The sequence below is a fragment of the Maribacter arenosus genome, assembly GCF_014610845.1.
Classification (GTDB): domain Bacteria; phylum Bacteroidota; class Bacteroidia; order Flavobacteriales; family Flavobacteriaceae; genus Maribacter_A; species Maribacter_A arenosus.
The window spans coordinates 1-57,671 of the sequence record NZ_JABTCG010000005.1 but is presented as its reverse complement, the minus strand read 5'-3'; the positions used below and the strand labels follow the sequence as shown (position 1 = coordinate 57,671).

The 57,671-nt window shown below is 39.4% G+C and carries 47 protein-coding genes (1 of these 47 running past the window's edge); 26 read left to right on the top strand and 21 right to left on the bottom strand.

Annotated elements, in window-relative coordinates:
- Positions 1–644: the 5' portion of a hypothetical protein gene (locus HPE63_RS13925; RefSeq protein WP_188314908.1), read on the bottom strand. Its footprint begins 43 nt before the window's first position; only the first 644 of its 687 coding nucleotides appear in the window; its start codon is at positions 642–644; the stop codon falls past the left edge of the window.
- Between the two features lie 288 nt (positions 645–932).
- Between HPE63_RS13925 and HPE63_RS13920 the strand changes: the two genes are divergently transcribed.
- A complete protein-coding gene (locus HPE63_RS13920) occupies positions 933–2,435 on the top strand; it encodes an aminotransferase class V-fold PLP-dependent enzyme (RefSeq protein WP_188314907.1) in 1,503 nt (500 codons plus the stop codon).
- Here the strand turns inward: HPE63_RS13920 and HPE63_RS13915 are convergent.
- Together HPE63_RS13915 and HPE63_RS13910 are read right to left on the bottom strand one after the other, a co-directional pair.
- Positions 2,425–5,586 (bottom strand): glycoside hydrolase family 2 TIM barrel-domain containing protein, encoded by a 3,162-nt coding sequence (locus HPE63_RS13915; protein ID WP_188314906.1) that lies wholly within the window; start codon positions 5,584–5,586, stop codon positions 2,425–2,427. The two genes, HPE63_RS13920 and HPE63_RS13915, sit on opposite strands and share 11 nt — an antisense overlap.
- An 11-nt stretch (positions 5,587–5,597) precedes the next feature.
- On the bottom strand, positions 5,598–8,627 hold the full coding sequence (locus HPE63_RS13910) for an aminotransferase class III-fold pyridoxal phosphate-dependent enzyme (protein WP_188314905.1): 3,030 nt from the start codon (positions 8,625–8,627) through the stop codon (positions 5,598–5,600).
- 172 nt (positions 8,628–8,799) lie between these two features.
- On the opposite strand from HPE63_RS13910, the gene HPE63_RS13905 reads away from it, so the two are divergent.
- The 4 genes from HPE63_RS13905 (at position 8,800) to HPE63_RS13890 (ending at position 11,423) form a co-directional block, all read left to right on the top strand.
- Positions 8,800–9,441 (top strand): Crp/Fnr family transcriptional regulator, encoded by a 642-nt coding sequence (locus tag HPE63_RS13905; protein WP_188314904.1) that lies wholly within the window; start codon positions 8,800–8,802, stop codon positions 9,439–9,441.
- Positions 9,442–9,712: 271 nt separating this feature from the next.
- The gene (locus HPE63_RS13900; protein ID WP_188314903.1) at positions 9,713–10,054 is read left to right on the top strand and encodes a rhodanese-like domain-containing protein; all 342 of its coding nucleotides are present in this window, start codon (positions 9,713–9,715) and stop codon (positions 10,052–10,054) included.
- 71 nt (positions 10,055–10,125) lie between these two features.
- Positions 10,126–10,398, top strand: coding sequence for a heavy-metal-associated domain-containing protein (locus tag HPE63_RS13895; RefSeq protein WP_188314902.1), 273 nt, complete (start codon positions 10,126–10,128; stop codon positions 10,396–10,398).
- Positions 10,395–11,423 (top strand): c-type heme family protein, encoded by a 1,029-nt coding sequence (locus HPE63_RS13890; protein ID WP_188314901.1) that lies wholly within the window; start codon positions 10,395–10,397, stop codon positions 11,421–11,423. The genes HPE63_RS13895 and HPE63_RS13890 overlap by 4 nt, the downstream gene beginning before the upstream one ends.
- 88 nt (positions 11,424–11,511) lie before the next feature.
- On the opposite strand, the gene HPE63_RS13885 is transcribed toward HPE63_RS13890, so the two are convergent.
- The 3 genes from HPE63_RS13885 to HPE63_RS13875 form a co-directional block, all read right to left on the bottom strand.
- Positions 11,512–12,387 (bottom strand): sterol desaturase family protein, encoded by an 876-nt coding sequence (locus HPE63_RS13885; RefSeq protein ID WP_188314900.1) that lies wholly within the window; start codon positions 12,385–12,387, stop codon positions 11,512–11,514.
- 202 nt (positions 12,388–12,589) lie between these two features.
- Positions 12,590–13,072, bottom strand: coding sequence for a monoheme cytochrome C (locus tag HPE63_RS13880; RefSeq protein ID WP_188314899.1), 483 nt, complete (start codon positions 13,070–13,072; stop codon positions 12,590–12,592).
- Positions 13,073–14,293, bottom strand: a complete 1,221-nt coding sequence (locus HPE63_RS13875; RefSeq protein WP_188314898.1) for a sulfite oxidase — start codon at positions 14,291–14,293, stop codon at positions 13,073–13,075.
- Positions 14,294–14,659: 366 nt separating this feature from the next.
- Here HPE63_RS13875 and HPE63_RS13870 point away from each other — a divergent pair, with 366 nt between their 5' ends.
- Complete coding sequence (locus HPE63_RS13870) at positions 14,660–15,364, top strand: FeoB-associated Cys-rich membrane protein (RefSeq protein WP_188314897.1); 705 nt, start codon at positions 14,660–14,662, stop codon at positions 15,362–15,364.
- On the opposite strand, the gene hypE is transcribed toward HPE63_RS13870, so the two are convergent.
- From hypE to HPE63_RS13835, 7 genes are all read right to left on the bottom strand, one after another.
- Positions 15,361–16,386, bottom strand: a complete 1,026-nt coding sequence (gene hypE, locus HPE63_RS13865) for a hydrogenase expression/formation protein HypE (protein ID WP_188314896.1) — start codon at positions 16,384–16,386, stop codon at positions 15,361–15,363. The two genes, HPE63_RS13870 and hypE, sit on opposite strands and share 4 nt — an antisense overlap.
- A gap of 3 nt (positions 16,387–16,389) precedes the next feature.
- A complete protein-coding gene (gene hypD / locus HPE63_RS13860; protein WP_188314895.1) occupies positions 16,390–17,484 on the bottom strand; it encodes a hydrogenase formation protein HypD in 1,095 nt (364 codons plus the stop codon).
- Between the two features lie 3 nt (positions 17,485–17,487).
- On the bottom strand, positions 17,488–19,749 hold the full coding sequence (hypF, locus tag HPE63_RS13855) for a carbamoyltransferase HypF (protein WP_188314894.1): 2,262 nt from the start codon (positions 19,747–19,749) through the stop codon (positions 17,488–17,490).
- 31 nt (positions 19,750–19,780) lie between these two features.
- Positions 19,781–20,314, bottom strand: a complete 534-nt coding sequence (locus HPE63_RS13850; protein ID WP_188314893.1) for a hydrogenase maturation protease — start codon at positions 20,312–20,314, stop codon at positions 19,781–19,783.
- Positions 20,315–20,389: 75 nt separating this feature from the next.
- On the bottom strand, positions 20,390–21,136 hold the full coding sequence (cybH, locus tag HPE63_RS13845; protein ID WP_188314892.1) for a Ni/Fe-hydrogenase, b-type cytochrome subunit: 747 nt from the start codon (positions 21,134–21,136) through the stop codon (positions 20,390–20,392).
- A gap of 14 nt (positions 21,137–21,150) precedes the next feature.
- The gene (locus HPE63_RS13840; protein WP_188314891.1) at positions 21,151–22,887 is read right to left on the bottom strand and encodes a nickel-dependent hydrogenase large subunit; all 1,737 of its coding nucleotides are present in this window, start codon (positions 22,885–22,887) and stop codon (positions 21,151–21,153) included.
- Between the two features lie 11 nt (positions 22,888–22,898).
- Entirely contained in the window at positions 22,899–24,023 is a 1,125-nt protein-coding gene (locus tag HPE63_RS13835; protein ID WP_188314890.1) for a hydrogenase small subunit, read from the bottom strand.
- 173 nt (positions 24,024–24,196) lie between these two features.
- Here HPE63_RS13835 and HPE63_RS13830 point away from each other — a divergent pair, with 173 nt between their 5' ends.
- The 7 genes from HPE63_RS13830 (at position 24,197) to HPE63_RS13800 (ending at position 31,005) form a co-directional block, all read left to right on the top strand.
- Positions 24,197–24,538 (top strand): hydrogenase maturation nickel metallochaperone HypA/HybF, encoded by a 342-nt coding sequence (locus tag HPE63_RS13830; protein WP_188314889.1) that lies wholly within the window; start codon positions 24,197–24,199, stop codon positions 24,536–24,538.
- Positions 24,539–24,698: 160 nt separating this feature from the next.
- Positions 24,699–26,525 carry an NAD(P)H-dependent oxidoreductase subunit E gene (locus HPE63_RS13825; protein ID WP_188314888.1) on the top strand — a complete coding sequence of 609 codons (1,827 nt, stop codon included), beginning with the start codon at positions 24,699–24,701 and terminating at the stop codon, positions 26,523–26,525.
- A complete protein-coding gene (locus tag HPE63_RS13820; protein ID WP_188314887.1) occupies positions 26,518–27,786 on the top strand; it encodes an NADH-quinone oxidoreductase subunit B family protein in 1,269 nt (422 codons plus the stop codon). Before HPE63_RS13825 ends, HPE63_RS13820 begins: the two co-directional genes overlap by 8 nt.
- Before the next feature lie 2 nt (positions 27,787–27,788).
- The gene (locus tag HPE63_RS13815) at positions 27,789–29,237 is read left to right on the top strand and encodes a Ni/Fe hydrogenase subunit alpha (RefSeq protein WP_188314886.1); all 1,449 of its coding nucleotides are present in this window, start codon (positions 27,789–27,791) and stop codon (positions 29,235–29,237) included.
- Positions 29,221–29,706, top strand: a complete 486-nt coding sequence (locus HPE63_RS13810) for a hydrogenase maturation protease (protein ID WP_188314885.1) — start codon at positions 29,221–29,223, stop codon at positions 29,704–29,706. Before HPE63_RS13815 ends, HPE63_RS13810 begins: the two co-directional genes overlap by 17 nt.
- A gap of 99 nt (positions 29,707–29,805) precedes the next feature.
- Positions 29,806–30,714, top strand: a complete 909-nt coding sequence (gene hypB / locus HPE63_RS13805; protein WP_188314884.1) for a hydrogenase nickel incorporation protein HypB — start codon at positions 29,806–29,808, stop codon at positions 30,712–30,714.
- Between the two features lie 30 nt (positions 30,715–30,744).
- Positions 30,745–31,005, top strand: a complete 261-nt coding sequence (locus tag HPE63_RS13800) for a HypC/HybG/HupF family hydrogenase formation chaperone (protein ID WP_188314883.1) — start codon at positions 30,745–30,747, stop codon at positions 31,003–31,005.
- An 83-nt stretch (positions 31,006–31,088) separates the two neighbouring features.
- Here the strand turns inward: HPE63_RS13800 and HPE63_RS13795 are convergent, their stop codons facing one another.
- Genes HPE63_RS13795 through sqr form a run of 3 tightly spaced genes read right to left on the bottom strand, consistent with a single transcriptional unit; the run spans position 31,089 to position 33,241 of the window.
- Positions 31,089–31,619, bottom strand: coding sequence for a DsrE/DsrF/DrsH-like family protein (locus HPE63_RS13795; protein WP_188314882.1), 531 nt, complete (start codon positions 31,617–31,619; stop codon positions 31,089–31,091).
- A 27-nt stretch (positions 31,620–31,646) separates the two neighbouring features.
- Positions 31,647–31,958, bottom strand: a complete 312-nt coding sequence (locus HPE63_RS13790) for a TusE/DsrC/DsvC family sulfur relay protein (RefSeq protein WP_188314881.1) — start codon at positions 31,956–31,958, stop codon at positions 31,647–31,649.
- Positions 31,959–31,990: 32 nt separating this feature from the next.
- Positions 31,991–33,241, bottom strand: coding sequence for a type III sulfide quinone reductase, selenoprotein subtype (gene sqr, locus HPE63_RS13785; protein WP_188314880.1), 1,251 nt, complete (start codon positions 33,239–33,241; stop codon positions 31,991–31,993).
- A 369-nt stretch (positions 33,242–33,610) separates the two neighbouring features.
- On the opposite strand from sqr, the gene HPE63_RS13780 reads away from it, so the two are divergent.
- Positions 33,611–34,954, top strand: a complete 1,344-nt coding sequence (locus HPE63_RS13780) for an OmpP1/FadL family transporter (protein ID WP_188314879.1) — start codon at positions 33,611–33,613, stop codon at positions 34,952–34,954.
- A 64-nt stretch (positions 34,955–35,018) separates the two neighbouring features.
- Here HPE63_RS13780 and HPE63_RS13775 read toward each other — a convergent pair whose 3' ends face one another.
- Together HPE63_RS13775 and HPE63_RS13770 are read right to left on the bottom strand one after the other, a co-directional pair.
- Positions 35,019–37,316: a TonB-dependent receptor domain-containing protein gene (locus HPE63_RS13775; protein ID WP_188314878.1), complete on the bottom strand. Its 2,298-nt coding sequence runs from the start codon at positions 37,314–37,316 to the stop codon at positions 35,019–35,021.
- Positions 37,317–37,397: 81 nt separating this feature from the next.
- Positions 37,398–37,775 (bottom strand): hypothetical protein, encoded by a 378-nt coding sequence (locus tag HPE63_RS13770; protein WP_223198168.1) that lies wholly within the window; start codon positions 37,773–37,775, stop codon positions 37,398–37,400.
- Positions 37,776–38,191: 416 nt separating this feature from the next.
- On the opposite strand from HPE63_RS13770, the gene HPE63_RS13765 reads away from it, so the two are divergent.
- The 12 genes from HPE63_RS13765 (at position 38,192) to ccsA (ending at position 54,454) form a co-directional block, all read left to right on the top strand.
- A complete protein-coding gene (locus tag HPE63_RS13765; RefSeq protein ID WP_188314877.1) occupies positions 38,192–39,523 on the top strand; it encodes a cytochrome ubiquinol oxidase subunit I in 1,332 nt (443 codons plus the stop codon).
- Between the two features lie 2 nt (positions 39,524–39,525).
- Positions 39,526–40,602 (top strand): cytochrome d ubiquinol oxidase subunit II, encoded by a 1,077-nt coding sequence (gene cydB, locus HPE63_RS13760; protein ID WP_188314876.1) that lies wholly within the window; start codon positions 39,526–39,528, stop codon positions 40,600–40,602.
- Between the two features lie 378 nt (positions 40,603–40,980).
- Entirely contained in the window at positions 40,981–42,438 is a 1,458-nt protein-coding gene (locus HPE63_RS13755; protein ID WP_188314875.1) for an NAD(P)/FAD-dependent oxidoreductase, read from the top strand.
- Between the two features lie 10 nt (positions 42,439–42,448).
- The gene (locus tag HPE63_RS13750) at positions 42,449–42,589 is read left to right on the top strand and encodes a hypothetical protein (protein WP_188314874.1); all 141 of its coding nucleotides are present in this window, start codon (positions 42,449–42,451) and stop codon (positions 42,587–42,589) included.
- A 136-nt stretch (positions 42,590–42,725) separates the two neighbouring features.
- Positions 42,726–43,361 carry a DUF2202 domain-containing protein gene (locus tag HPE63_RS13745; protein WP_188314873.1) on the top strand — a complete coding sequence of 212 codons (636 nt, stop codon included), beginning with the start codon at positions 42,726–42,728 and terminating at the stop codon, positions 43,359–43,361.
- Positions 43,362–44,151: 790 nt separating this feature from the next.
- A complete protein-coding gene (gene upp / locus HPE63_RS13740; RefSeq protein ID WP_188314872.1) occupies positions 44,152–44,805 on the top strand; it encodes a uracil phosphoribosyltransferase in 654 nt (217 codons plus the stop codon).
- 139 nt (positions 44,806–44,944) lie between these two features.
- On the top strand, positions 44,945–46,249 hold the full coding sequence (locus HPE63_RS13735; protein ID WP_188314871.1) for a TolC family protein: 1,305 nt from the start codon (positions 44,945–44,947) through the stop codon (positions 46,247–46,249).
- Between the two features lie 27 nt (positions 46,250–46,276).
- Positions 46,277–47,353: an efflux RND transporter periplasmic adaptor subunit gene (locus tag HPE63_RS13730; RefSeq protein ID WP_188314870.1), complete on the top strand. Its 1,077-nt coding sequence runs from the start codon at positions 46,277–46,279 to the stop codon at positions 47,351–47,353.
- A 126-nt stretch (positions 47,354–47,479) separates the two neighbouring features.
- Positions 47,480–50,674 carry an efflux RND transporter permease subunit gene (locus HPE63_RS13725; protein WP_188314869.1) on the top strand — a complete coding sequence of 1,065 codons (3,195 nt, stop codon included), beginning with the start codon at positions 47,480–47,482 and terminating at the stop codon, positions 50,672–50,674.
- Positions 50,675–50,680: 6 nt separating this feature from the next.
- Positions 50,681–50,986 (top strand): hypothetical protein, encoded by a 306-nt coding sequence (locus tag HPE63_RS13720; RefSeq protein WP_188314868.1) that lies wholly within the window; start codon positions 50,681–50,683, stop codon positions 50,984–50,986.
- A 23-nt stretch (positions 50,987–51,009) separates the two neighbouring features.
- Complete coding sequence (locus HPE63_RS13715; RefSeq protein WP_188314867.1) at positions 51,010–51,216, top strand: YgaP family membrane protein; 207 nt, start codon at positions 51,010–51,012, stop codon at positions 51,214–51,216.
- Between the two features lie 121 nt (positions 51,217–51,337).
- A complete protein-coding gene (gene ccsA, locus HPE63_RS13710; RefSeq protein WP_188314866.1) occupies positions 51,338–54,454 on the top strand; it encodes a cytochrome c biogenesis protein CcsA in 3,117 nt (1,038 codons plus the stop codon).
- A 69-nt stretch (positions 54,455–54,523) separates the two neighbouring features.
- Here the strand turns inward: ccsA and HPE63_RS13705 are convergent, their stop codons facing one another.
- The 3 genes from HPE63_RS13705 to HPE63_RS13695 form a co-directional block, all read right to left on the bottom strand.
- The gene (locus HPE63_RS13705; protein ID WP_188314865.1) at positions 54,524–55,321 is read right to left on the bottom strand and encodes a hypothetical protein; all 798 of its coding nucleotides are present in this window, start codon (positions 55,319–55,321) and stop codon (positions 54,524–54,526) included.
- 12 nt (positions 55,322–55,333) lie between these two features.
- Positions 55,334–56,917, bottom strand: a complete 1,584-nt coding sequence (locus HPE63_RS13700) for a hypothetical protein (protein ID WP_188314864.1) — start codon at positions 56,915–56,917, stop codon at positions 55,334–55,336.
- Between the two features lie 5 nt (positions 56,918–56,922).
- Positions 56,923–57,671, bottom strand: a 749-nt coding sequence (locus tag HPE63_RS13695) for a hypothetical protein (protein ID WP_223198167.1), incomplete at its 5' end; no start/stop codon positions are given.

Below are 57,671 nucleotides of genomic sequence, written 5' to 3'. Positions count from 1 at the left end.
AATAAGGTCAACCCCATTAATACAAGCCAAACCACTTTAACATGGAACATAGGTTTGTAGATTTCAAAATGATCAGGGATTCCCATGATGATTCCCATGGTTACGATACCCATTACAATAGTGAGCCAGCCAAGTGCTTTGCTCACAATACTCCATTTCACAAAAGCTGCCCCTAAAATGACCAGGCCGACCCCTGAAAATACACGGCCAAATCGCACAAAACATGTTACATAATGGTTGGTGTAATGAAGTCCATCCATGATTAGTTGTACTTCCTCTGGGGATTTCCCAGCAGTTTTCCCAACGCCCCATGCTCCGAAAGTATAGTAAAACGCCGCGGCGATGGCCAAGGTGAAAGTGCCGACAATGACCATTCCCGTTCCTGGATAAATTAGAACACGATAAGGTTTCTTAGTCGCGATTGATGTTAGTGCGAACATGGCAATCCCCATGATCACCCAACCAAAAATATGCATACGGTATAACCAGATCCAGGTCCATAAATTTTGGTTGATCGCTTCGAAATCAGCTGCAACGATATACTCGCCTAAATGATGTGGGGAAAAAAACCACCCTCCCCATAATAGGATGGCACCAATGATAAATGCCCATCCAATGACTTTGGTTTCAAAATCTTTTTTCATACTTCTTCTGTTTTTTGAGTTTTTGAATGTATGCTAATCATCACTTTTATTATGTAACATTTGTTACACTTCAAATAATTAACTAGGAAATTCTCCACGATTTAAGTTATAAAAAGACAATAAACCCTAAGTAGATTAAGACTAAAAGGATATTCTGGCAAGAGGGATTCCCATAAGGGGTTGTAGCTCAAAAGATTTACTTATTTTTAGGATGTGGTTCGTACTTTTGAATTTGTATTCCGATGGAGTATTGAATAGATATTCAGACAGCGTATTCATTAAATAGTTATGGGTGTAACAGTATCAAAATCAAATGGTCCGGCAACAGGATTGGAAGACTACTTTCAGCAGTTTAGACAACATATTGTTGGTCAAGACCAAACGTTTACCTCCCCCTATGGACAAAAAAGGATACTCTATGCGGATTGGACGGCCAGTGGGAGGTTATACGGCCCTATTGAGGACAAATTAACGGGAATAATAGGCCCTTTTGTGGCCAATACCCATACCGAAACCTCCTTCACGGGTTCGGTTATGACCATGGGTTACCATAGAGCCCGAAAAAAGATCAAGCAACACGTAAATGCGAATAACGATGATGTACTTATCACGGTAGGTACTGGAATGACGGGTGCTGTGAATAAATTTCAACGTATTTTGGGACTCAAAGTTTCGGAAAATCTTAGGAAACATACCAAGATTCCAGATGAGTTGCGCCCCATTGTTTTTATATCCCATATGGAACATCATTCTAACCAAACCTCATGGTTGGAAACCATTGCCCATGTTGAGGTTATTCCTTTTGATGACCGGGGATTGATTTGTTTTAAAAGTTTTGGGGCCCTATTACAGAAATATCAGGAGCATCCATTAAAGATCGCTTCTATTACAGCTTGTTCCAATGTCACGGGCATAGAGACCGATTATCATAGAATTGCAAAGATGATCCACCAAAATAATGGATTATGTTTTGTCGATTTTGCCTGTTCGGCACCCTACGTAAAAATCGATATGCATCCAGAAAATGAAGATGAATATTTGGATGCCATCTTTTTTTCTCCCCATAAATTTTTAGGCGGACCTGGGGCAAGTGGGGTCCTTGTTTTCAACAAGAAATTGTATAAAAACTTAATCCCCGACAATCCTGGCGGAGGAACCGTTACCTATACCAACCCATGGGGAAATCATGATTATATCGATGATATTGAAACTCGGGAGGATGGCGGTACACCTGGATTTTTACAGGCTATACGAACTGCCTTGGCCATACAGTTGAAAGAAGATATGGGTGTATTGAATATCCATAAACGTGAGGAGGAATTGAATAAGCGGATTTTCGAACAACTTACCAAGATTGATAAACTACATATACTCGCCAGTGAGCATAAAGATAGGTTGGGTGTTTTTTCATTCTATATTGAGGACGCACATTTCAACCTGATTGTAACCCTATTGAATGATCGATTCGGAATTCAAACCCGTGGTGGATGTTCATGTGCCGGCACTTATGGACATTATTTATTACATGTAGATCAATTGACCTCGAAAGTTATAGAACAAAAGATTTTAGAAGGATGTTTAATGGAAAGACCTGGATGGGTACGAATGTCGATACACCCAACAATGACCAACGACGAAGTTGATTTTATTTGCGATGCCATTGCCCAAGTAGCCAAAAATCATAAAGAATGGGGTAAGGATTATACCCATAATTTGACCAAAAATGAATTTGAGCATATTGATGGGAATCAAAATGCACAAAAATTGGTAAAAGATTGGTTCAAGGATTAGGGGGTCCTTTACTGATGGGGAGCGAAGGCATAATTATGAAAGAGTAGTGGTAAAGTTTCGGTGGTATGGTGTATTCATCATGAACGAGCCTTCCCCAGGAGGTATCGCCTCCAACGCCCATTTGTTGAAGATCAATATTCCATTGTACCGTTTTTCCGATTTTTATTTCGGCACCATGTTTTTTGGTAACGGGCACCAATCCGGAAGCCGACAGTTCCGCCTCATCGCTATTGAAGTCGATTTCTGTCATGACGAATGGCCATACACTAGCATTTAAAAGTTGGTTGGATGAAGCGGTAAGCACTACTTCATTAGACGAAATTTCCATCCATCGAACATCGGTTTTATTGCCTGTTTCCTGTGGTCTGGGATATCTATGGAATTGATCGGTAACCTTACCGTCATACAACCCGATTTTAACCCCCGTTTTTCTGTCCCAATAACTCTCCTCTGGACCCTTGCCATACCATGCAACTTCTTTGAAATTATCGTTTAGGGTAAGGTACATTCCCAATCGGGGAATGTTAGGCAAAGAATCCTTGGTAGGTTGAAATTCGTAATCCACCGATAATTCTCCGGTTGGATGAATAGAATATACCACAGATACTTTGGCCTCATTTCTAGGGGTAGCGTAACCAACTTGAAAGGTCACCTTATTTCCAGAATGTACAGGTTTTTCAATTAAGGAAGCCCGATAGTCATATGTGGCCTGTTGCCAAGCACTGGCCCACTTGTCCATGCCATTACCCAAATCGTTGTCTGTTGGGGGTCGCCAAAAATTGGGACGGATGGGCTGATCGGTAATTAGGGCATCTTTATACACCCAGGATATTATTTCCCCGGTCTTGGCATTCATAGTTAGATTTATGGTATTGTTGAAGATTTCTATCCCCGATGAAGATGCATTGATACTCAATACCTCCTTATCTTTTTGGACATCCGCAATTTTCGGAACATCCCTATTCAAAATAAATTGGTCCCAGGCTATTTCGTATCCTTTGGGAAACAGTTCGCTCGCTACTTTTTGAAGTAAGCTTACCTCTAAGATATACTCATATCCCGGTTCGTAGGTAGTGGGGATTTTGTCAAAATATTTGATTACCGACTGTCGTGGCGGTACATTTAGATTTGAGTCGGTTTGATGTAAATAGGCTATGCCATTCTTCAAAACCCTAATTTTGATTTCCTTGTCAGATAGATCCGTGAAAAAATTCTTGTTCTCAAGTACGATTACCCCATTTAGGATATATTTGAACTGCACGGGTTCATATACTTTTTTAACTTCCGATAAGTGCGGGTGTGCATTGCGATATGGATCCACCAGCCCATTGTTTAGGAAGTTGCCATCGGTGGGCAAGTCGGGATGAAAATCCTGTCCGTAGGCCAGATATGGGATTCCCTCCTCATTTATGTATTCCAAACTTTGGTCTACCCAATCCCAAATAAATCCACCTTGTAGCTTGGGGTATTTTTCGATAATATCCCAATAATCCTGTAGGTTTCCCACAGAATTACCCATGGCATGGGCATACTCTATCATTATAGAGGGCTTATTCGAATCTGATTTTCCATGCGCAACCAAGTCTTCCGGTTTTGGGTACATGGGGCAATAAAGGTCTGTATAATATTCCTTGCCAGCGGGTTCATATTGCACAATTCTATTGTCATCCGCTTCTTTTAACCATGCATAGGTAGATTTGAATATTTCGCCTTCCCCAGCTTCATTACCCAATGACCATGAATAGATACAAGGATGGTTACGATCTCTAAAATACATGCGTTGCGTACGTGATAAATGGGCTTTGTACCAGCTCATATCGTTGCCTATCTGGGTTTTTTCATCGATAGCCAACGGGTGACTTTCAATATTCGCCTCATCAATCACATAAAGGCCGTAGGTGTCACAAAGTTCCAACCAATAGGGGTCGTTGGGGTAGTGGGAGCTTCGTACCGCATTGATGTTATTCTGCTTCATTAGTTTAATATCGTTCAGCATGGATTCCTTTGAAACCACATGTCCGGTAAAAGGATCTGTCTCATGCCTGTTCACACCGTTGATGTAAATGGCCTTCCCATTGATCAGCACTTGGCTATCTCTGATCTCAACCCTTTTGAATCCGATGTTTTGCTTTATATATTGATTGTTTTTAGGGTTAAGCTTGTCTTCCAACGAAATTCGAAGTCCATATAGATTCGGTTTTTCTGCCGACCATTGTTTTACTTCCTTGATGCTGTTTTCGAAGACTATAGGAACCTGCGAATCCTTTGGTAATTCCATTGTTTTTTCATCGGTATAAACCGATTTCCCATCATTCATTAGTTCCAACTTGATCGTTCGGGTATAGATATCATTTGTGGGGTTGTTTATAGTAATGCTTTCTCTGAAAACTCCTTGGGTGTAGGAATCATCCAAATTGGTATAGGCATGATAGTCCGAAATATGTACTTTGGGTTGGGTATATAAGTACACATCACATTCAATACCACTCATGCGCAACATATCCTGACTTTCAAGATAACTGGCATCGCTCCAACGGAACATTTGGAGGGCGATTAGGTTCTTACCTGATTTTAGATACTTACTGATATTGAATTCGGCCGGGGTCTTACTGCCTTGGGAATATCCTACATAGTTGCCGTTCACATAGAGATATAGGGCCGATTTTGCCCCTGCGAAATGCAGGATGACCGTTTCGGACAGAAAATCGTCTTCTAGGATTATTTTTTTACGATAGGTGCCCACAGGATTATAATCGGTCGGTACTTGGGGCCATTGGGTGTCAAAAGGATAGCGTTCGTCGAGATAGATGGGATAGTCATATCCTTCTACCTCCCAGTTTGATGGCACAGGAATAAGATCCCAATCGGAATCATCAAATTGAATATTCTGAAAGGTGGTCGGCCTTTTTTTAGGGTCCTTGACGAAATGGAATTTCCATGTACCGTTAAGACTTAAATATCGTCTTGAATTCTCCTTTTTTTCTTTTTCCAGAGACTCAAAACTAAAATAGGTCGCCCTAGGAGGTAATTTGTTTTCCTCGAAGATTTGGTGGTTAAAATGGTTTTCCTGTTTGGCAACTTCAGGTAATTTTACTTTTTTGCAACTGATAATTGCCAAAAGGACTAGAAGAAAACTTAGGGCTTTTTTCATATACTGATACTTCAAATCTTCATAAAATCCTCTTTTAGAATCTTTTCAAGATAGTATAACAATTCCGTGGCATTCCCTTTTGTGAAAACCAGGGGAGGTTTTATTTTCAAGACATTGTGATAAGGGCCATCGGTACTCATTAAAATACCATAATCTTTCATGCGATTTGCCAAATAATCGGTCTGTGCTGCAAGGGGTTTTAAAGTGGCATCTACCAATTCAATACCTAAAAAAAGACCCTCGCCACGTACATCACCAAGTATTGGAAATTTGGTGGCCAATCCCTTCAATTCGGTTTTAAGATAGTTTCCCACTTCCAAGGCATTTCTTTGCAAACCTTCTTCCTTGACCACCCTTAGTACCTCGGTACCAATGGCACAGGAAACTGGGTTGCCGCCAAACGTATTGAAATACTCCATGCCATTGGCAAATTTTTCTGCCACCTCCGGGGTACAGGCCACGGCTGCCAACGGATGCCCGTTACCTAAGGGTTTGCCGACGGTGACAATGTCCGGAATCACATTGTGCAATTGAAAACCCCAAAAGGTTTTGCCCATTCTTCCGCAACCAACCTGTACCTCGTCTGAAATACACAAACCCCCTGCGCGACGAATATTCTGATACGCCTGTTTTAAAAATCCCTTGGGAAGCTCGATCTGTCCACCACAACTTATAATAGGCTCTACAATCAGTGCTCCAACACCCCGACCTTTTTTATGCACTTCATCTATTTGTTTTTGTACTTCCCGGGCATATAACAGTCCTGTATTTTCGCCCCTGTATTTACCGCGAAATGCATCTGGTAAGGGAAAAATATGTGTATGATCAGGAGCACCTTGCCCTCCTTTGCCATCAAATTTATAAGAACTTATATCAATGCACATGTTCGTATTGCCATGATAGCCTACTTCCGAAGCAATAATATCCCTTTCACCCGTAACGGCCTTTACCATGCGAATCGCCAATTCATTGGCTTCGCTGCCTGAATTGACAAAATGTAAAACGCTCAATTCTTTGGGCAAGGTGTCTAATAGTTCTTGAGCCAATGCATTGATGTTTTCATGCAGATAGCGCGAATTGGTATTCAATAAGGCCATTTGCTGTTGCCCAGCTTTGACGACCCTAGGGTGTTCATGGCCTACATGGGCCACATTGTTCACAGTATCCAAATAACGTCGACCGAACTGATCGATCAAATATGGGCCGTCGCCACGAACCATTTTTATAGGCTCTTTGTATTGTAAGCTTAAACTTCTTCCAAGATGCTTTTTGCGAAATGCAACAAGTTCATTATTCGTTTGGTATGAAGTGGTATTCAACCCCTTGGATTTAAACAGCAAATTGGGATTAGGACAAATACTTTTCCAGACCTCTTTTTGAGCGTTATAGGTAACCCCAGGAAAATCATCGGCGTAATCGAGCAAGGATAACAATACCTGAAAATGGAGGTGGGGGGCCCAATTGCCGTTCTCAGGATAATGGCCCAAAACACCAATGTGTTCATTGGCTTTCAATTTGTCCCCAATTTTATGTGCGGTGGCACTGGCTACCGATAAATGTCCATACAGCGTATAGAAAACCAAGTCATTCGACTTATGTTTTAAAACAACCAAACCTCCGTATTCTTTATCACCAACATCGTTGGTGGCAATCACAACTTCACCCTCTAAAAAAGCGTGGACAGGTGTGTTCGCGGGTAGCCAATAGTCAATACCTAAATGTACCGTACGGCTTTCCTTACCATAATTCCCAATTTTGTCGTATGCTGATGAGGTATATAGCGATCTTGGTTCCAAGTAGCCCCCAGCTATGATTTTTGAAGGATGTTTTTTTTGAAGTTGTCCGATCTTAAATTGAAACAAATCCAGGTCATTGAATTCGCTTTGATGCCCGATCCATGGGCTCGAGACACTTAAATCCAAGCAGTATACCGAATTGGTGTCGATAGATGGAAACAAGTTGGGCAGGGTAAAATTGCTATTCTTGGCCCATTCCTTAAATTTATGTTCCTTGGGATGGGCACTAAATCCACAGATATTCCGAAAGCTATACTCGGCAAAATCAGGGCTTAAGTTTCGCCATTTTTCAAGCAATTCCCAAGCTGGTTTTTCACTGATCAGGAGATAGTCATTATCAGGTTCCTTTATCTTGTTCAACTTCGATTTGGTCACCGAGATGACCAAACGCATGGCGACGGCCCAGTAGAGATACTTCAATTCTTCCTCTTGCAAGGGAAAGCTGTTATGATACCCATTAACGATTGATAAGGCTGCCTGTAAAGGATCATTCTGGTGCATAATGCCATAGGCACAGGTGATGGCCAAATCATTGATGATTTGGGTATGGATGGCATCGCCATAATCGATGGCTGCAATAACCCTGGGATGTATTGGGGATTCAGAAACGATAACATTATTGTCGTTCGCATCATTGTGAACAACCGATTTTCTAAGTTGGCTATAGCCCTCCAGTATGCTTTCGAATTCGTTTAGAAAATAGGTAATGATTTCCCTCTTATCCGCCTCAAAGAGATGTACATGCTTCTTGGTCCAAAAACTTTGGGCTATGTCCCAATCAAATTCACGTGATGCCATAGGATGTTCAAATCCTAACAAAGCCGTAGTCAATTTACCACATTCTTCCCCTAGGCTGGTCCGTAACCCATCTAAGTGCGGATTGACAGAACTCCAAATTCTTCCGGGAATCCAGGTCAGTAACCTTACTTTGCGATGGTATCCCTGTTCATCAACAACACTGGAAATTGTTTTGCCATGGGTATCAAGGATAACTTCGGGGGAAACAATATCGGTATGCTGGGCTTCGATATGCTGGAGTAGTTTTTGTTGAAACTCCAGGTAGGCCACGTTTACGTTCGGCCTGGAAACCTTTAAGACAAAACATTGCCCATGTTTGTGAATGATTTTAAAGTTAAAATCCAATTCCCCTGCCAATGCAATTGCTTTTCCTTCAATGTTGAAGAGGTCAAATGCCAAATCCTCGGCTTTTTCAAGGGATAATTTTATTTGGGTGTATTCGGTCATTTTCTACACGTATACCTATCTTCCAAAAACAAGGCTATTCTGGCTCTGAAATTAAAGTTTGGTCTAAAAATAAGTTAATTTGAAAAGTATTCCCCATATTCATTTCCAAATTAAATTATGAAGACTATTTTTGACGTGGCTGAAATTAAAATTGAACCTCTACATAATCGGTATGATCAAAGAACTACAGGAAAATTACGGGCATATTTTTGAGGAGGAACTGATAAATGAAATAAATCAAACAGGCACATATAGGGAAATTCATGAAGCACATAAACTAATGGAAATAGGCGATTATGTGAAATCTATGCCTTTATTGATTTCCGGTGTTATCAAGGTACTTCGCGAAGATGACGATGGCGATGAATTATTATTGTACTTTTTAGAACATGGTGATACCTGTGCAATGACACTGACTTGCTGCATGGGGCATACCAAAAGTGAGATTCGAGCCATTGCCGAAACGAATGCCAAATTGATCATGGTTCCCATTCAGAAAATGGAGGAATGGCTGGCCAAGTATACCAGTTGGCGGAATTTTGTGCTGCAAAGCTACCATAACAGATTGAATGAAATGCTCGAGACCATCGATAGCATAGCTTTTTTAAAGATGGATGACCGTCTTTTGAAGTATTTAAAGGATAAAGCAAGGGTCACCAACGATAACACGATTAGTACGACCCACCAACAAATCGCTTATGAGCTTCATACTTCTAGGGTAGTGATTTCAAGATTGCTAAAAAAACTTGAAAACCTGGGAGAAATTGAACTCAATAGAAATCAAATAAGATTGGTGAACCTAAAGGATAAATAGGCTTTACCCTCTAGTCTACTTTATGGAGAAATCACTTTAAATGGATTAGGCTGATATTTATCAGTTTCTATATTTCATGTTGTTACGAACTTTGTAACCAATGTTACTTCATAGGCCAAGTAACGATTATACTTTTATACCCTTAAGATTTCGTCTTAAGGAGAGTAAGTGGGATTCTTTAACTGGAGTTATTTGACAATATGGACAATTATAAATCTAATTCCTTATTTCAAAATCTAAAAAGTACAGAAACAAATAATAAAAAGAATATATGTCAATTTTAAGTTTGCTATTTGGCGGAAGTCCCCTTGATCCCGATAAATTTAAATTACTTGATACTCATGACTTCAAAACGGCCATTCGTAATAAAAAGGTGCAGTTGGTAGATGTCAGAACCCCAAGGGAATATAGAGCAGGACATATTGGAAAAGCCATTAATATTGATTGGTTTCAAAAGGGAACTTTTGAACAGTCTTTTGCCAGATTGAACAAAAGTAAGCCTGTTTACCTGTATTGCAGATCGGGGAGTAGAAGTAGAAAGGCTGCACGCAAAATATTGGATATGGGTTTTGAAAAGGTTTACGACCTAAAAGGGGGATATATGCGTTGGTAAAATACCATTGGTGTTTATAGAACTATTTTAAAAAGTGGGTTGAAATATTGATCCGAACAAAGAATAATATAATGAAGGCAACAATCATAGTACAGAACTTAAAATGTGGCGGTTGCGCCAGAACAATTACGAATAAATTATCTGAAATGGATAATATTTCAGAGGTACAGGTATTCCCAAATACTTCAAGTGTATCCTTTGCTTATGAGGAGCCCGATGATGCTTTAAAAGTTAAGCATAAGCTTAAGGATTTAGGTTACCCCTCCGTGGATAGTAAAAATACTATTGCATCCAAAGCGAAATCCATTGTTAGTTGTGCTACTGGTAAAATGGCCAAAAAATGAAAGGAATCTACATTTTAGTCCTTTTATGGATAGTTGCTGGTTGTAAGGATGGCACAAAAAATGCGGCATCCATAGCGGATAAAACTACCGAATCCACTGTCGCAACTTTAGAGCATCCCGGAAAGAAAATAATGGAAACCGAGTGTTATGTATGCCATACCCCTTATACTCCAGAAGATAGTAGGATCGCTCCACCCATGATCGCGATAAAACGAAGATATATCGATACAGAAACTACCAAAGAACAGTTTCAAAATGATCTGATCAATTGGATCAATGCACCTTCAGTGGAAAAGTCAAAAATGCCAGGCGCTCTAGAAAGATTTGGTATCATGCCTTACCAACCTTTCCCTGAGGAAGAGATTAAATTGATCGCGGAATATCTTTATGACCATGAAATCGAAAAACCCGAATGGTTTGAGTCCCATTATCAACAAGAGCACGGTCAAGGTCAAGGCATGGGAAGAGGCATGGGCATGGGAAGAGGTATGGGCATGGGAAGAGGTATGGGAAACCGTATGGGACAAAACGAAACCGCAACCGATTATAGCGCTCTAGGTTTAAAATATGCACTATCTACAAAGGCCCAGTTAGGCAAAAATTTAATGAATGCCATTAACCAAAAAGGTACCGTAGGCGCAGTCGGGTTTTGTAACCTTAGGGCCATTGAGTTGACCGATAGCATGGCTATTGCCCATAAGGTTAGAATAAAAAGGGTTTCGGACAAACCAAGAAATCCTGACAACAAGGCCAATGCAAAGGAACTTGCTTATATCTCGACATTTAAGGAGCTTGTTGAAAGAGGGCCGGATATAGACCCAATAACCGAAGAGATCAATGGGCAAATACATTTTTATTATCCTATTACTACCAATACAATGTGCTTGCAATGCCATGGCAAACCTAATGAGGAGGTAACTACAGAAACTTTACGAATGTTAAAAAGCCTGTATCCTAAGGACCAGGCTTTGGGTTATGACGTCAATCAAGTAAGGGGTATATGGAGCATTGTTCTTGAGCAATAGTCAAGCAGGTTCAAATTCAAATAACCCCCCACTTTAATCCAGATTTCGAAGATTTGCTATTCAGCCTTTTTTCAAAACCCATCATCATTTACTTTTTTGGTTTCCCAAATCCATAAATATTTTGATGGAAGAAATCCTGCGGAAAGGTTTCATCCCCTGGGAATCCTAATTCAACCGTACCACTATCCTCCGGAATATAATTCGTTTTAAAAATATAATCCCAAAGACTTAGACTTATACCAAAATTTACGCCGTAGGATCCTTCTGGCAGTACATAGGCATGGTGATATAAATGCATAACGGGGTTATTGAAAATATATTTAAAGGGCCCCCAGGTTATCTTGATGTTGGCATGGTTTAAATGCCCTATTGAAATGGCCAAGAAATGAACGATATAGGCCTGCTCGGGTTCAAAGCCACCAATAACCATTACCCCTAAGGTTTTTAAAGGTTTATAGATTATATTTTCCATCCAATGGTAGCGCAAATGCGCCGCAAATCCCATTTCCTTTACGGAATGGTGGACCTTATGGAATTTCCATAAAAATGGATATTTGTGCAGCAGTACATGGGTAAACCACTGTACAAAATCCAATATAATGAAGAAAATCAGTAATTGTCCCCACATGGGTAAGCTGGTAAGATCGATTAGAGTTAGGCTCTTTGCTGAAATCCCGATATCATTGAAGATTAACCCCAAAAATTTATAAAAACCACTTATGGCGATGGCGAAGAGAAAGAAGTTGAAGTACATATAAAAGGCATCTAACCAAAAATCCCTTCGAAAGATAGATTGGTTCTTGCGCCAAGGAAAGGCGATTTCCAATCCCCAGACTATCAATGAAATAAGGGTAAGTCCCCAAAAATAATTGGTGTACCAGGGCACATCAAAGATTATGGACTTCCAGGTCCATTCAACACTCCCCATAAATGAGTTTACAAAGGCATCTACATATTTTTCCATAACATTTTTATTATTAGTATACTATTTTAATTGATAATCGTAATTCTTTAAAATGATATTCTACTTAGGGAATATCTTATTTCTATCTATTTATAACTGTTGTCCTTTCTCAAAGTCCTTTTTGATAAGGACACTTTATTTCAACATTTTATTCATTTTAGTACAAAAGTCCGAATACTGAAAAGGTTTACAATTGACGCTCCTATTTCAAGACGTACCATTCAATATCCTTTAAAATCTCCCTTCTCCCTTTTTTAGAGGGAGGATAATTGGTAACCAGATAATTGACAATAACCTCTTCGTTTGGACCTAAGTCCCACAAATTCTGTGTTTCTTGCATCCATCGTATTGTCGATACCCACCGTTCTTTATTCATGCGATTTTGGGTCACCAACTTTGCGGAATGGCAATTAGTGCAATTGTTGACTACGGTCATCAATCCTTCTGCATCGACCAACCCCGTACGTAGATGAATCCCATTTTCTATCTTGTCAAAGTCTTCTTCATCCGTAACAGCAACGTATTGCTTTTCTTCGCCTACATTTAGATCTGCCTTTTTAAAAAGGTCAGGGTTGTACATAATGAATAATAGGGTAAAAACCATCACTGCAAATAACCCGAAAAGGCTAAGTAGCAAACGGTATATGGCTTTTACCAGTAGTCTGAACTTTTTGTGATCCTCCATCTATATGACCTTTATCGCGATTCTATGGCAAGCATTGTTCAGGTAACCTTTTGGATTCCAACCGGGTAACAACATGGGTTGACTATTCCCCCTAGTATCGGTAGCCTTTGCCCAAACTTCGTAATATCCTTTTTTGGGAAAGTCCACACTAGCCCTAAAATGTTGCCAGGCTAATCGATTCGCTGGTTTATCAAGCGTACATTCCCTCCAAGTAGACCCAAAATCAATGGAGTATTCCATTTTGGACACTTCCAATTCGCCTGCCCAGGCATGGCCCCTAATATCCAAGGTTTTTCCTGTGGATATTGTAGCACCTGTTTTAGGATAGGTGATAAGTGATTTTAAGGGCATGGATTCAATGATACACATGTCCTCGTCCTTAACCTTTTCGCCAGGAGCGACGGGATTACAGGGCACACGATAGGCATCCCCTGTCATTTTAGTGCCATCATGGACTACATTTCGAACACTAATGCGATTGATCCATTTTCCCGAGACCGAAGCGGGCCATCCACCTGCAACCAACCGTAATGGATAACCATGTGCCAAAGGAATATCTTTACCATTCATTTGAAAAGCGATCAAGGTTTCATCCTGTAACGCTTTTTGCATAGGGGCACCTCGTGAAATAGGTTCTTTATTGGGATCTCGGCTTAAATGTACATCTGTGGCATGATACCCAATGTAAACGGCATCTTCCTTAACACCAACATCTGCGAGGATGTCGCGCAATCGCACGCCGGTCCAATTGGCGCAGGAAACCGCGCCGACGGTCCATTGGTTTCCTTTGGCAGGAGGGTCAAATTCACTTCTACCATTTCCGCCACATTCCAAGGTCAATTGATAAGTGTACTGGGGGAATTTTGATTTTAATTCCGATAATGAGTAGGTTTTTTTCTGCTTTACCGACTCTCCATCAATGGTCAAAGTCCATGTACTTGCATCGATATTCTCAGGGATTAATCCGTTGTTACGAATGAACATCGATGAATTTGGGGTAATCTTATCATCCAACAAGTGCGCTTTGGCCTCGATATTCCATGGTTTATCATTAAGAACTTCCATACCCCTATCCTTGTCGAACATCTTAAAAGGATCTGGGTCTTGAAGGCCCAAAGGTATATACCCGTTAGGCAGGGTAGTACCAAAAACTATTTCGGCCCCAATTACCGAGGTCATAGTACCTAAAACCGCTTTTTTAACAAAGTTTCTTCTTTTCATCTGAATGATTGAAATTCATAATTTTCTAAAATAAGTATTTTTTGATTTTGTGGTCTGTAACATAAGTTACATTTAATTCCAAAGATAAATAATAGGCTTTTTTCGTACTATGATTGGAATCATTGTGTGCAATTTAGGTCAGAGGTATAATAAGCTATTATGATAGCATTGTGACATTTAATCCCAGGGAATGTTCCATGGCATGTGTTCGTAATTCCAAACACATACGAACCACTTAAATCGATTATATAGGAACTAATTTCTTAAAAGAATTTTTGTTCCAGTATTTGCTGATTTTTAGCAGTGCTTAACCCCATAATTTTTGTAGTTTTATTTTTAACTACATAGTACATACCGGAAAATAAAATGGATATAACTTTTTCGTTGATCGCGGGTTTAATGGCCTCCATGTTACACGTTATAACAGGACCCGATCATTTGGCTGCCGTTGTACCCTTTGCCATTGAATCTAAAAAAAAGGCCTGGAAAATAGGTCTTTTTTGGGGAATAGGCCACCTCGTAGGAATGCTATCAATAGGAATATTGTTTATGGTTTTCAAGGAATTGATTCCCGTAGATAGTATTTCGGGGTATAGCGAGCAATTGGTGGGTTTGGTATTGATTGGTATTGGTATTTGGGCCATTTATAAAATCTTTAAAAAAGATAAAAATCATAAACATTTACATGTTCATAGTGAAAATTCACCGATAATCCATGCCCATAAACATGAGCATTCCCATGAAAAATCACACCATCATACCCATGACAAAACAATTAAGCAAAGTAATTATGCCTCGTTTTCAATTGGCGCACTTCATGGTCTTGCAGGAATTGCCCATTTTTTACTGTTCCTGCCCGTTTTAGGTTTTGATGAAAGATCTGAAGCGGTCCTATATATAGTAGGTTTTGGTCTGGGTACTTTATTGGCAATGACAGCTTTCGCTTTCGTAATTGGTAAAATATCTTCGTATACAAAAGATGAACACAACGATGTATTTTTTAAGGGTATTCGTCTGGCCGGTGGATTATTTGCGATAGTTATCGGCATATATTGGATGTTCAATACTTAACAAATCCTGGGTAACTGTTCCCCGATCAAGGGACTTACGATTCGTTTTCCACCTATTAAACTCTTCATTACCACTTTTAGGGGATGTTCCTCGGTAACTTCACCTATGCAAACAGCATTTTCACCTTTTTCATGATTTCGCATTGTTTCAACAACCGCATCGGCTACTTCGGCCGCAACAATAGCAATAAAGACACCTTCGTTTGCTACATACATCGGATCTAACCCTAAAATTTCACATGCTGCCGCCACTTGCTTTTCAAGAGGTATGTGATTCTCAACAATGGCAACACCCTTTTCAATATCAGTGGCTATTTCAGATAAAACACTGGCCAGACCTCCTCTGGTGGGATCCCTAAACAAATGTATTTTACTTCCAAATTTGTCCAATAGATCGCTTACCAAGAAATTTACATTGGTCGTATCGCTAACAATGGTCGATTCAAACTCTAGTCCTTCACGTTGCGACATAATGGCCATACCATGCTGCGCGATAAATCCGCTTACAATGATCTTGTCACCTACTTTTATATTGTTCGCCGAGATATTTGCATTCGGATGCACCTCCCCAAACCCAGTGGTGTTGATAAAAATCTTATCTCCCTTTCCACGTTCCACTACCTTGGTATCACCGGTGATTATTATTACCCCACTTGTATCGGCAGCTCTTTTTACCGAATTGACGATCCTGATAAAATCGTTGATTTCCAATCCTTCTTCTACAATAAATGCCAACGAAAGATATTTAGGGATCGCACCGCACATAGCAACATCATTCACTGTCCCGTTTACCGCTAGTTCACCTATGTTTCCACCTTTAAAAAATATGGGGGAAACAACAAAACTGTCCGTAGAAATGGCGAATGGTCTATCGAATTTCACAATGGAACCATCATGCTTTTGATTTAAATAGGGGTTGTTAAACGTTTTGAAGATAATTTTATCCAGTAAATCCCTGGTCATTGTTCCACCACTTCCATGACCTAAATTAATGGTATCAAATCCCAATTTTGTTGCATCCATTCGTTAAGAAGTAATTAAATTATCGGTAAAATGGAAATAGGCTGCACAGGCCCCTTCCGAAGAAACCATTGGGGCACCTAAGGGATTGGAAGGCGTACAGGCCTTACCAAATTGATCACATTGATGAGGTTTTTTTATGCCCCTTAAAATCTCACCCGCTATGCATTTGGAATTTTCGGGGACTTTTATATTGCTAATTTCAAATTTAGCCTCAGCATCATATTTTTTATAAGCTTCCCTGATTACATAGCCACTATGGGGAATTTCACCTATTCCCCGCCATTCCCTGTCCCCAACTTCAAAGACCTTGTTGATCACATCCTTTGCGGCCTTATTGCCGTCTTGTTTTACTACCCTTGCATATTGATTTTCCAGTGTACACCTTCCTTCTTCCAATTGTTTTACGGCCATATAAATTCCCTGTACTAAATCCAAGGGTTCAAATCCGGTCACTACAATAGGTATTCTATACTTTTCGACCAAAGGATAATACTCCTGTATGCCCATAATGGCACAAACATGGCCTGCCCCCAAGAATGCATTTATAGTACAAAATTCATCATCTAAAATTGCTTCCATGGCAGGAGGCACTAATACGTGTGATGCCAAAATTGAATAATTGGTGATTCCTTCTTTTTCGGCATGTAAGACCGATAAGGCATTCGCCGGGGCCGTAGTTTCAAATCCAACCGCAAAGAACACAACCTCTTTATCAGGATTTTCCTTGGCAATAGAGACCGCCTCGATCGGTGAATACAAAATTCTCAAATCTCCACCATTAGCCTTGGCCTCAAGCAAACTTTTTTTACTCCCCGGAACGCGGATCATATCCCCAAAAGAGCATACGATTACATTGTTTTCCAACAGCTCAATGGCTTTATCTATTAAATTCAGTGGGGTAACGCAAACAGGGCAACCTGGCCCATGGATCATTCTTACATGCTCTGGCAATAGTTCCAAAATACCATTCCTAACCAAGCTATGGGTCTGCCCCCCACAAATTTCCATGATATTCCAGTCCTTAGAGGCAATTTTATGAATTTCCTCTAGGTATTTTTTGGTGGCTTCAAAATTTCTGTATTCGCTTAAATACTTCATTTTTCAGTTCTTTAAATGCAGATAATACATGATTTGGCCAAAAGAAATATTTTCATCGTTCGGGGAAAGCTCTTTATGAAAGTACAACTTTATTTCTTTAGGAACCAGTTCAATTAACATATCCACTAAGGTAGTATTTTGAAAAACACCACCACTTAAAGCTATATGCCTATAATTTCTACTTTTGGCCATTGCCATAATTGATAATGCCAACGTATATAAAAAATTAATGATTATTTGTTCTATGGATTCACCCGATTCTTTATCCAAAGAGATTTTATGTATAATTTCCTTTGGCGATATTACATCTTCAATATCGTTTAAATAGCTTTTACAGTCTTTTAGACTATAGTTTATAACCAAATTTTCTAGCAATATGGCGGCTTCGCCCTCATAGGTGTTTATATCGCAAATATTCAAAAGGGAAGCAACAGCATCAAAGAGCCTTCCAACAGAGGAAGTTTTTAATTTATTATGTTTTTGTAGCGCTTGATAGATAGTCCATTCTTCCTTTGAAAACTTCTCGGAAACGGTAGATTGCATTTGAGGCCCCGCCAATGATAATAGGGATAGTCTGGGTTCTTTTGCCATTTTATCGCCGGCCAACCAATCGAAATATTCGAAGTGTGGGATTCGCTCGATCTTTTTTGATCGAAAATCAAAGAATTCCCCTCCCCAAATATGACCATCGTCCCCATAGCCGGTTCCATCCCAAACAACCCCCAAAACAGGATTCGCGCAATCAAAAAGTTCATGTTCTCCTAAAACCGAGGCAAAATGCGCTTTATGGTGTTGAATTTGATATGACTTTACACCAAGCTGTTTTGCCAATTCCATGCCGTATTGTGTGCTTTGGTACAATGGATGTTTATCATATAATATAAGTTCGGGCTTTTGTTCAAAGAGGTCTATGAATTTTATTGCGGTAGTTGTAAATCGATGATACACATCAAAATTATCAAGGTTTCCCAAATATTGACTGATGTACAGAAACTCATTGGGATTATAGGCAATACTGCTTTTTAAATGTGCACCTAGTGCCATTATTTTTTCACCGGAATTCAGGGTTGCATTAAAATAATTTGGGGCATACCCACGAGACCGTCTAAATAAAACCTCCTTATTTTGACGTGTACTGAATTTAACAACGGAATCATCTTGTGGGTGTGAAATTTTTAGACGGTGTTGAAGAAAATAATCAGCAACTTCCTTTAACTTTTCAAGAGCCTCCCCATTTTCACTGATAATGGGCGAACCATGAATATTACCGCTTGTGGCCACAATCGGAATAGCCAGCTCATTGGCCAAAAGTTGCAAAATTCCGGAATAAGGTAACATCACTCCCAATTGATTGAGTCCTGGAGCGACCTTTTGTAATGCGATTTTTCCTTTATATCCCTTCAATGAGATAATGTTGATAGGTCTTTCGGCCGATGTCAAGGATTTCTCTTGAAGCGCATTTACTTGTAACTCATCCTTTAAATGGCCCAATGAAGGATATAAAATTGCGAATGGTTTATTCGGTCTGTTTTTTTTATCCCGTAATTGTTGAACGACTTCTTCATTTTCTGCATTACAGCAAAGTAAATATCCACTTGTATTTTTTATGGCGATTATATATCCCTCTAATAAAAGTGAAGCTATTTTTTTGAATAGAGTTGCTTTCGGAACCACTACTTTTTCGCCCGACTGATCATACAAAAACAGGTCGATACCACAAGTGGCACAGGTATTGGTCTGTGAATGAAAGCGCCGATCCTCCGGATCGGTATATTCATTTAGGCAAGCTTCACACATTTCAAATTCGTCAATACTAGTATGATTTCGCTCGAAAGGAAAGGTATTGGTAATGGCCCATCGGGGTCCACAATTCACGCAAGTGGTAAAAGGATAACCATAACGCCTGTTTTCCGGATCTGAAATTTCAATTGTACAGATATCGCATATAGCAAAATCAGGGGTAAGGGACAGGTTGAGTTGACCGCCTTTTTTAGAAGGATTAATTTTGAATCCATCATAAACCATATCCTCTATTAGAGAAATTTCATGGTCCTTTATTCGGGAAACCGGGGGAGGAAATTGGATTAATTTTTTATAGAATTTAAAAACTGATTCTTCCAATCCCGAAACAAAAATAATAACACCTTCTTCATTATTGGAGACCGTTCCTGTCAGCAAAAACTCTTGGGCCAAACTATGCACAAATGGTCGAAAACCTACACCTTGGACTTGTCCGGAAATAAGAATTTTATAGGTTTTTCGCATCAATTTTTACAGTTTCTAACAAACTTAAAAATTACGATAAATTTAAATGAAGTTTTTCAGATTGCTTCAAGATCTTCTCAATGAGTTTAGGAATAGCATCCCTTACTTTTTGATTCAATTCGATGGTCATTGGGTTGATCTCTTCAATTGATACGGTGAATAAATGAATATCAGGAACCTTATCCATGAGGTAAACAGCTTCAACCATATCTTTAAGCCCAACATCATGGACGCTTAACGCCGATGGAAAATCAGACGCAAATTTTGGTCGAATCAATGAAATGGTTCCAGCAGGTTTACCATCCATGGTTGCATCAACAAAAATAATAGTCGGATAAACTTGAAAACAACTCAAAAGTAAAAAACCGCCTGTACCTCCATCCAAAATATCTATATATTCAGGTAAATCCAATTTAGCCATTTCCTGAATAATATGTACACCGATGCCTTCATCGCCCATGAGATAATTTCCAACTCCCATAACAAGTATACAGTTGGATTTATCCTTTTCGAAGAAGAAGGAATCACTACTAATGGCCACTGGAGTCCTTTCGGGTATTTTCATAAGATCAATTAAAAAATAAATTCATCCAATTCCAAAATTGTATGTCATTGAATGAATTTATTCTAGTCACAAAATTTATTTCGAGGCTACAATTTCATTGTCACCCTTAATTTCTACTTCGTCTTGGGCATGTTTAAGACGTTCATCAGCAACAAATTTATATCCACCGAATATTGAGGAAACTTCACCTCTACCTTCGAGCCAATCATGGTAAAATACCAAATAAACATGAACCATTGAAAAGAATATAAATAGCCACATAACCGTATGGTGAATGTTCCTGACCAAAAAGTCTCCCCCAAAGAATGGAACTACCCAATCGAACATTTTCGGCAACCACCAAGAAGACATATCAGCATACAACCCAAAGCCTGTAATGACCTGTATTATAGCCAAAACAAACATAATTAGATAAGACAGGGTTGCAACACTATTATGTCCGATACTTATTTTGGTTACATCCTCTACTTTCTCATTCATAAGCAAAATATCGATTTTCATCACATGCCCGAAATTATTCCAATTCTTCTTGGTAAAAGGCCAAAATGCTCTCCAACTGGCAAATCTATTCCCCACAAACGCCCAATAGATCCTCAATATCATAACAAAGAAGAACAAATAAGCAGCCGTAAAGTGTATAAACCTAACGATTCCGAAGGTGTGCAGATTTGTTGCCTCTGCGCTGGATAATAACGCGGGTGGATTTGCGATTAAAAACCCGGTTATTATCAACACAAATAAAGCGAGGACATTTAACCAATGAAAGATCCTGACCGGCAATTCCCAGACGTAAACACGTTTAAAATTTCTAGTTTTATCCATGATCTTTTATTTAATTAAATTTCGCAGCTTCCCGTATGTTGAACTTTGGAAATATGGTTCCCATGTTCATCATATAAATGTACGGCACATGCCAGACAAGGGTCGAAAGAATGTATGGTCCTGATAATTTCCAATGGTAGTTCAGGATCTGCAACGGGTGTTCCGATTAAAGTTGATTCGTATGCAGAAAGCTGTCCTTTTGGATCTCGAGGAGAGGCATTCCATGTTGTTGGTACTACTTGCTGATAATTCTCTGTTTTACCATCTTTTATCTTAATCCAATGGGCCAAAGCGCCTCTTGGTGCTTCCATATAACCTACTCCTTTTGCCTCGGCAGGCCAGCTTGATGGTTCCCAATTCTCAGTATTGGCCATTCGCTCATCCCCATTTTTAATGTTATTCATCAAAGTATCATAAAACTCCATTGTCCAATTGGCTACCAATTGGGTTTCAATACCTCTGGCCGCTGTTCTTCCCAATGTAGAGAACAAGGCATCAACAGGCACATCTAAATGCGTAAGGGCAGCATTAACGGATTCCTGGATTTCTTTGTTTCCCCTACCATAACCTACCAACAATCGTGCTAACGGACCTACTTCCATAGGCATTCCTTTCCATCTTGGGGTTTTGATAAAACTGTATTTTTCCTCAACATTCAAATGTTCGTAAGGAGGTTTGGGTCCAGAATACTTAATATTCGTTTCCCCATCCCATGGATGTCTTCCCGTTTCTTTGCCTTCGGCATAATTATCGTACCAGGAATTATTGACAAATTCTTCAATTTCATCGCTACTTCGATGGTTGACATCTAAAACTTTAGATAAATCCCTATTTAAAATAACCCCTTGTGGGAATTTAAAATTGGATTGATCAGCATAACCATTCGTTGGAAAATCACCATAGGACATATAATTACCAAATCCTTTACCGATAGCGCCCCAATCTTTATAGAAAGATGCTATGGCTAAAAGGTCAGGTATGTAAACTTGTTCTATAAATCGTTTTCCTTCATCAAGAAGGGACTTGACCATAGCCAATCGTTCCGCATTGATTCCTCCAGGGTTTTCTGTGTTGATAGCACAAGCCATACCACCAACCAGATAATTAGGGTGTGGGTTTTTACCACCGAATATGGTATGCACCTTAACAATTTCTTTTTGCCACTCGAGCGCTTCTAAATAGTGGGCTACCGCCATTAGATTTGCTTCTGCCGGTAACTTCATTTGAGGGTGACCCCAATACCCATTGGCAAAGATTCCCAATTGCCCACTTTCAACAAATTTGGTGATCCTTTTTTTAATATCGGAAAAATAGCCGGGTGAACTTTTAGGCCAGTTCGAAATGCTTTGGGCCAATTCTGATGTTTTTATTGGATCTGCACTTAATGCATTGACAACATCGACCCAATCCAACGCATGTAAATGATAAAAATGTACGGTATGATCATGCATATATAAGGCACCTTCCATTATGTTCCGTACCATTTCCGCATTGGGAGGAACTGCAATGCCCAATGCATCTTCCACTGCTCTTACCGAGGCCAAGGCGTGCACGGTGGTGCATACGCCACATGTGCGTTGTACAAACGCCCATACATCCCTAGGATCTCTACCTTTGACAATATTTTCAATACCTCTAACCATAGTACTGGAACTATAGGCATCGACTATTTTTCCATCTTTGATTTCTGCTTCTATTCTTAAATGACCCTCAATTCTGGTGACAGGGTCAACTACTATTCTTTCTGCCATGATTTCAATGTTTAAGAGTCAATATTTTTTTCGTTTTCCCTACCTCGTTTAATTCTACTGGTCAATTCTTTACGCTTGGAAATATTTGCGGCAATGGCATGTACGGCCAAACCTCCTGCCAAAATGCCTGCACCAACTTTTCCAATGTCATCGGCTAGTCCTTCTTCATGTAATCCGGGAACTTTTGCCATCTTTTTGTAGAAAGGACCATTATCCCAGAAATTTTCTTCACTACAGCCGATACAACCATGTCCCGATTGTATTGGATAGCTAACTCCGTTATTCCATTTGATTGTTCCACAAGAATTATAGGTCATAGGTCCTTTACAACCTAGTTTATATAGACAGTACCCATCCTTAGCATTTTTATCATCAAAGGTTTGTGCAAATAGTCCGGCATCATAATAAGGCCGTCTGTAGCAACTGTCGTGCACACGTTTGGCATAAAAAGCTTTTGGTCTTCCTAATCTATCCAGTTCAGGTAATCTGCCAAACGCGACCACATGAACGATTACCCCGGCCATTACCTCACCAATTGGAGGACATCCGGGAACTCTTATAATTGGTTTGTTCTTAATGATTTTATGAATTGGCGTTGCATTAGTGGGGTTCGGTGATGCCGCTTGAACACAACCATTAGAGGCACAGCTTCCCCAAGCGATGATTGCTTTGGCTCCTGCTGCGGCTTCAATTAATATATCTTTGGCCGATCTACCTCCAATACAGCAGTAATTGCCATCATCTCCCATGGGTATGGAACCTTCCACACAAAGGATATATTCCCCTTTGTATTTTTCCATAGTGGCATGTTTAGCCGCTTCGGCTTGATGACCGGATGCTGCCATTAAGGTCAAGGTATAGTCCAATGAAATTTTATCCAAAATAATATCTGAAACAATGGGATGGTCAGACCTAATAAATGATTCACTACAACAGGTACATTCTTGAAAATGTTCCCAGATAACAGGTAATCTGTGAGTAGTCTCGAGAGATTTGGCCACTTGGCCAACCATGGTTGATTCTAAACCCATATACGCGGTTATATAGGTTGCGAACTTCATGAAATCCCTTCTACTATAGCCTTGCTTCACTATGCTCTCATAGTAAGTGTCGTTTACTTTGCTTTTTGTAGCCATGATTGAATGTTAGATTAAAAAGGATCTTGTAGATATCCATAATTTTCGGATATTGCCTTTGAATTTAAGGAAACCAAAGAAGGTAAAACATGATTTTCGTCATGTTTTCAAGAATTAAATATATTTAATATTGAAAGGCTTCCTTCTATGTGTCAGGCACTTAAATTAATGATATGCACGAATTATCGGTGGCTTTGGGTATTGTGAAAATCGCTGAGGATGAAACGGCAAAAGCCAATGCCACAGCAGTGGATTTGATCGAACTTGAAATTGGTACTTTGGCGGGAATTGAATTTGATTCTTTGGATTTCGTTTGGCCGTCAGCCGTTAAGGGGACCGTACTGGAAAATGCGATCAAGAAAATAACGGTCATTAAGGCCAAAGGAAAATGCGCGGATTGCAATACTGTTTTTGATATGGAGCACTTCTATGATTCTTGCCCCAAGTGCAACAGTTTTTTAAAGGGAATTCTTCAGGGAAAGGAACTGAAAGTAAAAGCCTTGGAAGTATCTTGATATTTCATGGAATATCTTATTCTTCAACCTCACTTTGAGCCCATTTTATTGTTTAAAATTCATTAAAACAGTCCATAAATCTTCATACAATGACATTCGTCATATATAGATTACCGGTTCGGTATTAGCTTTGTTATTATGCACATCATAAATTTAAATTATGGCTAATTTAGAACAGGCATTGCAAAGAACTTCCCTAATGGATGTCCTTTGGGATATTCAGAAAAAAAGAAGGTACATCAGTCACGATGATAAAACCAAAATTGCGAAAGAATTCAACATCTCAAGGATGGAACTTGAAGGGGTCATTTCCTTCTATCATTTTTTCCATCGTAAAAATGCCGGCAAGTATACTATCTACTTGAATTGTTCCACTATTTCCAAACTACACCATTACCAAGCCGTAAAGGAAGCTTTTGAAGAAGAAATAGGTATAAAAATCGGCAATGTCACACCAGATAAATTATTTGGATTTTTCAAAACATCCTGTATTGGACTAAGCGATCAGGAATCATCGGCGTTGATTAATTTTTATCCTTTTACGAATCTAACCCCAGCAAAGGCTAAAACCATCATTTCAAAATTGAGGGACGGACATCCCTTGGAATCGCTATGCGATATCCCAAAGGATAACATCCAGTACAGGCCAGAAGAAGATGATAAAACGGTCTTCTTTAAGACCTATAAACCTGGCAAAGCGCTAAAAAAACTTAAAGATTATAGACCTGATGATGTAATTGAATTGGTTAAAAATTCCAAACTCTCGGGAAGGGGAGGGGCCTTCTTTCCGACAGGAATTAAATGGCAATTCTGTAAAGACAACATAGCCGATCAAAAATATATCATTTGTAATGCCGATGAAGGCGAACCAGGAACTTTCAAAGATCGTGTATTGATGAATAATCATCCTGGATTATTGCTTGAAGGTATGGCAATGGCCGGTTATGCGGTTGGCGCAACAGAAGGCACTATTTACCTAAGGGCAGAATATTTTTATTTAAAGGAAAAGCTTGAGGAAACCATCAATGATTTTAATAAAAATGGACTTTTAGGCAAAAATATCCTTGGCATTGAAGGTTTCGATTTTAAGGTGAATGTACACATGGGAGCCGGCGCCTACATTTGCGGGGAAGAAACAGCACTAATAGCTTCTATGGAAGGTAAACGGGGTGAACCCACTACAAAGGAGTTTTTCCCTGTCGAAAAAGGATTTCTAGGCAAGCCCACCGTGGTAAATAATGTGGAAACGCTTTGCGCCGTACCCAGGATTCTTGAAATGGGATTGGAAAAATACTTGAAAATAGGTACGAATGCCACACCGGGCACTAAGTTGTTAAGTGTTTCCGGCGATTGTAAAAAACCAGGCGTTTATGAAATAGAATGGGGAATGAAGCTGAAAGATTTTCTGGATTTGATAGAAGCCAAAGATCCCCACTATATTTTATTTAACGGTTTCGCTGGGGAATTCTTATCATCGGTAGATTTTGACAGGGAAATATCCGGGGAGAATTTGTTGGCCGAACATATTCAATTTTCATTCAACGATCCCATCGAATATTCCCGAAAAATGAGTGGAGTCGGATTAAGAAGTGGTGGTTCTTTCATGGTATTCAACTCAACTAGGGATCTTCTTTCAATACTCAAGAATATCACTAAATTTTTTGTCGCTGAATCCTGTGGCATCTGTGTACCTTGCAGAACGGGCAACTTCCTATTGAACAAGAAAATCAATAAGATAATGCTATGTCATGCGGACAAGAGCGACCTTGATGAGATCAAGGAATGGAGTACAATAATAAAGCAATCTAGCAGATGTGGTCTTGGAAAAACATCGACCAACTGTTTGCTTACCGCTATGCTAAAATTTCCGGGGGAATTCCAAAAATGTCTTCTTGCCGAAAGTGATTTTAACCAAGCTTTTAAATTGGAAAAAGCTGTTGAAGATTATGATAACATCATCCATGAAATAGAGAGCTCTTATGAATAAGCTGGTAAACATAACAATAGACGGCAGAAAATATCAAGTACATGAAGGAAAAAATTTGGTAGACGCTGCCAAAGAAAATGGAATATACATTCCAACATTGTGTCATTTCCATGAAGTGAATCCTCCTTTGGGTACTTGTCGAATTTGTACGGTAGTGGTTAACAATAAAACAACAACAAGCTGCACAACGAAAGTATATGAAGGAATGGAGGTCGAAATCAATACTCCTGAGCTTCAAGATACGAGAAAAGCAATAATCGAAATGTTGTTTGCGGAAGGCAACCACTTTTGTCCATCCTGTGAAAAGAGCGGTAACTGCGATATGCAGAATTTAGCCTATGATATGGGAATAACCGTTTCCCGTTTCCCCCATGTTTACAGTAATAAGGTGGTCGATTTTAATTCCGATCGCATGATTATGGAATCCAATAGATGTATCCTGTGTAAACGTTGTGTTGAGGAAGTCAAGACAAAAGAAGGAATGGATGTGTTTTCATTTGTAAACAGAGGTGTCAAAACAAGGGTCCATATCGATTATGACGAAGAAGCCAAATTAACCGATGCGGAAGCACTGCATGCCATGAACTTATGTCCTGTAGGTGCAATTTTGGTTAAGGGTATGATCTATGAGCAACCTTTTGGTGACAGAAAATATGATATCGTCGGAAAAGATAAAGAAGCTCCAAAACGAGAGGGCACTAAAAAAAGAAGTGATGAAAACAAATTTATAGTCGCCACTACGTCCCTTGCCGGATGTTTCGGATGTCATATGTCGTTATTGGATATCGATACTGAAATACTCGATGTGCTTGAAATAGTTGAGTTCAACAAATCGCCTCTAACAGACATTAAAAAGTTCAGTAAGCGTTGCGATATAGGTTTAATCGAAGGGGGTTGTGCAAATTCGGAGAACATCGAAGTGCTCAAAGAGTTTAGGAAAAAATGCGATATCCTCATTGGTTTTGGTGAATGCGCCATTATGGGGGGTATCCCGGCCATGAGGAATTTCGTCCCATTAAAAGAGTGCTTGGAAGAGGCCTATATCCATGGTCTTACAGGCGAAATAGGTGCCAATGTAATTCCGAACCATGAGGACATTCCTAAACTGTTGAACAATGTATATCCCTGTAATGAAATCGTAAAAATAGATTACTATATCCCTGGATGTCCACCGAATGCCAGTCATATCTGGAAAGTTGTCAAGAACATCCTGTTAAATGAGGAATACTCCATTACCCACGAAGAATTTAAATACGATTAAAGATGAAAAAACTAATCATAGATCCTGTTACTAGAGTTGAAGGGCATGGTAAGGTTACCATTCAATTAGACGAAAAAAACAATGTAAAAGATTCCTTTTTTCATATCGTCGAATTCCGTGGTTTCGAACGTTTCATTCAAGGCCACCCGTATTGGGAAGCTCCTGTAATGGTACAACGCTTGTGCGGTATTTGTCCTGTAAGCCATCATTTGGCTGCTGCAAAAGCGATCGATCAAATTGTTGGTTTGGACCCTCAGGACTTGTCGGTGCCTGCTCAAAAAATTAGAAAACTATTACATTTTGGACAGGTTTTCCAATCGCATGCTTTACATTTTTTCTATTTGGCATCACCTGATTTGTTATTCGGGGTAAATGCAGATCCTGCAAAACGTAATGTGGCGGAAGTTGCCATCGAGCACCCAGAGCTCGCGAAAAAGGGAATATTAATGCGCAAATTTGGTCAGGAAATTATAAAAACCATCGCCGGGAAGCGAATACACGGTATTTCAGCAGTCCCAGGAGGGGTACATAAAAAAATCACATTGAAAGATCGTGATTATTTTCTGAACAGTAAGGAAATTCCTTCTATTGATGCCATGATAAACTGGTCTAAAGAGATTATAGATTTCTTAAAAGGGTATCATGAAGTCAACAAGAATTGGTTGGATGGATTTGCAGAATATCCATCAGGCCATTTAGGATTGGTGAATAAGGAAAATGGATTTTTAGAACTATATGATGGAAATTTAAGGGCAGTTGATGCCAACGGAAAAGTTACCTTAAACGATATTCCATCTGACGATTACATTCAATACTTCAATGAAGGTGTAGAAAAATGGTCTTATTTAAAATTTCCGTATTTAAAGGATTTAGGAAGGGACAAAGGATGGAATAGGGTGGGGCCTTTGGCACGTATCAATATTTGCAACGGAATAGAAACGCCTTATGCCGAGGAAGAACGTATCATTTTCAAATTGGCTACCAATGGAAAAATTAACAATAAAACCATGTACTCCCATTGGGCTCGGTTGATCGAGATGCTATATTGCGCGGAAATGATGAAAAAGCTATTGAACGATGAAGATATTTTAAGTAACGACCTTATACGCAAAGGTGAAAGGCGTAATGAAGGAATTGGAATTATAGAAGCTCCGCGAGGTACATTGATCCATCATTATGAAGTAGATGACAGGGATAGGATCACACGTTGTAATCTAATCGTATCGACCACCCATAACAATGAACCGATGAATCAGGCTGTAAAATGGGTTGCCAATAATGTGATTAACGGAAAACCGGAAGTAACCGAAGATATGCTTAACCAGGTAGAGGTTGCAATTAGGGCCTATGACCCTTGTCTGAGCTGTGCTACCCATGCATTGGGCCAGATGCCATTGCATGTTACATTAATTGATCATAGTGGAAATTTAATCGATGAACGAAAACGCTGAAAATAAATGTTTGATTTTCGGAATTGGTAATTATGGGAGGCAGGACGATGGCTTAGGATGGGAATTTTTGGATGGTTTAAATGAGCTAAAGTTCAAGAACGTTTCCTTGGAATACCGATACCAACTTCAAATTGAAGATGCCGAATTAATTGGGGATTTTGACATGGTTATTTTCGTTGATGCCTCCAAGAATGAGCTTGAAAATGGGTATACATGGGAAACATGTGCACGTTCTAACACCCATAGTTTCAGTACGCATGCCTTGGTGCCAGAAACTATTTTGTACTTGGCAGAACAGTTGTACCATCACAAACCAAAAGCATACGTTTTGGCAATTCAAGGGTATCAATGGGAATTAGAAAATGGTTTGAGCAAAAATGCACAGGAAAACCTCAATAAGGCAAGGGCATATTTTACCAATCGTATTCTAGATCGAATATTGAATGATGCCCAACCAAAATTGCCTTGAATTCGGGATTTACGAACTTACCGGTGGGTAAGTATGAGTTGTATCCCAAGGATTAAAAACTATTATTGACTATATTTGAATAACATTAAATTGATTGATATGTGCGGTACCTGCGGTTGCGGAAGCGAAGAAAACGGTGTACGTATTTTGAACCCAAAAGAAGTTCATACCCACCAACATCATGACCATGGACATAACCATAGTCATAGTCATAGTCATTCACACAGTCATGAACATGCCCATGACCATGATCACCCGCATGATCATTCACATACACACAGTCATGAACATCCCCATGACCATGATCACCCGCATGATCATTCACATACACATAGTCATGAACATCCCCATGACCACCATCATAAAACAATTATTGAGGTAGAACAGGATATTTTACAACACAATGAAGTTATGGCCGCAAGAAACCGTGGCTATTTTGAGGCAAAAAATATTTTTGCTTTAAACTTGGTGAGTTCACCTGGTTCTGGAAAGACGGCTTTATTGGAGCGCACTTTGCAAGATCTAAAAAATGAGATTCCATTTTATGTGATCGAAGGTGATCAGCAAACGTTGAATGATGCCAATCGAATTGCCGCAATTGAGATCCCTGTGATGCAGATAAATACGGGAAAAGGATGTCATTTGGAAAGTGATATGATTTATGAGGCGGTTAAGAAGTTGGCCCCTCAGGACAACTCGGTATTGATGATCGAAAACGTAGGGAATTTGGTTTGTCCGTCTATGTTCAATCTGGGGGAAAGCAAACGTGTCGTGATCATCAGCACAACGGAAGGGGTAGATAAACCCCTAAAATATCCTGATATGTTCCACACGTCGGATATATGTATTATCAATAAGATAGATTTATTGCCTTATTTGGATATCGATTTGGAGGAACTAAAAAAGAATGCACTCAAAGTGAACCCAAAGCTTCAGTTTTTTGAAATCTCCGCAACCAAAGGTGAGGGTATGGAAGCTTGGTATACTTGGCTAAGGGAAAATAACTAATTAGTATAATAATAGTAAAATTTGATTTAAATGTGCCTATCGATCCCAGGAAAACTCATTGAAATTACCGCTGAACTGGATGAAACCTTTCGCGAAGGCAGGGTATCTTTTGATGGGGTGATAAAAAAAGTCAGTTTAACGCTGGTACCTGAGGCAAAAGTCAATGACTATGTTATGGTCCACGTTGGGGCCGCCATTAGTGTAGTTGATGAGGAAGAAGCAAAGAAGACCTTCGATATCTTAAAACAGTTGGATGAACTGCAAGATCTGGATACTCCGGATATCAAGTAGTGAATTGAATAAAAAAAGGGGCCTAATTAGGCCCCTTTTTCAATTTTTGTCGTATTAGCTTATGAAAATTGATTTAAAGTATTTTATGTAAAAATGATTTGGGTTCTGTCACCATCGCACAATTCATAAAACTCGCCAATAGTAATTATACTATCAACTTCATCAGATAAATCCTCTTTCTTTAATTTGAACATATCAACGGCCAATTTACAGGCGTAGATGGTGCCACCACCAGCAGTGATCATTTCCAAAAACTCATCTACAGGAGGCATATCCAACGCTTCCATTTGTTTTCTCATCATACTTGAAACTGCGGTTTCCACTCCTGGTAATCCGCCAAGCATTGTAGGAAAAGGCAAACCTCCGGGCATCCTCATTGCAGGATTACCTGTTGTTGCGGTGTGAAGGTGGTTCATTGTTTTTTTAGTGATACCTTCCAATCCGAAAAAGGTAAAGAATACATTAGTCTCTATACCTTCCATTACAGCTCCGTTCGCCATAACTAAGGTAGCATAAACATCCTCTAAACTTCCCTTGGCACATATAATACATACTTTCTCAAGAGGTTTTTTCTCTTTTTTTGCTGTTTTCACTTCTTTTTCTTTTGTTTCCATTTTTAATATTTTAAGGATAAAGACTACTTATATACAACTTGTTGGTTTAGGGATTCCTGCTATTTTAGACGAGAATTTTAATGGCCCTTTTGGAAACAATTTATATAATTCCTTTATATCTACAATACCTGATTTCCCAACTTTTCTAATTGTTAGAGCTTCTTTTGCGGCTGTTTTTTCACGCAAATAATTTAACACTTCAAAGTGTTTTGGTGTTAATTCTATTCCTATTTCGCCTGCAATTTCTTTTGCAATTTCTTCGTTCCATTGCGACATATCTTCAAGATATCCTTCCTCAGAAACGTTTACTTCTACACCTGCTATCGTTTTTACTGACATAATATTTAGTTGTTTTTATTGTAAGTTAATAATTATTTTATTTCTGGTTTTATATCAAAAACCTTGCCTTTAAAACTCATATTTCGAGAAACGAAGGGTATTGGGATTCCTTTTAAAAGCATATTCCAATAGATCCATCTAAAGGCCAATTTCCCCCAATGATTAAATACACTTTCTTTTAATAAATTTAAAGGACCGATTTTTGCAAATGGAAATTTTCCGTGTACTGGTTCTGTAACATAATTAAAATCAATTAATAAGGCTTTGTTATTTCCAGTTTCGATAAAACAATTGGCGTGTCCGTCAAATTCTTTTTTTAATGGATATCCATCGATATACAAAAGAATATTATCGGTTAACGTTTCTGCTTGGAAATGTGCCACTGAACCTGCTTTGGAAGCTGGTACATTTGTAGCATCACCAATCACAAAAATATTTTCATGTGCTAATGATTGCAAGGTATTATGATCGGTAGGTATGAAATTCAGATCATCTCCTAAGCCTGATCTTTCTATAACTTCATCTCCCATATTGGTGGGTATGGTTACCAACAGATCAAAAGGGATTCTACGATCTTCATAATCAACAATTTCCTTTGTTTCATTATCTACCTCCATTATGGAAAAATCAGATTCCATATGAATATTTTTATCCTTTAAAAGATAGGCCAAAGCGGTTGAACAGGTTGGTTTTGTAAAAGCCCCTGTTAGCGGGGTAACATAGGTAATATCAACTTTATCCCGCATCCCTTTTTTACGAAAGAAGGAATCGGCCAAAAAGGCGAACTCCAAAGGAGCGACTGGACATTTAATGGGCATTTCAGTAATATGGACTACAAGTTTTCCGCCTTCCCATTCTCTTAATTTATCCCGTAAAGCTAAAGCGCCTTCATAGGTGTAAAAATCGAAAATATCCTTTTTCCAAAGTGGGCCAACCAAGCCTTCGGTTTCTTCAGGAGCAATTTTAGAACCTGTTGCAATGATCAATACATCGTAATCTAAAGTTTCATCTTCCAATTCAACTTTATTTTCTTCAGGAATAATTTTCTCGATTTTTTTCTGAATATAGTCGACTTTCTTATGGATCAGTTTCTTTCCAACTTTTTTAACTTGATCTTCTGTGTAGGTGTCAAAAGGAAGAAACAGAAACCCTGGTTGATAATAATGTGTTTTATATTGATCAACTATGGTTATATTCCATTCGTTATGGTAAAGTTTTGGCCTTAAGTGATTGGCCATCATCGTTCCTGATGTTCCTGCGCCTAAAATAACTAGATTTTTCATTTAACTGTATTTTGTATTGTAAAAACTAAATCTGTTTTCGGGTATAAAATTACCCTCCAAAGAAGCTGAATTTCATGACATTTGTCATATGACCATTTCTTTTTTGTAACAAATGTTACAAAGAAGTTTGGCTTATATACTTGAAAAACAATTATTTATGATTTTGTTATATGGGATAACATCAATAAATGACGGCCTAAGGGGAGATATGGGGGTTTCAAATTCCCAACTATGATAAATGTCATGAAACTTCAAAATTTTCGACAATAATTTTGAGGTGTTTTTAAGTATTCAATAGATAACGTAAAAAGCTTATACAAACTATCGAAATTAGTAAGGGCTTTTGAAATTACAAAAAACCAATTAATCATGAGAAAAACAATTCTAAATTTATCGTTTCTAATTTTTGCGACTGCTGCTTTGGCCCAATCGGGACATATAATGCAGGGTGTGGGGGCTGTTAACATGTCAATGGGAGGTGCGGCTACAGCCCAACCTTTAGACATATCAGGTGCCCTACAATGGAACCCAGCGGCCATATCGACTTTTGATGACAAGATCCTCAAGTTCGATATTGGTCTTTTCTTTTCTTCACCCGAATTGTCTTCTTCATTACCAGCCGGTATGCTTGGACCTGGAGCTCCTGGAGTTAGTGGGACAACAGCAGATGATAGGCCTCTATCCCCTATGCCAGCCTTGGCCATGGTTTGGGGAAAAGAAGGAAGTAAGCATACCTTTGGCGCTTCTGCATTTGGTATCAGTGGCTTTGGTGTTACATTTCCTGAAGAAGCGAACAACCCGTTAAGTGGAAGTTTCAATCCGATGGAAGATTCAAATCCTATTAACTATCCACAAGCGGCCATGGGATTTGGTCATATTGAATCTGATTATTTGTTATTACAAGTAGGGTTATCCTATGCCTATGAATTATCGGATAAATTTTCAATTGGAATTCAGCCGAATATAGATTATGCTGCATTGGAATTAGCACCTAATCCAACCGCAAGTCCAACTATGGCAGGATATCCAACTACAGATAAAGCTTCAGCAATTGGTTTTGGAGCTCAATTTGGATTATTCTATGATTCTGGACTCGGTTTAAAGCTTGGAGCGTCATATAAAACAGCTCAAAAATTTGGGGAATTTGAATTTGAAAACACCTACTTGGATAATAGTACTGAGAAAAACAATTTTCAAATGGATTATCCAGCTATTTTCTCACTTGGTTTTGGATATTCGACAGGGGATGTTGATTTAGCCTTGGACTTTAGAAGAGTAGATTATGAAAATACAGAAGGTTTTTCTGAGACTGGATGGACTCAAACAGCTTCTGTAGCTGGATTTGGTTGGAAAAATATATCAATCTTATCAGCAGGACTCCAATACAAGGGTATAAACAAACTGCCATTGCGTTTTGGTTATACCTATAGTTCAAACCCTATTCCGGAAGAAATAGCATTTTTTAATATTCCGGCAACGGCAATAATCAAAAATGCATATCAATTTGGATTAAGTTATGTAATAAACGACAATTGGAAACTTGATGCAGTTTATCACTATGGAGATAGTAATGGCGCTACAGAGGGAAATATACTTAATCCGATGATGGCTTCACCGAGCAATCCTCTTGGAGCAATACCCGGATCCTCTGTATCTTATGACATGACAACATCAATGGTACAGCTTGGCATAGGTTATACTTTTACTAAGTAATATAAAGCCAAAACTAATTGGGAAGAACTAAAAAACGGGGGCAATCGCCCCCGTTTTATGTATATTAAAATTTGTACTGCACAAAGGCCGATAAGTTCCTTCCCGGATCATTAATTGGCACTCTACCAAAATCAGCTTGGTTGTTGAATGAGAAATTCAAGTGGTTATAATAGGTTTCATCAAAAACATTCAAGGCCGCTACACCTAAAGTCAAGTTTTTAAAGGGAACGACGCCCAAACGAAGGTCCATCACTTCATAACCTGGAGTCGATGTTTCCCCAAAGGAAGTTGAGATATTGTTCTGTTCACCAGTAATCCTATAGATCGCATTTACCCAAAACCGTTCCTTTTCAAAGCCTAGTTTTAAACTGGTGGTCAAAGGTGGCACAAGGGGCAAGGATTCATACAGATCCTTGTTCTTGGCATATACATACGCCAGTTCCGTGGTAAAATTGAAGTGGTTCAAAAAATCCATTCCGGCGGAAACTTCGAATCCGGTTTTATAAGCCTTGTCCAAATTCCTGAACACTTTTGGATTTACCGGAAGATTTGTTGGCATGAATTTTCGGGTAAGGGATTCGTCGATCACCGCAACAATATAATTTTCATAAAACGAATAGTAGAATGAACTGCTGTAGTTAAAACGATCTGTGGAATTGTCAGAAAAAGGAAGTTTACCAGAGAAACCAATTTCGAATTGATTATTGATTTCGGCATCCAAATTGGGATTGCCGATATATTCATACGCATCTTGGCCTACGGTGAAATGATTGATCACGCGTTCGATCATATTGGCAGAACGGACACCTCTTCCATAAGCGATTTCCATCATAAACCTATTTGAGGGAATATATTTTAGGGAAACCGTACCACTTAGATTATGTTCATTTCTTTTATCCAAATCAGGATATAAGGTGGCAAAATCGGCCTCGGGGTCTTTAATTTCCGAAGTAACCAGGTCATATCGCAACCCTGTGGTAAGTATGGTATTTTCTGACAACGTATACTTGCCTTCGGCAAAAACGCCGATATCGTTGATATAGGAGTCCTGCCACACCTTGTCAATAAACTCCATGGGAGTAGGCAAAGGCCCCGCCATATTGCGTTTAACAAGTCGGGTACGTTCCCCGTCCCGGGCAATAAGCATCGCATCAAGTCCTGTGAAGAGGGTGAATTTTTCGCCGGGTTTCAGTTTCAATTCAATTTTCCCTCCTGCTGTTGTAGCATTGATGGCAGAAATGGCGTCGGTCATCATAAAACTTGGCCGGTTACTATTGCTCATTATATGATCAACGTAACTATAATAGAGTTTTGCATCGACATTCTTTAGGCTACCACTTAAACCTGTTAGTTTATAATCCAAAGAAAGAATACTACTATCGTCCAAATCGGTATCCATAGGTAATCCAGCGTGCAGTACGTCCCTTCCGAACGATTGTCTCCAATGGGCTTGTAAGCGCTGGTTTGAAGTGAAATTAAGACCTACTTTAACTCCATAGTCCAAACTTCTGAAAGAGGAGGGTATTTCGGTGCCGTCACCATCTTCGTAATCGCCAAAATCACGAAAACCAACATTCCCGGTAATATCGTATTTCTCTGAGGCCTGCTGTAATCGGGCCATGGATACCAAAGATCCACCGTTGCTTTCGTAACCTGCATGCACACTTCCATGCAACCCATATTCACTTGCATCCGGAACTTGGGTCACCAGGTTCACGATGCCACCAAAAGTAGCCCCGTAACGCACTGTGTATGGCCCTTTGATAATTTCTATTTTTTCAATTTCCTCGGGTATCACATGGGTGGTAATCGGGTCCATTCTATTAGGGCAGGCGTGCATGGCTTTGGTACCACCATCAAACTGAACATTCAACTGCTCGTATTGCGAAGCCCTAAAGCTAGGGTCAATCGCATAGTTTCCCCTTTTTATAAGAGAGAACCCATTTACATCATTGAATAAATCCGCTACATTCCTAGGCTGCACTATTTTTTTTACATAATCGTTGGTTTCAATGGTAAAAACAGGGTCCGTTTTAGAATTACCCGTGACCATTACTCCTGGAATATTTATAGGAGCTTCTTCCAAGACAAAAACAGCAGTGTCATCCTGTGGGGTAATGAATTCTTCAATCGACATATACCCTAAATGGGATATGGTGAGGTTGACCCCTTTTACAGGAATCGATAATTCGAAGTATCCATTATCATCAGAGTGGGTTATGACCTTATTGTTTATGAATATATGGGCTTCCTGTACCGGGTTGTTGTTTTCTTCGTACAAAACTTGCCCTTTGAAGTTTTGAGCACTGATTAGGTGACCGGCAAGCATACATGCCGTCACCAATAAATAGTTTACATTCATTGTTGATTCTTTTAATTAAAGTTGTAAGAAGCTGAGTGGTAGTATTAGATCATTCAGCGAATAAAAGTTACGGAAGGTATGCTATGCCCGCGGAGGTTGAATTTCTTCCTGTAAAAAACGGAAGTGATAGAGATTCGTGTACCCAAAATTGGCCAAATCGGATTCCCGGTCGCCAATAAAGTCAAACGTTATGCTTTTTTCCAAAAAAAGAATGGTTTCATTCTTTAAAAGATCAATATTAATGGGTGGTGTATCGTCCTTGGATTCTTGCAAGAGCATTTTGGCTAAGTAACATTTCCCATCACAATTTAATTCGGGTCGCTCCTTATTTTCGCAAAAACGTTCAACGAAATCATCGGTGAACAGCGCATAATACCCAAAGGTCCCGGCAATCTTCAGGCTACTGGTCAAAGTAATGACCAAAAAAAACATAGAAAAGAAGAACCTGCTTTTTTTCATGGGTTAAATGTAGAGGCTTTTTTTTTAATGAAAAGTGATAAAAGTCACATATTGATCAATTCCTTCTACAATATGAATTTTTAGGGTTGGGAACAATTTAAATCATATTAGCCATAACTAAGGCAAAGCGAAAAGGGAGTTTACAAGATAACTTGATTTTCTGGACAGATGGTAGGTAAATAGGGTTTCAATCACGTAATATTTTTATTTAAGAAACGATATGATTAAGATTATTGATCAGGTTTTTTGTCCAATCAAATTTAGCCATCCACAACGCATTAATTGTTTACTTTATTTTAATTTTATAGATAGTGTAACATAGGTTGCAGTTTTTCTATGATTACTATTGGACTTTTGGTGATTCTAAGCACAAGTGTTGTATCTCAATAGTATTTTTTAGTATTAAGAATCTTAGTATGGAAGACATGCTTTTTTATGATAGAATGCAATTCGCATTTACTATCACTTTCCATTATCTTTTCCCGCAATTGACTATGGGATTATCATTGATAATAGTCTATTTCAAAGGAAAATACCTAGTAACAAAAGTTGAAAAATACAATGATGCCGCAAAGTTTTGGATGAAGATATTTGCCTTGAATTTTGCGATGGGCGTAGTTACAGGAATTCCCATGGAATTTCAATTCGGTACCAATTGGGCAAAATTTTCAGAATTGACCGGAGGCATCATAGGTCAAACTCTTGCCATGGAAGGCATGTTCTCCTTCTTTTTGGAGTCTTCGTTTCTAGGATTGTTTTTATTTGGTGAAAAGTTATTGGGCCATAAACTTCATTTTGTTACAGGATTTTTGGTTTTTTTAGGATCTTGGGCCAGTGGCTTTTTGATTATTGCAACCCATTCCTGGATGCAACACCCCGTAGGGTATGAAATTCTTGAGAACGGTAAATTCGTGCTAAATAATTTTAGCGCCTTATTTTCAAACCCTTGGTTAGTCCCATCTTATTTACACAATCAATTAGCATCGGTTATTACCGCATCATTTGTAGTAGCAGGGATTGGGGCATTTTATCTTTTAAATAAAAAGCATTCAGAATTTGGGAAACTATTCGTAAAAACCGGGGTTGTTTTTGGTTTGATTTCCAGTGTTTTGGTCGCATTTCCCACGGGTGACTGGACAGCAAAAAATGTAGTGAAATATCAACCCGTGACTTTCGCGGCCATGGAGGGTATCTTTGAAACTGAAGAAGGCGGTTCGGAAATAGTTTTAATCGGTCAACCCAATATGTTAGAAAAGAAGTTGGACAATAAGGTGGCGGTTCCCAATATACTTAGCTTCTTGACTTATCAAAAATTTGATGCAGAGATAAAGGGCTTAAATGAATTTGATGAAAAAGATTATCCCACCAATGTACCTGGATTGTATTACGCATATCATATAATGGTAGGTTTAGGGACTATTTTCATTGGCCTTATGTTCATTGCCAACATTCAACTTTATCGAAAAAAGCTTTATAAAACCAAATGGGTTTTATGGTCTTTGTTATTCTTGTTGCCTTTTCCATATATAGCTAATACTACAGGTTGGTACACTTCTGAATTGGGTAGGCAACCATGGCTGGTCTATAATCTTTTAAGAACGGCAGATGGCGCCTCGCCTACAGTTTCGGCAGGGAATACACTGTTTACCTTACTTGGATTTATTGGACTCTATTTGTTGTTGGGACTTTTATTTCTGATGCTAGTGGGTAAGATAATTAACAAAGGACCTCAATTCGTAAAACATTGATTATGGAATTATTTTGGTATATCGTTTTAATGACCATGTTGGCTGTTTATTTGATTTTGGATGGATACGATTTTGGCGCTGGAATCATACATTTATTCATGGCAAAAACCGAAGCGCAAAAGAAGGCCATTACCAATGCAATTGGGCCATTCTGGGATGCCAATGAAGTTTGGCTTATTGCTGCGGGTGGTGTGTTGTTTTTTGCTTTCCCAACCTTATATGCATCCTCCTTTAGCGGGTTTTATTTACCATTGATCATGATTTTATGGTTGTTGATCTTTAGGGCAATAGGATTGGAATTAAGAGGTCAGGTCCACAATAAAATGTGGGAAATCATATGGGATAAGGCATTTGGCATCGCCAGTTTACTTTTGGCATTATTTTTCGGAGTCGCTCTTGGTAATGTGGTTAGAGGGGTTAATCTTGGTAATGTGGTGAATGGTGTATCAACGCAAGAAGCACATTATTTTTTCTTGCCGCTTTGGAATCCTACATTTAGCCCACAAGCAGAAGAATTAGGGATTATCGATTGGTTTACATTATTGTTAGGTATCGTTGGTGTTGTAGCATTAACTATTCACGGTGCCAACTGGATTATTTTCAAAACCAATTCAGACCTAAATGAAAAACTGAAAAGAACGGTATTTAACCTAAATTTTGTTCTGTTGGGTTTGGTGATTATATCTTTATTGGTTTGGCATTTTATCGAGCCAAACCCTTTCGCTAATTTTATCGACTACCCTTGGCTGTGGGTGTTTCCTCTCATTACATTGACGGGATTATTCGGTTTGTTTAAGATAAGATCGTTTAAAAATGACGGAAAAGGATTTGTGTTCTCCTCTCTTTTTTTATTTGGAGGATTAACATCAACCGTTTCGTCAATATTCCCCAAGGTATTACCCTCGACCAACTTTGTGAACCCATCACTCACCCTCTATAATGTCGCTGCTGACGAATATGGTCTTTCTGTTGGTCTAAGTTGGTTTATAGTTGCGCTTTTTTTGGTCATTGTTTATATGATTATCCAATATCGTGTGTTCAAAGGAAAAATGGATGATGTAGGATACGGAGACCACTAATTACCTGTAAGTGGTTTTAATACATCTGTCTATAAGAATTTATTCCTTTTTGCTTTTTGTCTTATATGTAACAAAGGTTGCAGTATACTATTAAATTAAGTCCCAACTTTGTGTTCAATTAAGATATTGGTCATTGTTGCTGATGGCCACAGGGGAAACCCGAAATGTTGATCAATGACGTTAAAATTCATTGATTTGTTTGGTTGTTGAAAAAAAGCACCTGCCATTTTGTAGGTGCTTTTTTATGTAACAAAGGTTGCAGTATATGTTTCCACAAAAGCTAAACTTTACAATCGTAATGCCAGGATCGGACATGATAAGGGTCATTGCCGTCGATTGATAACAAGATTAGATTTACTGAAGTTTAAAGATTCAAGAATGTCGAGAATTGTTGTATTAGGTGCAGGAATATCGGGCCATGTAGCTGCTAGCCACTTACGAAGAAAACTGTCTAAAAAACATACGGTTACCGTGGTTTCCCCCAATGGCAATTATCAATGGATTCCTTCAAATATCTGGGTAGGGATCGGCCGTATGAAATCCAAGGATATCCTTTTCCCATTGGCACCCTTGTATAAAAAGAAAGGGATAGAGTTTAAACAGGCAAAAGTCCTAACCTTTCACCCTGAAGGGGATACTGAAACCAACATGCCCTTTATAACAGCGGAATATGTCGCTGGTGAAAAGAAGGGTTCTACGGAAAAAGTCACCTATGACTATCTAATAAATGCCACAGGACCTAAGTTGGCCTTTGACATGACCGAAGGTTTAAAGCCTGCCACCAATAAAACGTATTCGGTATGTACTTATACCCATGCAACCGAGGCATGGATCGCTTTGGAAACATTGATTCAACGAGTAAAACAAGGGGAAAAAGCGAAAATATTGATTGGGACCGGACATGCAAAATCCACTTGTCAAGGGGCGGCCTTTGAGTATATCCTGAATGTTGAGCAAGAGCTTCGAAGACATGGCGTAAGGGATAGTATAGAACTGACATGGATTGCCAACGAGCCTAAGTTGGGCGATTTTGGAATGGATGGTATGTTGCTCAGTTATGGTAATAATATCATGAAATCAAGCGAGATGGTCGAAATGGTATTCGAGGACCGCGGAATTAAATGGATCATAGGTGCCGGAGTCAATAAAATTGAGGACGGTGTTGCCCATTACGAAACCTTGGACGGGGAATACAAATCCGAGACCTATGATTTTGCAATGTTAATCCCAGCATTTTCCGGGCATGGTTTTAAGGCATACGATAAGAACGATAAGGATATTACCGAAAAACTCTTTAAAGGTTTCATGATCGTTGATGCGGATTATACGCCTAAACCCTATGAGGAATGGTCTGTTCAGGATTGGCCGGAAACCTATCAAAATCCGTCGTACCCTAATATATTTGCCCCAGGAATCGCATTTGCCCCTCCACATGCCATTTCCAAACCAAGGGTAAGTAAGAATGGTACACCGATTTCTCCTTCACCTCCACGTACAGGGATGCCTTCGGGTATTACTGCTAAATTGGTTGCGGATAATATTATCGATACCATTAAAAAGAATAAACCATCCTTACACCATAAAGGATCAATGGGGAATATGGGAGCCGCATGTATTGCCTCTTCCGGATATGGAATAACCAAGGGCAGTGGAATCAGTATTACAACATTCCCAATAGTACCCGATTATAAAAAATATCCGGATACCCATGGAAGAAAACTAGGGAAGACGTTTGGTGAAATCGGTTTGGCCGGACATTGGTTGAAATTGGCACTGCACCACGCCTTTTTGTATAAAGCCAAAATGAGGCCTTTTTGGTGGTTGATTCCGGAATAAAATGTAGAAAATGACACGTAGAATATCAAAATCGAAACGCTTTATAATGATGAACCCCATCATACAATTTTTTAGGTTTATCTATCTAAGTTTAAAAATATTGGTCATTGTTGCCGGTGGCCATGGGGGAACCCGAAAGGTAAATCAATGACCCCCGATTTTCATTGATTTGTTTGGTTGTTGAAAAAAGGCACTTGCATAGGTTATGTAGGTGTCTTTTTTATGTAACAAAAGTGGCTGTGTGTTTCGATTCCAATTCGGAAATTTGTCCTAAAAAAATAGAGGTTATGAAATCTAGAAGGATTACACAGTTCAAGAACATTGGATTGACACTGTTGTCCCTTGCCACCTTAGGAGCTTGTGACAATGATGAAACCCCAATTACGGGCACGGAGTTGAATGTTACCGATTTAACCCTGGAAGATGAAAATGCACTACTCTTTATGTTGGAAGAAGAAAAATTAGCCAGGGATACCTATGATTTTTTAGATGGTCTTTATGGGATCAATCAATTTGCGAACATTAAAGTGAGCGAACAATCCCATGTGAATGCCGTGGTCGAGCTATTAGACCAATATCAAATTGACTATACCATTTTACCTTATGGGGAGTTTGCCAATGAAGAAATGCAAAAGCTGTATGATCAGTTTGTGGAAAAAGGCCAAATTGACGCCGGGAACGCCCTTGAAGTCGGTGCGACCATTGAAGATCTTGATATCGTTGATTTGGGAACATTTATCGATGCTACAGCCAATCCAAGTATGATCAATGTATTCAAGAGTCTTCAATGTGGTTCACGAAACCATTTAAGAAGTTTTGTAAGGGCTATAGAAAATTCGGGGGAAACATACGTTCCCCAATTCCTTACGATTGAGGAATATAACGCCATAGTGGATAGTGCCAATGAAAGGTGTGGCCCTTGATCGTCATATATTTCTTGATGCCCTTATGGAGGAGGAAGTCATACTGTCATTCCCGCGAATTGGGAATTAAAAGAAAGTTGTTTTAATATATATTGGTCATGTTCATTGATCAGTTTTTGTTTGGTTGTTGCTAAAGGCCCTGACAGTTTCGTCAGGGCTTTTTAATGTAACAGATGTTACCAAAAAAAGCATGTAATATATTGATATAAAAGTTGTTACATGATTTATATCATTGCTTCGCCTAGACCCGGAATATACTTTTACATTATATTAATTTAAAAAAATTGTATCATGAAAAAGTAATTGTTAATGGCTGCACTCGTAGTCCTAGGGACTGCAATGCTTACAGCCCAACAAAGAAATCAAGACCGGATCCAAGATCAGAATCTTTGCAGGGTCCCAATATTTTTATCAAGAATATTATAGCACGAGCCGTTTAGGAAGTAGAAAAGGGAAGGGGCAGGGTGTAGGCTCAGAAAAGAACATCACGACAAATTTGGAAATTCTGGAAGCTTCGAAATTCAAGCTTTTGAACCTTGAACTTAGTGCTCCGATTCAATATTATCACAACCAATTCATATTTTCATTTACCCCGACATGCGCGTTTCCTAAAGTAGCGCAACCATTACCACTGAGGATGCCGTCATCGAGGAAGATTTGGAGAATGTGTTTTATTGGTCGGTCGGTATCAGTTATTGGTTTTTCACAAAACAAGAAGACTAGCGATTTTATCGCTTTGATAAGGTAAACCACCAATTATACCGTAACTTAGAAGTTAAATATAGGGCCTATGATAGTGCATCATTTTGAGTCAAAACACTCCGTTCTAAATCGTTTTATAGCCGAAATTAGGGATATTGAAATTCAGAAGGATTCCATGCGATTTCGAAGGAATATTGAACGCATCGGTGAAATCCTGTGCTATGAATTGAGTAAAACCTTGAATTATGATACCAAGACCGTACAGACCCCTTTCGGCACCAAGGACATTGCACTGCCCATAGATAAGCTCGTACTCTGTTCCGTTCTACGTGCCGGTCTTCCTTTACATCAAGGCTTATTGAATTATTTTGATAGGGCCGAGAATGCATTTATCTCGGCCTATAGGCATCACCCTAATGGAGGGGACGATTTTGAGGTGATCGTCAAATATTTCGCAGCGCCGAGTCTGGGAAATAAAACCTTGGTACTCACCGACCCCATGTTGGCTACAGGAAGGACCTTGGAGAATGTTTTGAAAGTTTTGAAAACCCACGGCCAACCCAAGCAGATCCATATTATTTCGGTCATAGGTTCTAAAGAAGGGGTAGCCTATATTAAAAAGGTTTTTCCCGAAGGCACCCATTTATGGATAGCCGCCATTGATGACGAGCTTACTGGTAAAGGGTACATTATCCCAGGTATAGGGGATGCGGGCGATTTATCCTATGGTGTAAAACTATAGCAACCCTATTGGTATTGGTATGCCTATTATTTAGTTCTTCCGAAAGTGTTTTTAAGTAACATAAGTTACAATCTAGGGTAACATATGTTACTGCCAAGTCTCTCGTCACCTTCTAATTTTGCCTCAAATTAATTGAACAATGAACAAACTACTTTTGATACTGGCATTTTTCAGCGTTTCCTTTTTTGTACAGGCGCAAGAATCAGTGTTGATTACAAAGGAGGAAGTGCTTACAGAAGTACTTTCTGAAAACAATACCTTGAAGATTTCCGAACAGGAGGTATTAGCGGCCCAAGGCGATTATAATCAGAGCAATGCCGTGTTGCTTCCCAATATCAGTATTTCACATACGGGGATAGCGACCACTAACCCCTTAATGGCCTTTGGTTCAAAGCTCAATCAGGAAATATTGACCCAGGCCGATTTTAATCCTATACTGCTCAATGATCCCAGTCAAATCGAGGATTATGCGACACGGATCCAAGTGCAACAGCCTTTATTGAATTTCGACGGGCTCTATCAACGTAAGGCCGCCAAGGCCAAATTGAATGCGACACAATTGCAGGCAGAACGCAAGCAAGACTATATTGAATTAATGGTAGATAAGGCCTATATGCAGTTGCAATTGTCCTATAAAACAGTTGAGGTGTTGAAAAAGGCCAAGGAAGCCGCTTTGGAAAATAAGCGATTGGCAGATAACAGTTTTAAGCAAGGGTATTTACAAAAATCGGACGTCCTTGCCGTAGAGGTCCGGGTAACTGAAATTGATAACCAATTGCAATATGCCCAAAGTAATATCAAGAACGCATCGAACCAACTTTCGGTTTTAATGAATGATGATAGTTATCGGATATTACAACCTGCGGATTCTTTAACCATTCTTTCCAATTCGATCAGTTTTGAAAGTTTGCCCGAGAACAGAAAGGATATCCTAGCGGTATTCAAAGCTTCTGAAGCGTATCGACAAATGTACCAATCGGATAAAATGAGTTTTTTACCTCGCCTGAATGCTTTTGGGACATATGAACTCCATGACGATGAGGTGTTTCAAGGCGATGCTGATGGATACCTTTTTGGGGCGGAATTGAAATGGAACATTTTCGAGGGTTCAAAGCGTTTTGGCAAAGCCAAGAAGAGTAGGGCGGAATATGAAAAATCGAAATTGGAATTCAACCAATATAAGGCAGAAAGTCAGGTAGAGCTGAATAGGGCCATACGTATGCTTCAGGATGCCAAGAACAACTTGGAGCTTACGGCCCTGGCCTTATCACAGTCCAAGGAATCACTAAGGATAAGAACCAATCGCTTTGAACAAGGATTGGAGCGGACCACCGATTTATTAATGGCAGAAACCCAATATGCCCAAAAGCAATTGGAGTATTATACGACCATTTTTCAACATAACTATGCTTTGGCATATGTTCAATTTTTAACCAAAGAGTAATTCAACAGCTAAAAAATAGACATCAAAATGAAGAATACATTAATTATAGGAATGATTTCACTGGCACTTTTAACAGTTAGCTGTGGGGAAGGGAATAAAAAAACTACAGTTGGGGATACGCCAGCGGTAGCGGTTTCCGTGAATTCGGTATCGGAGGAAAGCGGTAATTCTTATCTAACGGCTAGTGGAAAAATCGAGGCGGTTAACAGCGCCAATTTAAGTACCCGCATGATGGGTTTTGTTGACAAAATATATGTCAATGTCGGGGACAAGGTGAGAAAAGGTCAGCAATTGATCAGTATTAGTGATACGGATCTATCTGCCAAATTGGCCCAAGTAAATGCCGGTATTACCGAAGCCACCGCAGCTTATATGAATGCGGAGAAAGACTATAACCGGTTTACGGCCTTATATGCGGAAAACAGTGCTTCCCAAAAAGAATTGGATGATATAACCGCGAATTATAATATGGCCAAGGCCAGGTTAGAGGCAGCAAAACAAATGAAAAATGAAGTTAATGCCCAGTTTTCATATGCAAATATCCGAGCGCCTTTCAATGGAACTGTCACCAACAAATTTATAAATGTCGGCGATATGGCCAGCCCTGGCATGCCTTTGTTAGAGGTAGAATCCCCGGGTAAGTTTCAAGTATTGGCCATGGTCCCAGAATCTGAGATACTTCAAATCAACGCAGATACCGAGGTGAACGTGGTCTTAAAATCCCTAGACGTTACCGTACCGGCCAAAGTTGCTGAAATAAGTACATCTGCCAAAAATACAGGCGGCCAGTATTTGGTCAAGGTTATTCTTGAGAAGTCAACGGCTAAAATAATGTCTGGAATGTATGCCACAGTTCGTTTTCCTATCGCCCATAAAGCGAATACGCAAACGATTATGATTCCGAAAGATGCTTTAGTTACCAATGGTCAATTAACGGGGATTTATACGGTTAGTGAAAGTAATACGGCCTTATTGAGATGGTTGCGATTGGGTAGGACCCTAGGGGATCAAGTGGAAGTGCTTTCCGGTTTATCTACCGATGAACGGTATATCGTTTCCGCAGAGGGTAAATTGTATAACGGAGCAAAGATCAATATCCAATAATTGGAACTACGTTAGACCTACCTGCCGGCAGGTAGGGATCGGGTCCCTGTTGGAGCTCTTTGTACAAATGAAAAAAGCGACTGGTGAAAGCCGGCGCTAACGCCCAAAAACTAAATAATTAAAAACATGAAGGAAGGATTAGCTGGCAAAATCGCCAAATTATTCATAGGATCTAAATTAACGGTACTACTCATGATCGTGTTTATGATCATTGGGGTCTATAGCTCTTTTTTAATACCAAGGGAAGAGGAGCCGCAGATCGATGTGCCTATGGCCGATATTTTTGTAGGATACCCAGGGGCAAGCCCTACCGAGGTTGAATCCCGGGTGACAAAACCACTCGAAAAACTCATCTCTAACATCAAAGGGGTCGAATATGTGTATTCAACTTCGATGAAAGAACAAGGCATGGTCATCGTCCAGTTTTATGTAGGTGAGGATATCGAGCGTTCGTTCGTAAAGCTCTACAACGAAATCAATAAGCATATGGATATTATGCCCGAGGGCGTTACGTTTCCTTTGGTGAAAACTAGAGCTATTGATGATGTGCCGATGTTGGGCCTAACCCTATGGAGCGACAGTTATGACGATTACCGTATCAAGCAAATTGCACAAGAGCTAACCGATGAAATAGAGAAGATCAACGATGTTTCGGCCACCCAAAAAATAGGAGGCAGAAATAGGCAATTGCGTGTGGTTCTGGACAAGGAAAAGATGGCTGAAAGCGGATTGGACTTTCTTTCTGTGGCCCAAATGATCAAAGCTAATAACCAACAATTGAGTGGGGGTTCCTTTGATAAGAACGATACGGAGTTTACAGTAAGCACTGGCAAATTCTTGGAAACTTCGAAAGATGTTGAGAACTTAGTAGTTGGTATTCAGAAGAATAGACCTATTTACTTAAAGCAGATTGCAAGTATCCAGGATGGACCTGAGCTTCCAAAAGATTATGTTGCATTGGGTTTTGGCCAGGCCACTGAAAAGGCACAACAATACAAGTCGGAATATCCGGCCGTCACTATTTCCGTTGCAAAACGAAAAGGGGCCGATGCTATGAAGATATCGGATATCATCTTAGATAAAGTTGAACACCTTAAGAAGACCTTGATTCCTGATGATATTCATGTGGAGGTTACCCGTAATTATGGGGAAACGGCCTCCCATAAGGTATCTGAACTGTTGATGCACCTTATAGGGGCCATAATCGCTGTAACCCTTGTGGTTATGTTGGCCATGGGCTGGCGTGGCGGATTGGTAGTATTCTTATCGGTTCCTATAACCTTTGCCTTAACGCTTTTGAGCTATTATATGCTCGATTATACCTTAAACCGAATCACGCTTTTCGCCTTGGTCTTCGTGACGGGAATTGTTGTTGATGACTCGATCATCATTGCTGAGAATATGCATCGCCATTTTAAGATGAAACGTTTGCCATTTAAACAGGCAGCCCTGTACGCGATCAATGAAGTAGGTAACCCTACCATTTTGGCTACTTTCACGGTCATTGCATCTGTTTTGCCTATGGCTTTTGTTTCTGGTTTAATGGGCCCCTATATGAGTCCGATGCCAATTGGTGCTTCCATAGCCATGATTCTATCACTTTTCGTAGCCTTGACCATTACACCTTATTTGGGATATATCTTTCTAAGGGAAAAAGACAAAAAAGGAGAAACGGTGAAAGAAGAGGAGGCCATGGAGGATACTTTTATCTACCGTATGTATGAAAAATTTGAAAGACCTCTTATCGAAAGCAAAAAGAAACGATGGTTGTTCTTGGGGATAACATTTCTATTGTTATTAGGTTCAGTGGCTTTGTTCTTTACCAAATCAGTGGCCGTTAAAATGTTGCCATTTGATAATAAAAATGAATTTCAAGTGGTTATCGACATGCCCGAGGGAACAACTTTGGAAAGGACTGGAGTGGTTACCAAGGAGATCGCACAGTATTTAGCAACGCGCCCCGAAGTGGTCAATTATCAAACCTATGTCGGCACATCCGCACCTATCACGTTTAACGGACTGGTGCGGCATTATGATCTTCGTGGGGGTAGCAATATGGCCGATATTCAAGTAAATCTGATCGATAAAGGGGAACGTGACGAACAAAGTCATGAAATAGCCAGTTTGTTACGTCCTGAGATTCAGCGTATCGGAAAGAAATTCGATGCGAACGTGAAGGTAGTTGAAGTTCCACCAGGACCTCCTGTAATGTCGACCATTGTCGGTGAAATTTATGGTCCTGATTATGACATACAAATCGATATTGCAAATCAGGTACAGTATATTTTAAAAAATACAGTTGATGTGGTTGATGTCGATTGGATGGTTGAAGCAGACCAAATCGAATATGAATTTATCATTGATAAAGAAAAGGCGATGTTGTATGGAGTTGTGCCACAACAAATTGCCCATACTATGAATATGGCTTTATCCGAGAGGGTGGTTACTAATTTGTATGATGAAGATGCCGTAAATCAAGTCGGATTGATTTTAGCCTTGGATGAAAAGGAAAAATCGACCATAGGGGATATTGGTCAGTTAAAGGTCAAATCGCAACAAGGAAATATGATTCCTATCGCTGATTTGGTTGATATACAGCAGACCACAAGGGCGAAAAGCATTTATCGAAAAAACCAAAAACGGGTGGTATATGTGATGGCCGATATGGCCGGGGAACTCGAAAGCCCTGTATATGCTATTTTGGGCATGACCGATAAATTAAAGCAAATAAACATGCCTGAAGGTTATTCAATAAATGAGCTCTATATAAAGCAACCCGATTTTGAAGATGATTATACCGTTAAATGGGATGGTGAATGGCAGATTACCTTGGAGGTGTTCCGCGATTTAGGAATAGCTTTTCTTGGTGTAATCGTGATTATTTACATTTTGATCGTCGGTTGGTTCCAGAATTTCAAGGCACCTATAGTAATGATGGTCGCTATACCACTTTCCATGGTGGGTATTGTTTTAGGGCATTGGCTATTGGGTGCATTTTTTACAGCAACTTCGTTCATAGGTATGATCGCATTGGCAGGTATCATGGTACGGAATTCCGTCTTGTTGATCGACTTTGTAAATCTCCGATTGGCAGAAGGTATACCGATTAAACAGGCCGTTATCGAAGCAGGGGCTGTACGTACCACTCCCATATTGTTAACAGCGGGAACGGTGGTCATTGGAGCCTTTGTCATACTCTTTGATCCCATTTTCCAAGGATTGGCCATTTCACTGATGGGAGGTACCATCGTCTCGACCGTACTGACATTATTGGTGGTGCCCTTGGTATATTTTATGATCGAACGCAAAAACTATAAATAAGAAAAGATGAAACTTTTAATGGTTACTGTTGTGGAGCAATTTGAAAAACAGGTGATGAACCTTTTTAAGAAAGCTGAAATCGAGAATTTTAGTGGCTCCGATATTGATGGATATAAGAATCCAGTGGCATTGAGGATGAAATCAAGTTGGTTCCCGAGTGAAAAAGGCGGTATTGAATCAAGTCTTTTTTTCTCTTTCACTGATGATGAAAAAATCGATGTGCTTTTTGGGCTGATCGAGGACTTCAATACGAAATTGGAAACCAATAATCCTATCAAGGCGGTGGTTGTTCCAATAGAAAGAAGTATTTAGAATTAATATAAAAATCAAATCATATGTTGAATAAATATTTTAGGATTATTGTCGGGTGTTTTATTATGCTAAGCGCCATACTGGCGATGTATGTCAATATCAATTGGTTGTGGTTTACCTTGTTTATCGGTGCCAATATGTTTCAATCGGCTTTCACCAAATGGTGTTTGTTAGAAAGAATATTAGTGAAATTAGGCGTTAAAGAAGGTGGGGAAAGCTGTGCGGTATGAGCATAGAGTACTTTTGCCTTGTTAATTCATAGCCGTTGTCGTCCTACGTTTAGGATAAATAGTGTGGGTCTATCCTGTTTAAAATATTTCTTTTAAATTTGATGGACCCACATCACTTTATATGAAGAACATACTTGCTAAGTTCCTGAAATTTGTTACCCCATTATTCAATACCCGTGCTGCGGGTCTTTATTTATTACTCTTTGCTGCGGCCATAGGCACTGCCACATTCATAGAGAACGACTTTGGTACAAGTGCAGCCCAAAAAGTTATCTATAAATCTTGGTGGTTCGAATTATTATTGGTCCTTTTCGCCCTCACGATTATCAATAACATTTTTAAGTTCAGGATGGTACAACAGAAGAAGTGGCCATTGCTTCTTTTTCATAGTGCGATCATCATTATTTTAATTGGCGCCGGGGTTACAAGATATTTTAGTTTTGAGGGCATTATGCATATTCGTGAAAATGGCACCGCAAACAGCTTCTTGTCATCCAATGCGTTCTTGAAGTTTAAAGTGGACAAGAATGATAAGACATACGAATTTGATGAGCCGGTACTTTTTGCATCATTAGGGAACAATGATTGGAAAGGGGAATACCTCATTGATGGGGACTTGATTACGATTGATGTAAAAGAATTCATCCCTAATCCCAAACAGGTTCTGACCGAAAGTATTGATGGCAAACCTACACTTCAAATTGTGGTTTCGGGGACGAATGGACGGGAAGAATACTATATTAATCAAGGGCAGACCAAAAGAATCAAGAATATTATCTATAATTTTCAGGATACCCGACTGCCCGATGCCATAAATTTAGTTTTTAGGAACGATTCGCTCTTGTTCAGCACGAATAAGACTTTGACCCGAATGACGATGGCGACGCAGAAGAAAGATACGATTTATCCTTCTGAGTCCTATAACCCCTTAGTATTAAGATCATTGTATTCCGATGGCATCAATAATTTCGTGGTTTCCGATTTTAAAAAGGAAGGGAGAGTCTATATCAAATCGGAAGATTCAAAAGTTCGCAATGAGAGTATAACAGCCCTATTATTGGATATCGCCGTGAGTGGCACTAATAAAGAAGCCTATGTCTATGGGAGTAGGGGCACAGAGGGCAGACCACAACCCTTGAACTTCGATGCGCTTAATTTGGTGGTTTCATATGGTGCCAAGGAGATTACTGTTCCTTTTCAAATAAAATTGAACGAATTTATATTAGAAAAGTATCCCGGCACCAATAGTGCCGCTTCCTATGCCAGTGAGGTTACCTTGGTAGATGATTCCAAAAATGTAAAAATGGATTATCGCATTTTCATGAATAACATCTTGGATTATGGGGGGTACCGTTTTTTTCAATCCTCTTTTGATAAGGATGAAAAAGGAACGTACTTAAGTGTTAACCACGATTTTTGGGGAACCTGGATCTCCTATTTGGGCTATGCTTTGTTGACCTTGGGAATGGTTTGGACCTTTTTCAGTAAAAACACAAGGTTTTATCAGGTAACCCAAAAAATCAAGAAGGTGAGGGCAAAATCATCAACTTTTGTTGTTTTTCTATTCCTATCCTCTTCATTTGCGTTGGCCCAGTCACCCACCTTTGTTGAAAAAACCGTTGATGTTGAGCATGCCAATGCATTCAGCGAATTGGTAGTTCAGGATTTTAAAGGAAGAATGAAACCTGTGCACACCCTTTCCCGTGAAATAATGCGCAAGTTGGCCCGAAAGGAACGTATGTACGATTTGACCGCTGATCAAATTTTATTGAGCATTTTCGTAAACAAGCAAGACTGGTATAAGGCCGGGATCATAAAATTGGGCAAGCACAAGGACATCCACAAAGCATTAAGTGTTGCAGGTGATTATGCTTCCTATGCCGATTTTTTCGATACGAATGGGGAGTATAAACTAAGGGACGAAGTTCGACGTGTTTATGGCTTGGAACCTATTGATCGAGGGGTCTATGAGAAAGAATTGTTGAAGATCGATGAAAGAGTGAATATTCTGAATATGGTATTTTCTGGGAGTTTATTGAAAATCATACCAAATCCCGATGACCCTAACAATACCTGGTTATCTAATGCAGCACATAGGCACAGCCCTGATGACGGCCATAATCATGACGGCGTAGGGGATAGATTTTTTAATTCATATACTGAGGCCTTAAAAGCGGGAATTGAAAATAACGATTATGCTCAAGCAAACCTACTTCTCAATGAATTAAAAGAATACCAAGATAAAAATGGAGGGGAAATTATGCCGTCTCCTTCAAAGATCAACGCTGAAATACTGTTGAATAAGATGAATGTATTTACCCGATTGGGGCTGTTTTATATGCTTTTGGGTATTGCCTTTCTATTCTTTTTGTTCCTATCGGTTTTTAAGCCAAAAGTTAATTTACAAAAAGTTTATCTTGTTCTTTTCTCTTTGGTGATACTTGGATTTGTACTCCATACAATAGGACTTGGTCTGCGTTGGTACGTTTCGGGAAGAGCGCCTTGGAGCAACGGCTACGAATCTATGATTTATATTGCCTGGACATCAACTCTGGCTGGTATACTTTTTACACGAAAGTCTTTTGGTGGCTTGGCAGCGACCATGGTTTTGGCAGCGACCATTCTTTTGGTATCCACATTGAGTTTTCTTGATCCGGAGATCACCCCTTTGGTACCGGTTTTAAAATCATATTGGTTGACGATTCATGTATCACTGATTGCTGGTAGTTATGGTTTTTTAATGTTAGGAGCCATTATTGGTCTTATCAACCTGATACTCCTAATTTTCCTAAAGGAGTCTAACAAAAAAAGAGTAAAAAGAATTGTTCAGGAAATGACCTATATAAGTGAATTGACCTTAATCGGAGGATTGTTCATGGTAAGCATTGGCACCTATCTAGGAGGGGTTTGGGCCAATGAGTCTTGGGGTAGATATTGGGGATGGGACGCAAAGGAAACATGGGCCTTGGTCACCATATTGGTTTACGCTTTTATTTTACATATGCGACTCATACCGAAATTAACCGGATTGTTCGCTTATAATGTCGCAACCATTTTTGGATTGGCGTCCGTGATCATGACGTATTACGGGGTGAATTACTATTTATCAGGGTTACATTCTTACGCCACGGGTGACCCTATACCCATACCCAGCTGGGTCTATGTGGTAGTGGTCTCAATTATTGCCATCAGTTTGTTGGCCTACTTTAAAAGACGAAAATTTCCGGTAATTTCTTAAGTTCATTAAAAGAATTCCTCGAGACTCTGCCTCGGGGATATTTAGTTGGTCAAAATTCTTTGGTAAACATTACTTTACTAGCTCACCATTCTCTACAATGAGTTCGTACATGTAACCTGCACCAAAATCCTTGTTCAAGACGACTAGTCCACGAATGGTAATATCCGAACCTTCGGGCACAAAGGTGTTCGAAGTAACCACAAGATCATAGTCATCCTTACTCCCATCTTGAATATGGAGCCAATTCCGATCCATAATATTGGGATTTACCTTTACACATTTTCCACTCAATTGTATGGTGCTACCTTCATACTTTTTGGGATCCTTGACCAATTCGGCAATTTTGATAGTTCCTTTATGTTCTACTACTTTGTCGGTATGTGTAGGAATATCCTCTTTTTCCATATTAGGGGCACTTTTTTCAACCCCGGTATTCAAACCATCAACATATTTTGAATGATCTTGGGATACCAAACTGGAAACCAAATAAATAGTATCAAAAACCTTATTGTATTCCTTACTTTCAAAATCGGTCTTTAAGAGTCCACCTCTATAAAAATAGGTACCTCCTTTTTTTATATCCTGTTTTCGCGCGGCGATCCAAAATTTGGAATCCCCTTCCGAAACATTAAGGTAGACGTACCTCGAGGCCTGTAATATTTCATTAACAGTTATCTGGTGTAATTCGTTGGAAATGGACTCATTGGCGCCCGAAACAACCTGTGTGGAAGGGTCAGGGGTGAATATTCCACTTTTTGGTGTTTTGCCCTGGGGGTTTGAAGATTCGATAACCTTAGGCCCGTTATTACATGAAGTTAGAAATACGGAGCATAGAAGTGCTGAAATCAGTCTAATTGTTGAGTACATATCTGAGTAAATTTAAAAACGTTGTATAATTCTCGAGTATATTCTAATGTTATTTTCGTCATCAAAGGTAGAAAGTTCACCCGAGATACTGACCAATAGTTGGCGATTAATGTTGTAAGAGAGATTTGTGCCAAAATAGTGTTGCTCAAAAGAATCCATGCCAGTGGTATAGTCATAGAACACCAATCTATAGTATAGGTCTGTGTGCAACCTGTTATTCATGAATTCTTTGGAATACCGTGCGCCCCCTATATTACTTTTCAAATAGTTGGACTCATTCCTGTTATAGGTCAATGAAAGCCGACCCCCAATATTAGGCACTTTGGACAAGGTTACATATCCATAAATATTGTCGGATTTGTTCTGATTATCACTCTGGAACCTTTTGCTGTAACTAATTCCGGCAAAAATATTTTTATAGGGTTTGAAATTTATTCTGGCCCGGGCCCCTTGTCTTGCTATATCATCATCCAATAAACGCTCAATTTCTGTTTGTAAGGTTTCGTAATAGATAATTCGCTTACGGGAATCGTAAGATAGCATCATATTCAGTGCTCTACTGAACCTATACCGAGCCGAAACGTATAAATTGGTAAGCCTAAGATTATTTTTGGTGGTATAGTTCACCTTGCTAAATATATCCATTTCCATGGATGCGAAAAAATTCAGGTCTTTGAATAAGGTACTTGAATGCTGCATATAGGTATACCGCCTGTCAATATCACCATTACCCCTCTGCTCTATGGCACCTAGTGTAGTTTGGGAATAGAAATTTTCCGTAGAGGTTAGTGTACCCACATAACCCCCATATTGAAGCAGGTCGGCATTAAAACCATAATCAAAAATATCAGGTCTAAAACCCACTATGGCCCCTGCATAGTAATTTCCAAAATACTTTTCAACTTGCAGGCCATCAATCGCCCCAATCGATGACATTTTAGGATTTATATTTCGGCCCAATGTGAAAGATAGCGTAGGTGTGGCATCATATCTAGCCCCTAAATTATAAACCCTTAAAAAACTGTTTTTTTGAAGAAAGGATGTTTCGGCCTGATCCAGGATATGTCGATAATTCAAATACGTATTAAAAGAAAATTTAGAGCCTTTTATATGATTTGCATCCACAGAAAGACGGGACATGATACGATGTCGGTCATCCCTGTTGCTTAGTATATTGCTATAAGTGGAGGCTGAAATCCGTCCACGAATAGTTTCCTTGTATTCAGGCTCGGTCTGAAGTTCATCCGCATCAAGGACCACAGGAACGAATTCCTTTTTAGGTGCTGTTACAATGACTTTCTCCTTAGGTTTGTCCACAAAAAAGACGTTATCCCCTTTTTGTATTTCACAAGCGTTGACCACTTGGCATACACAAGAACTCGATGATTTGCTTTTCACCACTAAACAAGCGGTAATGGTGTTCTTTAGGTTTAAACTATCGCCAATTACTATGCTCTGGGTGTTCTCAAATTTCACGTAAATATTGTTAGTTGTAACAAATGAGACGGTTCCCTCAATTATTTGGTCCTTGGTTTGACCGAAAACATTGTAGGTTAAGACAATAAAGACTATTATAGACTTAAATAGATACTTCATTATTATTAATTATTACCATCGGGGTGGCATTGTAGGCAAGCGGTACTCACATACTCATAATCGTTGACGTCGCTATGGTCATTATTTGTCTCGTTTAAACCATGACAGGTAAAACAAGTGAAATCGGCATAACTCGTTGGGTTTGCATGACATTCCACACAATCGTTCCATACTTCGCCTTCCCTATGTTTTCCGGTATATATCGGGAAGTATTGCCCATCATGATCAAATTCAGCCGGGGTCCATCCTGGATTTGTTGTATGGCACGCTGCACAGTCTGTTGGGAAGTTCGCCGCGAGGTGGTTAGGGTCATTTGTTTGGTCATAATCATCCTGATGACAACTAACACATTCCGGTGAAAGCCCCGAATAGGTTCCATTGGTATGGCATTGGGTACAATCCTGTAGGTCATGTCCCTGGGTCAATGGGAAAAAGTCATGGTTAATCGTCGCTGGTGTCCAACCGGGACTTGTGGTATGGCAGGTAACACAATCCGTTGAGAACCCTGATGTTGCATGGTTAGGGTCGCTGGTCTGGTCATAGTCGCTTTGATGGCAACTAACACATTCTGGTGAAAGCCCCGCGTAGGTGCCATTGGTATGGCATTGGGTACAATCCTGTAGGTCATGTCCTTGGGTCAATGGGAAAAAGTCATGGTTAATCGTCGCTGGTGTCCAACCGGGACTTGTGGTATGGCAGGTAACACAATCGGTTGAGAACCCTGATGTTGCATGGTTAGGGTCGCTGGTCTGGT

What these genes read in the sequence shown, in the direction of transcription:
- HPE63_RS13920 (WP_188314907.1), top strand. Translation starts at nt 933, where the DNA reads ATGGGTGTAACAGTATCAAAATCAAATGGTCCGGCAACAGGATTGGAA.
- HPE63_RS13915 (WP_188314906.1), bottom strand. Translation starts at nt 5,586, where the DNA reads ATGAAAAAAGCCCTAAGTTTTCTTCTAGTCCTTTTGGCAATTATCAGT.
- HPE63_RS13910 (WP_188314905.1), bottom strand. Translation starts at nt 8,627, where the DNA reads ATGACCGAATACACCCAAATAAAATTATCCCTTGAAAAAGCCGAGGAT.
- HPE63_RS13905 (WP_188314904.1), top strand. Translation starts at nt 8,800, where the DNA reads ATGATCAAAGAACTACAGGAAAATTACGGGCATATTTTTGAGGAGGAA.
- HPE63_RS13900 (WP_188314903.1), top strand. Translation starts at nt 9,713, where the DNA reads ATGTCAATTTTAAGTTTGCTATTTGGCGGAAGTCCCCTTGATCCCGAT.
- HPE63_RS13895 (WP_188314902.1), top strand. Translation starts at nt 10,126, where the DNA reads ATGAAGGCAACAATCATAGTACAGAACTTAAAATGTGGCGGTTGCGCC.
- HPE63_RS13890 (WP_188314901.1), top strand. Translation starts at nt 10,395, where the DNA reads ATGAAAGGAATCTACATTTTAGTCCTTTTATGGATAGTTGCTGGTTGT.
- HPE63_RS13885 (WP_188314900.1), bottom strand. Translation starts at nt 12,387, where the DNA reads ATGGAAAAATATGTAGATGCCTTTGTAAACTCATTTATGGGGAGTGTT.
- HPE63_RS13880 (WP_188314899.1), bottom strand. Translation starts at nt 13,072, where the DNA reads ATGGAGGATCACAAAAAGTTCAGACTACTGGTAAAAGCCATATACCGT.
- HPE63_RS13875 (WP_188314898.1), bottom strand. Translation starts at nt 14,293, where the DNA reads ATGAAAAGAAGAAACTTTGTTAAAAAAGCGGTTTTAGGTACTATGACC.
- HPE63_RS13870 (WP_188314897.1), top strand. Translation starts at nt 14,660, where the DNA reads ATGGATATAACTTTTTCGTTGATCGCGGGTTTAATGGCCTCCATGTTA.
- hypE (WP_188314896.1), bottom strand. Translation starts at nt 16,386, where the DNA reads ATGGATGCAACAAAATTGGGATTTGATACCATTAATTTAGGTCATGGA.
- hypD (WP_188314895.1), bottom strand. Translation starts at nt 17,484, where the DNA reads ATGAAGTATTTAAGCGAATACAGAAATTTTGAAGCCACCAAAAAATAC.
- hypF (WP_188314894.1), bottom strand. Translation starts at nt 19,749, where the DNA reads ATGCGAAAAACCTATAAAATTCTTATTTCCGGACAAGTCCAAGGTGTA.
- HPE63_RS13850 (WP_188314893.1), bottom strand. Translation starts at nt 20,314, where the DNA reads ATGAAAATACCCGAAAGGACTCCAGTGGCCATTAGTAGTGATTCCTTC.
- cybH (WP_188314892.1), bottom strand. Translation starts at nt 21,136, where the DNA reads ATGGATAAAACTAGAAATTTTAAACGTGTTTACGTCTGGGAATTGCCG.
- HPE63_RS13840 (WP_188314891.1), bottom strand. Translation starts at nt 22,887, where the DNA reads ATGGCAGAAAGAATAGTAGTTGACCCTGTCACCAGAATTGAGGGTCAT.
- HPE63_RS13835 (WP_188314890.1), bottom strand. Translation starts at nt 24,023, where the DNA reads ATGGCTACAAAAAGCAAAGTAAACGACACTTACTATGAGAGCATAGTG.
- HPE63_RS13830 (WP_188314889.1), top strand. Translation starts at nt 24,197, where the DNA reads ATGCACGAATTATCGGTGGCTTTGGGTATTGTGAAAATCGCTGAGGAT.
- HPE63_RS13825 (WP_188314888.1), top strand. Translation starts at nt 24,699, where the DNA reads ATGGCTAATTTAGAACAGGCATTGCAAAGAACTTCCCTAATGGATGTC.
- HPE63_RS13820 (WP_188314887.1), top strand. Translation starts at nt 26,518, where the DNA reads ATGAATAAGCTGGTAAACATAACAATAGACGGCAGAAAATATCAAGTA.
- HPE63_RS13815 (WP_188314886.1), top strand. Translation starts at nt 27,789, where the DNA reads ATGAAAAAACTAATCATAGATCCTGTTACTAGAGTTGAAGGGCATGGT.
- HPE63_RS13810 (WP_188314885.1), top strand. Translation starts at nt 29,221, where the DNA reads ATGAACGAAAACGCTGAAAATAAATGTTTGATTTTCGGAATTGGTAAT.
- hypB (WP_188314884.1), top strand. Translation starts at nt 29,806, where the DNA reads ATGTGCGGTACCTGCGGTTGCGGAAGCGAAGAAAACGGTGTACGTATT.
- HPE63_RS13800 (WP_188314883.1), top strand. Translation starts at nt 30,745, where the DNA reads ATGTGCCTATCGATCCCAGGAAAACTCATTGAAATTACCGCTGAACTG.
- HPE63_RS13795 (WP_188314882.1), bottom strand. Translation starts at nt 31,619, where the DNA reads ATGGAAACAAAAGAAAAAGAAGTGAAAACAGCAAAAAAAGAGAAAAAA.
- HPE63_RS13790 (WP_188314881.1), bottom strand. Translation starts at nt 31,958, where the DNA reads ATGTCAGTAAAAACGATAGCAGGTGTAGAAGTAAACGTTTCTGAGGAA.
- sqr (WP_188314880.1), bottom strand. Translation starts at nt 33,241, where the DNA reads ATGAAAAATCTAGTTATTTTAGGCGCAGGAACATCAGGAACGATGATG.
- HPE63_RS13780 (WP_188314879.1), top strand. Translation starts at nt 33,611, where the DNA reads ATGAGAAAAACAATTCTAAATTTATCGTTTCTAATTTTTGCGACTGCT.
- HPE63_RS13775 (WP_188314878.1), bottom strand. Translation starts at nt 37,316, where the DNA reads ATGAATGTAAACTATTTATTGGTGACGGCATGTATGCTTGCCGGTCAC.
- HPE63_RS13770 (WP_223198168.1), bottom strand. Translation starts at nt 37,775, where the DNA reads ATGAAAAAAAGCAGGTTCTTCTTTTCTATGTTTTTTTTGGTCATTACT.
- HPE63_RS13765 (WP_188314877.1), top strand. Translation starts at nt 38,192, where the DNA reads ATGGAAGACATGCTTTTTTATGATAGAATGCAATTCGCATTTACTATC.
- cydB (WP_188314876.1), top strand. Translation starts at nt 39,526, where the DNA reads ATGGAATTATTTTGGTATATCGTTTTAATGACCATGTTGGCTGTTTAT.
- HPE63_RS13755 (WP_188314875.1), top strand. Translation starts at nt 40,981, where the DNA reads ATGTCGAGAATTGTTGTATTAGGTGCAGGAATATCGGGCCATGTAGCT.
- HPE63_RS13750 (WP_188314874.1), top strand. Translation starts at nt 42,449, where the DNA reads ATGACACGTAGAATATCAAAATCGAAACGCTTTATAATGATGAACCCC.
- HPE63_RS13745 (WP_188314873.1), top strand. Translation starts at nt 42,726, where the DNA reads ATGAAATCTAGAAGGATTACACAGTTCAAGAACATTGGATTGACACTG.
- upp (WP_188314872.1), top strand. Translation starts at nt 44,152, where the DNA reads ATGATAGTGCATCATTTTGAGTCAAAACACTCCGTTCTAAATCGTTTT.
- HPE63_RS13735 (WP_188314871.1), top strand. Translation starts at nt 44,945, where the DNA reads ATGAACAAACTACTTTTGATACTGGCATTTTTCAGCGTTTCCTTTTTT.
- HPE63_RS13730 (WP_188314870.1), top strand. Translation starts at nt 46,277, where the DNA reads ATGAAGAATACATTAATTATAGGAATGATTTCACTGGCACTTTTAACA.
- HPE63_RS13725 (WP_188314869.1), top strand. Translation starts at nt 47,480, where the DNA reads ATGAAGGAAGGATTAGCTGGCAAAATCGCCAAATTATTCATAGGATCT.
- HPE63_RS13720 (WP_188314868.1), top strand. Translation starts at nt 50,681, where the DNA reads ATGAAACTTTTAATGGTTACTGTTGTGGAGCAATTTGAAAAACAGGTG.
- HPE63_RS13715 (WP_188314867.1), top strand. Translation starts at nt 51,010, where the DNA reads ATGTTGAATAAATATTTTAGGATTATTGTCGGGTGTTTTATTATGCTA.
- ccsA (WP_188314866.1), top strand. Translation starts at nt 51,338, where the DNA reads ATGAAGAACATACTTGCTAAGTTCCTGAAATTTGTTACCCCATTATTC.
- HPE63_RS13705 (WP_188314865.1), bottom strand. Translation starts at nt 55,321, where the DNA reads ATGTACTCAACAATTAGACTGATTTCAGCACTTCTATGCTCCGTATTT.
- HPE63_RS13700 (WP_188314864.1), bottom strand. Translation starts at nt 56,917, where the DNA reads ATGAAGTATCTATTTAAGTCTATAATAGTCTTTATTGTCTTAACCTAC.